The organism is Enterobacter sp. 50793107, assembly GCF_001463365.1.
GTDB lineage: Bacteria > Pseudomonadota > Gammaproteobacteria > Enterobacterales > Enterobacteriaceae > Enterobacter > Enterobacter cloacae.
Map to the genome: position 1 here is coordinate 115,344 of NZ_LNII01000158.1, position 57,671 is coordinate 173,014.

Below are 57,671 nucleotides of genomic sequence, written 5' to 3' on the forward strand. Positions count from 1 at the left end.
ATATCAATATGTTTCACGTTGCATTGTAGGCCCGTGCAAGCGTAGCGCCGCCGGGCGAAACTCACAAAAATTACGCGTCTTTCGTCTTCAGCGACGGCAGTTTAGATACCAGACGCAGAGAAACGGTCAGACCTTCCAGCTGGTAGTGCGGACGCAGGAAGAACTTCGCGGCGTAGTAGCCTGGGTTGTCTTCAATCTCCTGCACCTGGACTTCTGCAGCGGCCAGTGGCTTGCGGGACTTGGTCTCCTGAGAGGAGTTGGCCGGGTCACCGTCCACGTAGTTCATGACCCAGTCGTTCAGCCAGCGTTCCATCTCTTCGCGCTCGCGGAAGGAGCCGATTTTGTCACGCACGATGCACTTCAGGTAATGCGCAAAGCGGCAGCAGGCGAACAGGTACGGCAGACGGGAGGCCAGACGCGCGTTGGCGGTGGCATCCGGGTCGTGGTACTCGGCCGGTTTTTGCAGCGACTGCGCGCCAATGAAGGCAGCAAAGTCGGAGTTTTTGCGGTGAACCAGCGGCATAAAGCCATTTTTCGCCAGCTCGGCTTCGCGACGGTCGCTGATGGCGATCTCGGTCGGACATTTCATGTCCACGCCGCCGTCGTCGCTCGGGAAGGTATGGCACGGCAGGTTTTCAACCGCCCCGCCGGACTCCACGCCGCGAATGGAGGTGCACCAGCCGTACTCTTTGAAAGAGCGGTTGATGTTGGCCGCCATCGCGTAAGCAGCATTCGCCCAGGCGTAGCTGTTGTGGTTTGCGCCGTCGGTCTGCTCTTCAAAGTCAAAGCTGTCGACCGGGTTAGTACGAATGCCGTAAGGCAGGCGCGACAGGAAGCGCGGCATCACCAGGCCCAGATAGCGGGCATCTTCCGATTCACGCAGTGAACGCCAGGCGGCGTATTCGGTGTTCTGGAAGATTTTGGTCAGATCGCGTGGGTTAGCCAGCTCCTGCCATGACTCCATCTGCATCACGCCCGGTGCGGTACCGGTGATGAACGGACAGTGAGCCGCAGAGCCGATACGCGCCATTTCACCCAGCAGTTCAACGTCCTGCGGGCTGTGGTCAAAGTAGTAGTCGCCGACGATGCAGCCAAACGGCTCACCACCAAACTGACCGTACTCCTGCTCGTAGATTTTCTTGAAGATCGGGCTCTGATCCCAGCCCACACCCTTATAGCGTTTCAGGGTACGACCCAGCTCCTGCTTGGAGATGCTCATAAAGCGGATCTTCAGCATCTCGTCGGTTTCAGTGTTGTTCACCAGGTAGCTCAGACCGCGCCAGGCGCTCTCCAGCTTCTGAAACTCTTCGTGGTGAATGATCTGATTCACCTGCTGAGAGAGCTGTTCGTCGATACCCGCAATCAGGTTCTGGATGGTGCGATAGGTGTCGTTGGAGAAGGTAACGGTGTTTTCCAGCGCCTGCTGCGCCAGAGTTTTTACCGCGCTCTCGACGGCGGAACGCGCCTGGTCAGTTTTAGGACGGAACTCTTTGTTCAGCAGTGCGCTGAACTCGTCCTGACTGAACGCCTGACCTGCCTGCTGCTCGTGTTGTTGAGTCTGGTTGCTCATCGATTACTCCTCGCTACCTTTCGCACTTTCGTCATTTTTCGGCAACTGGCTCAGGGATTTGAGCAGCGTCGGATCCTGCAGAATTTTGGCGATCAGCTCTTCCGCGCCGTTTTTACCGTCCATGTAGGTCAGCAGATTGGAAAGCTGAGTACGCGCTTCCAGCAGCTTGTTCAGCGGCTCAACCTTGCGTGCCACCGCATCCGGCAGGAAGTCGTCCATGCTGTCGAAGGTCAGGTCGACGTTGAGCTTGCCTTCACCGGTGAGGGTGTTATCCACCTGGAACGCTACGCGTGGCTTAAGCGCCTTCATGCGTTCGTCAAAGTTATCAATGTCGATTTCGAGGAATTTACGCTCATCGACGGCCGGCAGATTTTCCACCGGTTTGCCGACCAGATCGGCCATAACGCCCATCACGAACGGCAGCTGAATTTTACGTTCTGCACCGTAGATCTCTACGTCGTACTCGATCTGCACGCGGGGGGCACGGTTACGTGCGATAAATTTCTGCCCACTGTTACTCATTGCCATGATGTTCTCCATCAAAGATGCGCGGTGAAGGTGAAACGACAAGCTCCGTGCCCGTCGTCATAATGCCTGGACGCGTCATTCGCGGCGTCCAAAGATATTTTCCAGTTGGTTAACGCCATCTGGCGCCAGGTCGCGAATAATGTCCATAAAGTTAAGTTCTGACAGCCGCTGCACCCGTTCAATCATCAGCGGTGCGGGGTGGCTCGGTTCGTACTGCGCAAAATACTGTTTCGCTTTCTCCAGCATCAGCTGGGCGTCGGCGCGACTGGTAACCTGCACGCTGCGCCAGTCGGTGACCTGCTGCACGGGTTGGGTGGCCACCGTCTGCGGCTCAGCGTGGTGTTCCGCCTGTGCATCCCGATTGGGCAGCAGTTTGCTGATGTCGGTCACCTGACAGGCGCTGGCGACCAGGCCCACGGTTTTCAGCAACTGCTCCATTTCCGGTACGCCGCTTTCACCAAGGTAACCGCTAAGCAGATCGCGAATGGCCAGCAGCCTTTCATTAATCAGGATGACGGCCTCTGTACCTGGCTGGTCGCCGCGCGCCAGTTCGTCAATCAGTCTTGGGCGGCCGCCGGGATAATCCGGGCATTCGGTTTTGCTGCCATCCAGCAATGCCTGCGCGTCACGCAGCGAAATTTCATCGCCGTTTGAGCGCAGCAGCGAGGCGTTTCGCAGCGCGACGGTCAGGTCAGATTTATCGCTCAGCGCGGCAAGGGCGTTAATGCGATAGAACGGGTCCGTTTCGCCATACTCCTCCAGCAGTGGATAGAGCGGCTCCCAGTAGCGGGTGATCGCCTCCTGCACCAGCAGCAGACCGTCCGCGTAGCCCGGCAGCCCACGACGTCGGGTCCAGGCATGGGTTAACGCCAGCATGACGCGAAGATCTTTGGTGCGCCCCAGCAGGCTGGTGGCGAGCTTTTCTACCGTATTCCAGTCAGCGGGCTCGGCGGGAATGATCGTGTCGCCGAACTGCTGTTCCGCTTTACCCTGGCTTGCCTGTCCCATAGCCTGAAAATCGGCTTCGTACTCAAGGTTGTCGCCGCAGGGTTTTTCGGGGCTTATCGGCGCGAGAAATTCTTCGATATTCATGTGATCCCTGCTTATTCAAACATAGGCGGATAAAGACCGTGACGGCCTGGTCGGGCGCCGCCAGCCGGATCGAACAGCAGCGTAAAGAGCTGCCCGGTGAAGTTTCCGCTGTGGACGTGGGTGTAGAGCGGGTAGCCGTCGCAGCGGTTGGTCCACCAGTAGCTGGTCTGACGAAGCGGGTCAAAACACTCCGCCGCCTGAGGCCAGCCCAGCGTGCTCTGTCCGTCTTCGTCATAACCAATCACATCAAGGATGTCGGAACGCTTTTGCGGCTCGACGGGCTGCGGCGCCGGAATTGACATCAGCATCTCATCCAGCTGCGAGGCGGAAAAACTGTTGCGCACCGCATGCAGCCCGAGACGGCCAATCTGCTGATACCAGCTTTCAGCCTGGCTGAGCAGGTTGGTCGACCACTCTGACGGGGCGAAGCTCAGTTGAATGCAGATCGGGTACTGTCGGCCCACGCTGTCGCGGCCCGGCAGCAGGCAGCCCATCTGGATCATCTGGCTGCCCAGCATCGGCGGGACAACAAAGTTCCACACCGGCGCCTTGTTAAACTGGCGTTCGCCGCTGCGCTGCTCTTCCTGTTGCCAGGCCAGCAGGCCGACCTGAAACCAGTGTGACCACTGACGCTGTAGGGTGTCAGGAAAGCGACGCTGCAAAAAATCTCCGGCGCTGGGTAATTTGCCATACCAGCTGTAGCGGTTCATCGCAGGGGTATTCGTCATACGGCTGTCCTTGCGGTTATGGGCATGAGAAACGAGGAAGCTGGAACGGATTGCGAATGCTGTTCGGCGCAAACTCCAGCGTGACCTGATGGCCATCGACGTTGAACGTGGCCTGACGGCTCAGACTACCTGCCCCAGGGCTGGTGCGCGCTTTATCGAAGAAGCGGTTCAGCGCCCAGGCGCCGTTGGTTACCAGCGTCGCGGTGCTGCCGTTGGCCAGACCCAGCTGCATACGCACCTGGTTGGTGCCGCCCGGCCCTGGCCAGTTCATGATCTGCACCGCCTGTGGACCGTGGCTGTAACGCAGTAGTTGGCCGTCAACGTCCAGCGTCAGGTTAAGAATGGTGTTATCCATCCGCACGGTACGCACCGTCACCTTGAAAGAGGGGGTCGTCGCACCGTTAGCAAAGAAGGCATCGCGAATGGACTGGGCCTGCTGGAATGGTCGCAGCAGTCCTTCACTTCCCGGCAGCGTTTTCCCGTCGATCCCCGGCATAAAGCGCCAGTTCGCCTGAGTGGTATCCACTTTGTTGGTCAGGTTGTCGCGAAAGAAGGTGTCCATCAGCCCGGTACCCGGCGCAAACATGCGTGCCAGATCGTCCGGCGTCACCTCGGTGCTGGCGCTGCGCACCAGCGGGTAGCGACCGGCAATTGCCTGACGGCAGAAACCACCCACTTCGACGTTAATGCGCTTACGGACGTTTTCCAGATCGCGACGCTGGGTATCACTGCTGGCCCCCACCGCCATGTTGCTGAACATGGTTTGCAGCCCGCCCGGCAGACGCCCGGCGCTGGCCTGCAGACGGCTGATTGCTTCACCACCCGGGGCTGGCATGCCGCTGTTGGCAGCGTCCTGCACCGCGGTCAGGTAACGATACAGCTCATCCACCTGTTTGAGGAAATCATCAAAGACGATGGTCTTGCCGCCCTTCTCCAGCGGCTGAGCCAGCTCGATCATAGGCGCGTAATGGTCGGTCACCAGCTGTTCAGGTGCCTGCGTCACTACTGCCCCCTGCGTCGGGGCATTGTCGTTATTGCTGAACAGCGCTTCGAGGGTACGGGTGGCGCGGTTACTCTGGTCTTGCGCTTTCCCCGCGTCCTCCGGCGCTGGCGCGTTGCGCGACAGCGTCAGCACCTGGCTCAGGTTCTGCACCAGACGGCGCAGCGGCGAGTTTGCGCCGGAGAGCAGGCGCGCCGTGTTGATGCGCTGCGAGAGATCGGCGCTGTTGTTAAGCTGAATGTCGGCGAGGAAACGATCCCAGTTTGCGATAAAGTCGCGCATGTAGAGCTGACGCACGGCGTTATCGATCTGCTGCTTGTCTTCCCCGGAGGTGGTCGCGCCCAGCACCCAGGCATCATCTTCGTGCAGCGCCGTGGTCACGCTGTCAATCTGGCTGTTAAAGCTCTTCCAGTAGCCGTCCGGGGTGTAGAGCCCCGGCACGCCTTCGCTCACCGGTTTGCCGCTTTTGCGGGAGAACACCAGTTCGCTCTGCGGGCCACCCAGGTCGGACAGGGAGACCGGCTTCAGGTTTTCGTCATGCTCCAGCAGACGCTTCAGACGCCCATACACGCGGGTGGAGAGCGGCTGCTGGTTGATGAGCGCCCTCTCGCGAGCCACCAGCGCTTCGTCCTGGGCATACGGCGAAGCCTGAATTTTTGGCTCCAGCAGCTGCGTCAGGTGCCACTCCAGCTGTTGCAGCTGCGCCTGCGTCACGTTCTGCGGCAGATTACGCTGCAAATTGAGCATCACCCAGGAATGCAGGAATTTGCCGTCGTAGTGTTTAGGCTGATACAGCATCTGGTAGGCTTTCAGCGCCTCGTAGCTGTATTCCACGTCGCTGCCGTTGTCGTTACGCAGCCAGGTGGTGATATGCATCGCCACGGCGGGCAGCAGCATCTGATCCAGCGCTTTCTGATACAGCGACTGAGAAGCATCGCTGACGTCATCCCCGCGATAGAGCCCCATACGGCGGGAGACCGGCGGGTCGTTGACATCGAATGCCTCGCTTTTCGGCAGATCGACCAGGCTGTTCAGCAGCGGCAGGAGCGCGAACAGATCGCGCTGAGGCTGATTCTGTAACGCTTTACTCTGCTGCTCCAGCTGCGGGACTTTAGCGTCCACCTCTTCCAGATAGGCCTTATTTTTGGCATAGCTGGTCAGCCACAATCCGCCGAGGATCACCAGCAGCGCCAGCAGCGCCGCGTATCCGGACCAGATCACCGCGCGGTTGCGCAGTTCCCACCAGCGGTTTTCACCGGCAATACCGGCTTCCTGGAAAATGACGTTTTGCAGCAGGTTTTTAATGAAGAAGCTCTGCCCTTTTGCACCGGGGATCGGCGCCTCTTTACTGACCGAATCCCACTTCTCTGCCTCTGCCCCTTCCGGCAGTGACAGGGCGCGGTTCAGTTCACCCATGACGCGGTCGAACGGCATGCCTTCCTGGGTGCCGCTGGCGAAGTATATTCCGCGTGGGGAGAACTCGGTCTCAAAGTTAGAGCGGGCAAAGACCGTGCTCAGGTAGTCTGCCAGCAGCGGGCGCAGCGCCGCGAACTCCTGCGGGAAGAGATACGCTTCGGCACGGGTTTTGGCGTCATGCTCTTTCAGCATGGTCTCCGGCAGCCCGGCGTCCAGACGCTGCTGCAACAGCGAGAACTCCTGGTGGAAGTTCCCCATCAGGTCGAAATCGGCGTGTTTGGTCTGTTCCCACGGCAGCGTGAAGCCCCAAATCTGGTCGCGCTGCGCTTTGTCGTAGTCAGCAAACCAGGCGCGGAAGCCTTTAAGCAGGTCCGCCTTGGTCACCATCACGTAAACCGGGAAGCGGATACCCAGCTGTTCATGCAATTCAGACAGCCGCTGGCGCAGGTTGACCGCCTGCTGGCGCGCGGCTTCCGGGGAGAGCGTCAGCAGATCGGAAATGCTGATGGTGATAATGACGCCGTTAATAGGCTGGCGGCGGCGATACTTACGCAGCAGGCCGATAAATTCCAGCCACTCCCCGGCATCCTGAACCTGCTCGCTCTCCTGAGTGGTGTAGCGCCCCGCGGTGTCCAGCAGGACGGCTTCGTTAGTGAACCACCAGTCGCAGTTGCGGGTGCCGCCAATGCCGCGCAGAGCGGTTTTACCGAAGCGATCCGCCAGCGGGAATTGCAGGCCGGAATTGACCAGCGCCGTGGTTTTACCGGCGCCCGGTGCGCCGATAATGACGTACCACGGCAGCTGGTAGAGATATTGCGTACTGAAGCGCTGCGTCCACTGGGCACCGTGTCCCGCTTTGCTGAAGTGGGCTTTTTTCAGCATTTGCGCCGCTTCATCAAAACGTCCGGCGAGGATCTGCTCCTCGCTGTTCAGCCGCTTCTGGGGATCGGCCGCGTCCGGTTTGGCGGTGTTTTCATTGAGCTTGTCCATCAGCTTGCGGTTCAGCCAGGCGTTGTAGAGCCGCGGCAGAATATGCCCCTGCGCCCAGAGCAGATAAACCACCGCAATACTGATGATGCGGTTTTGTTCAGATTCGAGCGGGCGGGTATCCACGATGGATAACAGCGGACCAATCATCCAGATCACCGCCGACAGCGCGGTAACGCCCAGGAAGCTCCACAGAATGCGATTGGTCAGTATAGAAAGAAGAGTCGTCAGCATCCTTAGTTTCCTTGCGGCAATCCGTTCAGCTCAGCCTGCGTATTTTCAGGCGACACCAGCAGAGTTATTTCCACACGGCGGTTACGGGCGCGGTTTTCAGGCGTATTGTTTGGCGCCACAGGATTGATCTCTCCCCGCCCTTCCGCTTTCACGCGGTCAGGCTGCGAGAGGCTTCCCTGCAACATTTTTTGCACGGACCGGGCGCGATCCAAAGAGAGTTCATAGTTGGAGGCGAAGCGCGCACTGCGAATTGGCACGTTATCGCTGTAGCCCACCACCAGAATTTTGCCGCTGACGTTGTTCATCGCCTGGGCAATCCGGTTGATGACCGGCTCATAGCGGTCACGCACCACGGTAGAAGCAGAAGCAAACAGCCCGTCTCCTTTCAGGATCACCACGCTGCGATCCGCTTCATCCTTCACCGCCACCAGACCGGCGTCGATTTCCGGCTTCAGGAAGCCACGCAGGTTAAGCACCGCAGGCAGTTGACGCGCAGGTTGCTGAATGGTGGTTTCAGGCAGCTGAGACTGGTAAATCTTCGCCAGTACCGGGTTGGTGTTGTCGCCAAGACGCCAGTTGAGAATGATGTAGAACAGGCAGGCGATAAACCCGGCCAGCGCGACACAGGCCCACAGCGGCACCATCGGCCGCCACAGCTTGCGCAGCACGGGACGATCTTCCGGGTGTGGAGAGAGCGGTGCCGGATAGCTGCCGCGCACGCCACGGATCATCTGCCACAGCCGCTGCTTTATAGTTTCCAGCTGGGTGCGGCCATTATCCAGAACCCGATAGCGCCCTTCGAAACCGAGCAGCAGGCAGTAGTTGATCATCTCCAGCAGGAGGATATGTTCACGCGGGTTCTGCGACAGACGCGCCAGCAGCTGGAAGAACTTTTCGCCGCCCCAGGTTTCATTATGAAACGTGACCAGCAGACCATTGCTTGACCAGACACCGCTGCTGCCCCAGGGGGTCAGCGCCGCGGCTTCATCCAGCGCCGTGCAGAGGCAATAGCGCGCCCCGACGATCACCTCATACGCCAGCCCTGCCTGCTGGCAGCGGACTTCAAAACGGCGAATCTCGTCGATCAGACGCTGGCGCAGTGCCACCTGATCGTCATGAGACACCGAATGACGGATTTGCGGAATCGCGTTGAGCAGCGGATTGGCGGCCGCCACCAGCTGATTGTTGCTACTGGCTCCGGTAAACGCGGCATCACTGCCGGTATCCTGTCGTTCCTGCATATTAAGCGCTCGCTTTATTATTCAGTCGGGCTACGGATGGCCCAAAACTCCATATCAAGACCCGGGAACTCCCCTGCGAGATGCAGGGCGAATGCACCGGACTTATCCATCTCGTGCCACAGCTCGCTGCCCTTCTCCAGCTCAAAGTAGCTGTAGCCCGCATGCCATGGGATTTGCGGCGGCGCAACCGGCATGGCGCGCAGCATGATGCCCGGCAGCTGTAACTGAACCAGATCGCGGATTTTCGACACCGGCGCGACTTTCATCTGGGCAGGGAAATGGGTTTGCAGGTGTTCGCCCGGCACGTTGGCTTTGACCGCCAGGACGAAGCCGAACTCGCGCACCATGCTGGTCTCCGGCACCGTGGCGATGTTCAGGCCATGGGAGCGCTCGTTCAGCGGCAGCTGAATGGCCTGATCTTCCATCACCAGCGACAGCCCCTGACGCAGCATCAGCATCAGCTTGCTGAAGCATCCCGCAAGGTCGTCGTGATCGTAAATCGGCAGCACGCTTTCGGCGGTGCGTTGCGAGGTCCAGGTGGCAAGCTCCGTGGCAAACGGCAGCCAGCTGCGCCAGAGCGTTTCCGGGTGCAGTAGCGGGAGCGTTTTTAAATGGGAGACTTCGCCCAGGTGACGGTTAACCAGCGACAGCAGCGTAAATTCGATCAGCTCTGAGGTGTTAAAGCGGCCAGGCTGGCGCAAACGCCCCCCAATCTGCTGGCTGCGCTGCACCAGCAAGCCGTGGAGATCGTTGACCATGCTGTAAAGTTGCGGGCTGTTGCAGGCGTTCAGCATCGGCGGAATGTAGCTGCTATCCAGACGCACATGGTTGTCGTTGCGCTTTTCCGCGACAAACGCTATGCCAATCGCCGTCCATTCGGCCGTCAGATCTTTTTCCAGCATCAGGGTCAGACGTAAACGGCCAAACTGCACCGTGGCATCCCCCACCGACATGGCGTTATCGTCTTCCACCTCCTGTTCGAAGGCGATAAAACGCGCCAGTGACGCGGGCTCTTCGCTGAAAATAACCTCTTCACGCTCTCCCCTACGTACCGGCAGCGCGAGCACCACCTTTTCGTTGGTGAGATTGTCAGGAATTTTCAGCGGGGCTGGGCCATTGCGCCCATTGCGAACCTGGAAAAACGTACCGTCGGGTAGCACACCGCTGGCATAGCTCAGGGCAATGCAGCCCTGGCGAAGCATCGCTTCGTCCAGTTCAACATCGAGGAAGCCCCAAAGATACGATCGCTGCAGCGCACCCCATTCCCGAACGTGGTTGAGCAGATAACTTTCTGTCCGTTGAAAATGGTGTGGACGCAGGAACATGCCTTCGGTCCAGACGACCTTCTCTGCTTTGGTCATGATAGGTTTCCTGTTTTTAAGCGCGTTACTGGCTGATGACCCGGATGCCATTTATGTCGAGAAAGACATTGGCCTGGAGTTCATCGGATGACCATTTCCAGAACTGGTAGAGATGGTTTTCGCCCGGAACAGGCAGTGGGAGTGAGACACGCCATTTCTTTCCATCCAGCATCTGATATTCGGCCATAACACCGATATAGCGCGCCTCGGGTGAGCTTTGTCCGCTAAGGGTTTTCGAAAGCTGGCCCGGCATCAGGAAGAAAACATCGCTGTTCAGCAGATTCGCGCCAAGCGTGGCTGACGCGTTGTTCTGCAGGGAATAGAAGTCACTGGACATGAAATCCGCATCGGACTTCAACAGCAGCACTCTGACTTTAAGCGGCGCAGAATCATTGATTTGTGGATGAGCCTGAAACTGCAGATTGTAGCGGGAGGGGTCGCTGTGTGAAGACGACGAACAACCACTGACCAGGGCGAATATCACCGCGTAAAAGACGAACCACAGCTTATGAAAATTTTTATTATTCATAAAAATACGCTCAGAAAAGCCGTTTAGTTCAGGATCCAGGTACCGTTAGCGCTGTCTTTGCAGGCTTTGCTGTTACCATCGACATCGACACAGGTCGCTTTTTTACGCGCCTTAGGACGAATAGCCTGTTTACGCACGGTGGCTTCGTACTGATCGGCTTTGATTACCGCACGCATTGGAACGTAACCAATCAGCTGGTCTTGTCCTTCATCGGCAAGCGCCATCCAGTAGTGTTCAACCTGCCCCAGCACCACGTAGGTTTTACCGGTGACAAGCGTACTGACCACTTTCCCACCGAAATCAGGGCGGCTCATCAGGGAGGCCGGATACATGGCACGGTATGGCTCGTTAACCTGAGTGAACTCAGCAGGAGGCGTGATGGCATGACGGTGGGTTAAGGTGACGCCGTTGACCTGGCTGGTCACGATCGTATCGTCGGTGATCACAGGTTTCTGCGGCGCTTTACAGCCCGCCACCGCCATTACAAACAGAAGTGAAAACAATACGCGCATTTTCATATGCTTTTCCGTAGCGATATTTCGATGATGAGATAAAGGGGATGAAGTTTGACTTAAGTGCTATCGTTAAAATAGCCAGGATATTTTCGGGGCGTTACTATTATTCGGGCATAGCTACCGCACGAGCCCTTCAGAATAAGGCCCAGCGTCTTCCTGACATATTTTGACAAACGGTAAACAAGTTTACATGAGCTTGTCACCAATTCAATATTTCCTTCCTCACAACTGCTGCTTAATGAAGCACCCGACTCATTATAGGATTAATCTGAGAAAAAAAGCTTACTTTGCTGAATTTGTCTTATTATTACGCGTTCCTCTAACACAAACCATTGATTGAGAAACAAAAAAATCAAAAGAGAACCATTGTCATTAACGCAATACTGCTATTATCGCCACTACCATAATTAGTAGAATGGGGATTTTTTCAGGGGGAGTATGAATATATCTTCCATGAATTATTTGTTGCATTGATAGCGTATCTTTAATAGCGATGACTTTTCCGCCCTGAATTAAGACAATTCATAGACGATGAAAAAAATTAATTTTACGGCGCAAAATAACCTGGTGCCTTTAATCCCTTAGAGGCACGATTTACACCACCCGCAGTGAATTAACAGTTAAGCAGGACTACATCTTTATTCCCCGGCGCATTGTTCACTTTATCGCCTTCAGCATCGTCGGGTAAATATATTGCAGGTTCCCCTGCCCGCCTTTCATTTGAAAATTTTACTGTCACTAACATTGTCGCTTTCACGCCACCCTGGTCAGGACACATTATCGACATGATAAAAATTTGTTATGATTTCTTTAATTTTTCTCAGCCGCATCATGCACGACCGGCGGTTTAACAGGGTAATCTGGAATGAATAACAAACGACGTGCCGTTCCCGGCATCAGACCTTACGACGGCCCTGCAGGCGGCTGGGGAGCATTAAAAGCGACGGCAATTGCCGTGCGAACACAGATGGATGCCCTGGATGCTCCCGCCACGCTGTTGCGCACCAACCAGCCTGACGGCTTCGACTGCCCGGGCTGCGCGTGGCCAGACAAAGAGCATAAATCCACATTTCAGTTCTGCGAGAACGGGGCAAAAGCGGTCACCTGGGAAGCCACCAGCAAACGGGTGACCCCTGAGTTCCTCGCTCATAACACCGTTACGTCGTTACTGGCAAAATCTGACTTTGAGCTGGAAGGATACGGGCGCCTGACCCATCCCCTGCGCTATGACCAGGCAAGTGATACCTTCCGCCCCGTTGAGTGGGAGGATGCCTTCGAACGCATCGGCGAGGTTCTGCGTGGGCTTGAACCAGACCAGGTTGAGTTTTATACCTCCGGTCGCGCCTCCAACGAAGCGGCCTGGCTGTTCCAGCTTTTTGCCCGTGAGTACGGAACCAATAATTTTCCCGACTGCTCCAACATGTGTCACGAAGCCACCAGCGTCGGTTTACCGCGCTCTATTGGTATCGGAAAAGGCACCGTCTCGCTGGACGATTTTGACAAGACGGAGCTGGTGATCTCCATCGGGCATAATCCCGGCACCAACCATCCGCGTATGATGGGCACTCTGCATGAACTGGCCCGCCGCGGCGTGCCGATCATCGTCCTGAACCCGCTGCGCGAGCGCGCGCTGGAACGGTTTGCCGCCCCCCAGAGCGTGATTGAGATGGCGACCTACAGCTCTACCGACATCGCCTCTACCTACTTTCAGGTTAAAGCCGGGGGCGATGCCGCCGCGCTAAAAGGCATCGCCAAACACCTGCTGCAAATGGAAGCCGGGCGCGGCAACGTGCTCGACCACGCGTTTATCGCTGAACACACACAGGGCTTTGAAGACTTTGCGGCAGACATTGCGCAAACGAGCTGGGACGCCATTGAGCGCGAGTCCGGGCTGAGCCAGGCGGCGCTGAAACAGGTTGCCGATGCCTACGCGAAATCGAATGCCACCATCATTACCTACGGCATGGGCATTACGCAGCATAATAAAGGGACTTCCAACGTCCGCCTGATCGCCGATGTGCTGCTGCTGCGCGGCAATATAGGAAAGCCCGGTGCGGGGATCTGTCCGCTGCGCGGCCACTCTAACGTTCAGGGAAACCGTACCGTCGGGATAAGCGAGAAACCAACTCCGGCATTTCTGAACCGTCTTAAGGAGGTGTTTGGCTTTGAGCCGCCCTCTCACCATGGCCATGACGCAGTACAGGCAACCCAGGCCATGATTGACGGTCGTGCCAGAGCGCTTATCTGCCTCGGCGGCAACTTCGCGGTGGCGATGCCCGATCACGAAAACGGCTTCCCGGCGATGAGTAAGCTGGATCTGAGCGTGCACGTTGGCACCAAGCTGAACCGTACGCACCTGCTGGTGGGTAAAGAGACCTTCATTCTCCCCTGCCTTGGTCGCACGGAACTGGATATGCAGGCCAGCGGACGTCAGTCCATTACCGTTGAAGATTCCATGTCGATGGTTCATGCCTCCTCAGGCAAGCTGAAACCCGCCTCTCCTCTGCTTCGCGCCGAACCGGCTATTGTGGCCGGCATGGCGAAAGCAACCCTGAAGACAACCCGCGTGGACTGGATGCACCTGGTTGCGGATTACGATCGCATTCGCGATCTGATTGAGCAGACCATTCCGGGCTTTGAGGACTATAACGCGCGGATCCGGGTACCCGGTGGATTCCGTATGCCGCTGCCGCCCACGAAACGTATCTGGCCGACGGCGACGGGCAAAGCGATGTTCTCGGTATTTGAAGGGGTCAATGAAGATGCCAGCGGTGAAGGCGATAACGTCCTGCGTCTGATCACGCTGCGCAGTCACGACCAGTACAACACCACGATTTACGCTCTCGACGACCGCTACCGGGGCGTCTTTGGCCGTCGCGACGTGCTGTTTATGAATGAAGCGGATATGGCGCAGTCAGGACTGGAGCACGGCGACCGGGTGGATATCGAAACCGCCCTGCCAGGCAGCGCTCAGCGTCTGGAGGATATCACTGTGGTGGCGTATGCCATCGCCCCGGGCTCGGTCGGGGCCTACTATCCTGAGGCTAACGTGCTGGTTCCGCTCGACTATCTGGATAAAGAGAGCGGCACGCCGTCGTATAAATCGGTGCCCGTCCGCCTCACCCTGCGCTCGAAAGAGATCCGTTCGCTGTAATCCCGGTTAACACAGACCAGGCCTCACGCGCCACGACGCTAAACCCGCCGATAAACAGCGCATCACACACGCCCCGGTATTCCGGGGCGCTCACCAGCGTGGTTAGCGCATCACGGATGGCATGAAGCGTTTCGGGGGTGGTGCCGGACGCAGTGATCAGCGGCAGTCCTGGCGTGAGGGGCGTCTGGTCAATCACAGTTAGCCCCGCCAGCAGGGTCGGTTCATGCCGCTGCAACAGCGCATACGTCACGCAGTCGATCGCTGCGATATCCCCTCCCCCACGTTTTACTTCGATCAGCGACTGGCGATGGCTGCCGCTAAAGCTAACCTCTGAGAACCAGGCGTTTAACGCACGTGACGGCACGCGGTTGCGCAGCGCATTGTAGCCAGACTGGGAATCGGGCGCGTTACATACCACCCGCCGTCCGCGAAAATCAGCCAGCGTGCGGTGTTTATCCTCATCACGTACCACCAGAAAACTGCAGTAATTTATCCCTTCGCAGCCCGGTACCCGGTAGTGAAAACAGCCGACGACCTGTACCTCCGGCAGTTGTGTCATCAGCGGGTAGCCGCAGGTCTGGCTCAGGATAAGATTAGGCTGCTGCCAGTGTGCCAACAGGTCAGGCTCAGGCCTGCCGGGAATAAGCTCCTCCACCGGGAGACCACGCGCCACCAGCAGACGCTGGACGGCCCGCCACAGGGCAAGAGTATCTGTACTATCCACCGCATACATCGGAAACGCCAGCCGGTTACTCATCTCCTTCCTCCTGTTGACGCCAGGGATGTACGGTGACGTCCACCGACGTTTTCCAGAACCGTCGCATCCATTCGCCATACCCTCTGACCAGAAACCCGTGGTTACGCTCCCGGTACGCCTGCTGGTTTTGCAGATAGATCGTCTTCAGCCCGTACCAGGGCACGCCGGGTAAATCGTGATGTACTGAATGGTAGTTAAGATTTAAAAACAGCACGCGCCAGAACAAGCCTGCTTCGTTAATCACCGAACGCGCCAGCGGGTCGTCCGCCGCGCGATGTTCCAGAAAAGAGCGTACTTTTGTCAGCGCCAGCGCCGGGTAGCTTACCGCCAGTACAAACCAGAGCGGAGAGAAACCGTTGTGCATCATCCAGGTAAAAAGCAGCGCCAATAACGCTATATGCACAAGCCACATCACCATCGCCCGCAGTTGAAGATGGCGAAACGCCGCCACCGCGCTGCCCAGCGTCTGGAGAATATCCAGCAGCGGCGCCAGCAACAGTCGCCCGATAAAGGTGTTTCGGGCGTGGATCACCCGCTTCTGCCAGGACGACAATCGCGCCCAGCTCGCCTGCGTAAAGTAGTATGACTCCGGGTCATCCACCGGAATGGTGAGATGGTCGTGACGATGGTGGGCCAGATGAGAATCCCTGTACAGGCCATACGGATACCAGACCGCCAGCGGCAGCGTGCCAAAGAGCTGGTTCAGCCACACGAAACGCGTGGGATGGCCGTGGATCAATTCATGCTGAAGAGACATATACCAGGCGGTAAACCCAATCAGCAACATCGTGGCAGGCAGCAGACCGAGGATGTGCCAGAATGCCAGCGTCGAGAACCAGCCGCCATAAATGGTGGCGATCAACAGCCACGTGGGCAGTTCGGTTCGCCAGAGAAACCCCGAGGCGAGATGGTGAATTTGGTCGCGTTGCTGCGGATGTAAATAGAGGGAGCTTCGTTTACCCATTCCTTCAGAGCCGTTTCGCCAGAGATAATATGCTGACGATCCGGGATAACGCCTGAAATAACAAAGAACTTAAATCACTTTGCTTTACCAGAAAGGCGCGTAGCGCCCGTTAACCCCCTTGCCCTCCGCTTGACTTATTTTGCAATAAAGGTACTTTTCAGGACATGAAGAAGATCCTGATTATTGTTCCTGACGGCGGCATGTTGTTTGAAGCCGCCGGCATCGCCGACATTCTGATGCAAGCCAACCGCCTGCACCCGGGAGGCCTTGCGCAGCCCTGCTATCGCATCATCATCGCCACGACCCAGCCGCACCAGGTGATCCACGGCCAGTCTGGTCTCAATCTGCTGGCAGATTATCGCCTGCCGGAGCTGGATCCCCGTGAGCCGCTTGATACCATCATCATTACCGGGCGCGGCATGAACGAGCAGGAGAGCACCGCCGTGGTGGACTGGCTGCATCTTGCAGCCCCCCATGCGCGGCGGATCGCCTCCATTTGCGGTGGCGCAATGCTGCTGGCCCAGACCGGTTTGCTTGACGGCCGTCGGGCAACCACCCACTGGCGGCTGCTGGAAACCATGCAAGCGCAGTACCCCACCATCCGTGTTGAGGGAGGACCGCTCTATATTCAGGATGGCCCTGTCTGGACCTCCGGTGGCGTGAGCTCCGGCTTTGATCTGACCCTGGCGCTGGTGGAAGACGATTATGGCTTCAGCCTCGCGCGCGACGTGGCGCAGGATATGGTGATGTATCTGCGCCGCCCGGGAGGACAGCTACAGTTCAGCCGCTATAACCTGTCGCAGTCCGGCTCCTCCGGCCCCATCAGCGAGCTGCAAACCTGGATCCTGCAAAACCTGACGGCCGATCTGTGCGTCGAAAAGCTGGCGGAAAAAGTAGCCATGAGCCCGCGCAACTTCACCCGGGTATTCACCCGCGACACGGGGGCGTCTCCGGCACGCTATGTGACCGAAGCGCGCCTTGCCGCAGCCCGACAGTTGCTTGAACAGACCGACGATCCGCTGTCCGTTATCGCCGAGAAAAGCGGATTTGGCACCAGCATCAACCTGCGTCGCGTATTTGAAAAACAGCTCCACCTCACACCCGGTGAATACCGTCAGCGTTTTCACTGCCGCAAAATGGCGTAATGTGATCCTTTTTTGTCGTTTACGCCATCCGGCCTGAAGCCTACAGTGACTCCAGACAACAGAGATAAGGAGTGCATTATGGTTAAGGTCGGCATTAACGGTTTCGGCCGTATCGGACGTAATTTCCTGCGCGCGGCACTGGGCAATCCGGACCTGCAGATTGTGGCGATTAACGATCTGACGGACAGCAAAACCCTCGCCCATTTGCTTAAGCATGATTCCCTGCTCGGCACGCTACCGGCACCCGTTGAAGCGGCGGACGGCGCGCTGCAGGTTGACGGCCAGCGCATTACCGTCTTTAGCGAACGCGATCCAGCGAATATTCCCTGGCGGGATGCGGGCGTTGACGTGGTGATTGAAGCGACCGGTTTCTTCACCGAGCGCGAAAAAGCGCTGGTGCATATCACCCACGGTGGGGCGAAGCGCGTCATCATCTCCGCGCCGGGTAAAAATGACGATCTGACGGTGGTGATGGGCGTTAATCACGAGCAGTACGATCCGGCTAAGCACGTGGTAATAAGCAACGGGAGTTGCACCACGAACGGCCTGGCCCCGGCTGCTCAGGTCCTGCATCAGCAGTTTGGTATTGAGCATGGCCTGATGAACACTACGCACGCTTATACCAACAGCCAGGCGCTGCACGACCAGCCGGAAAAAGATCTGCGCGGCGCACGTGCAGCAGCCCTGTCGATTGTGCCGTACTCCAGCGGTGCCGCGAAGGCACTGGGGAAAGTCATCCCGTCTCTGGACGGCAAGCTGACCGGCTATTCCCTGCGCGTACCGGTTCCTGTGGTCTCGATTGTGGACTTAACGGTGACGCTGAGCCGTGACGTTACGGCCGAAGAGGTGAACGATGCGTTCCGCAAAGCCGCGGCCAGCGGGCCACTGAAAGGCATTCTGGGATACAGCGATGAACCGCTGGTCTCCAGCGATTATCAGGGCGACCCGCTCTCTTCGATTATTGACGGTCTCTCCACGCTGGTGATTGGTGGTCGGATGGTGAAAATTCTGGCGTGGTATGACAACGAGTGGGGCTTCTCTAACCGCCTGGTGGCTCTGGCGGTGCTGATAGATAAGAAAGGGTTGTAAGGTTTAAGCCGGGTGGCGCTTGCGCTTACCCGGCCTACGGATTATGTCACCATCCTCGCAGAATAAATAATACTTGATAAGATTAATTATATTCATCGTTTCCAAATTCATCACATCAATTATATATAACCACCAATTTATTTAGAAAATAAATTGGTGGTTATTCTTGCTTTCACTTTTTATAAATGCGAGTGTGATCACTGTCCCCAGTCGACAACGTAGCCCATGATAAACTCTGTACACAACAGGGACAGGCTATGTATTACAGTAAATCGATTATCGAAAAAATTGGGTCCGATAAAGAACTTGCATTAAGGCTTGATCGTGCCGTAGCTGGGGTGAAAGATGGAGCCCTAGAATATCTACATAATCTTGGCGATGCGACAACGCGTTTACTCTATTATACGTCTTGCTTCACTGAAAATTATTTTGATGTATGCAAAAATTTGGCTTCCGAAGATAAAAGGTTCATGCTTGGCATTGCAGAGCTAGTTAAACACAGGGATTTAATATTTCGCATGGTTAAGTTATACATTGAAACAATACTTAAAAACAGAAGCGAAAATGAAAAGAAGACCATACTCGAAAAAGTCATACCCTTCACAACACACTATTCAGTTAAACAAGCATCCAAATTGAGTTTAATTTATGCTGTCGCAAAATATATATGCTATAGCAATCAAATGAATGCTGCAATACAGAGCGCATTGATGAAAAAAGTTGCTGGAAGAACGGGAGGTGCATTTTTAGTGCTTAACGCTTACGCATTGGTCCAACGAGCGGCAGACAGCGCCAATAATCTCAAAAAATTCTTTCCATTATTTTATCATGCATTATATATGGAGAAACTTGAAATGATGTACTTCCTCATCGAACCAGTAATAATGAAAGCTGGTTACCTGAATATTTACACAGCATCAGATCATGATATTACCAATGCTTTTATAAAAATGGCTCAATAATGAGGAGGGCCATAAAGACGATTTTTAAACTTCTTCTGGAAGACTTGAAGAATGATTTAAAAGCATATACCGCGATTTTTGTTGTTGTGATTCTATCAATGATACCAGCAACCTTAATTGAAGACGATCAAACAGCAATGCTTATTGTTGGGGCTATAGTAGTAATCGTTTTTTATATAGCCTATTTCTACGAACCTAAAGGATGAATAAATGTCTACACCAGCATATATATGGTTTACAGATGAGAATAAAGCCCCTGTTACAGGTGAATGTTTAATGCCCACAAGGTTGGGCTCTATCGAACTAAAATCATTTAACCACTCGGTCTGGATACCGACCTGTTCCAACACGGGTAAATTAACAGGAACACGACTTCATGTCCCCATCACCTTTGAAAAAGAAATCGATCGCATCACACCCTATCTCTTTCGTGCCGTCTGTACAGGTAAAACCTTCAAAACGGCACTAATCAAAATGTATAAAATTAATGACGCCGGTATCGAGCGTGAATACTTCAACATCATTCTGGAAAACGTCAAGGTAACAAGGATATCGCCAGTCTTGCATCCGCTAGGGATTGCAAGTGCCCACCTTGAAGAAGTTGAAATACGTTATGAATCAATTGAATGGAAATATTGTGACGGGAACATCATGTTCAAAGACACCTGGAATGAGAGAGCGACTGCGTAGAATAATGGACATCTATAAATTCCCTCTCCCACAGGAGAGGGAAAACAATCACTCCGCCTTAACCTTCACGCCCATCAACACAATCACCATCGCCGTTACCAGCAGGAAACCGCTTCCGGCAAAGACGCCGCTGGCGCCGTTGAGGTCAAATACCGCCCCGCCCACGGCCGCACCGGCGCTGATTGCCAGCTGGATAGAGGCCACCAGCAAACCACCTGCGCTTTCGGCTTCATCTGGCACCGTCGTGGCAAGCCAGGTTGACCAGCCCACCGGAACCAGACCAAACGCAAAGCCCCACATCGCCACCAGTAATCCATCCAGTATCGCCAGATGACCAAACGCCACCATGGTGAGTGCCAGCACGCCCATGGCGAACGGTACCAGCGCCAGCGTCAGGCGCAGATTACGCGCCAGCAGATGTCCGGCTACGGAGGTACCGATAAAGTTGGCTATCCCAAAGCCCAGCAGGATCAGCGAGATGCTCTCCACGCTTGCCTGCCCCACCGTTTCAAGGAACGGACGCAGATAGGTAAAGAAGGCAAAATGGCCGCTGAAGATCAGAATGGTCGCCAGCATTCCACCGATCATTCCCGGACGACGCAGCACGCGGAACAGTGTGCCCAGGCTGCCGCTGCTCTCCGGCTTCATTGACGGCAGTACCCAGAGCTGCCACAGCAACGCCAGCATGCTCGGCAGAATGCAGAGGATAAAGACGTTACGCCAGCCAATCAGGCTGCCAAGATAGCTGCCCAGCGGGGCCGCGACCACCGTGGCGATCGACACGCTGGAGAAGATCACCGCCAGCGCTTTCGGCACTTTATCGGCGGGCACCAGACGCATCGCCGTGGCGGTCGACATCGCCCAGAATCCCCCGATGGCAATCCCTAACAGCAGGCGTCCCATCAGCAGTACGTGCAGCGTGGGTGCAAAAGCCACCAGCAGGCTGGAGACGATTTGCAGCACCGAGAAAAACATCAGTACCCAGCGACGGTCGATACTTTTGGTCGCCGGGGTGATCAGCAATCCGGTGACCAGCGCGACCAGCGCGGTGGCGGTCACCGCCTGCCCAGCCATCCCCTCCGTTACGCCCAGGCTTGCGGCCATGGGCGTTAACAAACTGGCGGGCAGGAACTCCGCCGTGATCAAACCAAACACCCCCAGCCCCAGTGAATAGACGGCCCGCCAGGCGGGTTTTGCAGGCACAACAGCCTCTCTCGCCGCGACACATGAACTCATCTGTTGATCTCCCGTTATGAAAATGTGACAACTGTCGCAAAAGGATAGAGTGTTCACCCTGGACGATCTATGACATATAATCTCCACTTATTGATTATTCGTCCGGAGTTTTGCCATGACCGCTCAGTCCCCCGATCTGATCAGCGAGCTGTTGCGCGGAATGCGCCTGTCGGGCGTGAAATACCGCCGCATTGAAGCCAGCGCGCCTTTCGGCGTGGCGTTCCACCAGGCACCGGGCAAAGCACAGTTTCATTTTGTCAGCCTCGGCAGCGCCCTGCTGCGTATGGAGAGTGGCGCAACGTTCACCTTAAGCGGCGGCGATGCCCTTTTTATTCCGAACGGTAATGCGCACGCCCTGCTGTCTGACGAGAAGGCAACCATCACGCCGGTTAGCGCGTTTCCCAGCGAGCCTATCTGCGGCTCGGTCTGCGCCATCACCTGCGAACCCTGCCCGGACAGCGAGAACACCGTGATTTTCAGCGGATGCATGGACTTTGAACTGGGCGGAATGCAGCCGCTAATTAAAGCGATGCCGGAGGTGATGATGGTGAGCCGGTTGATGTCCACCTGGCCGGAGATCCACCCGCTGCTGGCGGCGATGGAACGCGAATCCATGACGCGTCAGGCCGGATTCGCGGGGATCCTCGCGCGGCTGGCGGACGTGGTGGCGGCGCTAATCGTGCGGGGCTGGGTTGAAGGAGGCTGCGGAAAAGCCACCGGCTGGGTGCAGGTACTGCGTGACCCGCGTCTGAGCCGGGCCATTTACGCCATGCACCAGCAGCCAGGTCTGAACTGGAGCGTGGCGGATCTGGCAAAAGAGGCTGGCACCTCCCGCTCGGTGTTTGCGGAACGTTTTCTCGCCGCGACGGGCACCACCCCGGCGAAATACCTCAGCGAATTGAGGATGCGCCTGGCCATTCAGTACATTCGCCATGAAAATCAGCCTATTGAAACGGTCGCGCTGCGACTGGGGTACGGATCCCTTGCGGCGTTTAGCCGGGCGTTCAAGCGAATTATCGGCCATGCGCCGGGCACGCTGCGGGAGACCAGCCAGACCCCGGAAGAGGCCTGACTGGCGCAGGACATCAGAAGTAGTATTTGAAGCGCACGCGCCCGCCATAGCGATCGTCGTTACGGTCATCGCCGTCATTCGGATGTGCTTCAACCCACGAAGCATACGCGCCAAGATAGATATTGAAATTCTTCATCTTCATGACGTTCGGGATCAGGTACGACGCATGAATGGTGTGAATATCATAATCACCGGGATCGGTCACCCAGCAGTCGCCATCACAGTCCGCATTAAAGTTGGCGGTGTTGAAATTATCGATCTGGTTATGCGCGTAGATATAGCCCAGCTCAACATTGCGCCATAAGGCATTCACGCCCGCGGTGAAATCCGTCTCGTCGGTAGCATCCATGTAGGCGGTATTCAGGTTCGCCACGATACCGTTATCCGGATCGGTTTTTTGCCCGTTCCAGGTCATGGTAAAGCCATAGCCGGTGCGGTCAGACTGGTCGACCCATCTTCCGGACGCATCGTGGTAGCCGTAGGCATTGTTGACGAGGTTGCTCTCCATCGCGATGGCGGTCGAGAAGTTTCCTTCCTGCCAGGCAATCACCGGACGGACGTAGGCGACGTTTTTATCGTTATCCAGGTCCATGCCATGATACTGCTGGTCAACAAACAGCGAGCTGCCGTCTTCCAGCAGCGTGTTAACCTCGAGATACCAGTTGCCCAGGGTTTTACTCAGCAGGAAGTTACCGCCGCTGTCGCTACGCCCCCGCCCCTCTTTCATCATATAGATATAGCCGTAACCATCGCCGTAGAGATCGTTAGCGGTGTTGCCGGAATATTCAACGAAGGTATCCTGGTTTAGCGGGAACATGTCATAGGCTTCAAAGCGGCCAACTTTTACCTTCCAGTCGTTTTCCGTGCCAAAGAAGAAGACCGCGTCATCCAGGTTCATTTTGCCCGTTAAGTCCGCCAGCGGCTGTACGGAGAAACCGGCAAAATTGCCATTTTCCATTCGCTTATAGCCGTCAAACCCCAGCAGCAAACGCCCGTTAATATCCCAGCGTTCATGGTTACCGGGTGCCCAGTCTTTATTGGCTGTCGTTTTCATGGACGTTAAACTGCCGGTCTTGCTGGCCGCATCCATATTAAATTCAACGTCACCATAAAATTTAATATCACCGTAGCCGGATAACGTAAGCTTAGGTGCCGTTTGCACTGTCGCAGGCTCTGTGGATTCAACCACCACAGGATTTGCAGCTACCACGGGATGCTGCTGTTGCTCAAGAACCTGAATTTGTGCTTCTGCCTTTGCTGCCCTTGTTTCGGCCTTTTCGAGGCGCGCCTCCAGTTGCGCCAGTTTATCTTCCAGACGTTGGGTATCATTTGCTGCCATTGCTGCGGTAGAACAAAACGCACTGACGAGCAGTGCAAGGTATTTCACTTTCATCGACTCCATCCTCGTGAGTTAATCATTATTTCCTGACGGACACAGAGAACCTCACCGATAATTCAAATGAATTATCGGCTTACTGCTTCAACTATTAAGAGTTAGCGAATTCGCCTTTGTTTAAATCACTCACCACGCCATTCATGACCTTTTCAGTTAATTTATAAAATTTGATCGAGAATGCGGTGAGTAAATAAAAGAGTGATGGGATTAACGTGAACAATAAAATAACACCCTGAATGGCGGATTCTGACTGTACTGGACTGTTCGACTGGTAATTAAACCAGGCCAGCACCCAACCCAGAATGGCACCACCGACGGCGACACCCAACTTAATCACGAAAATATTGGCCGCAACATTCATACCTGTAATACGACGTTGGGTTTTCCATTCACCGTAATTATTTGCATCAGTGATCATTGACCACTGCAACGCGCCGTTACCGCCCTGGACAATCTGAATGAACACATGGGCAATCAGTGGAATGACCCAGAACTCCAGCGGCAGCCAGAAGCAGGCCACACCTAACGCAGCGTTGAGAATATTGATCCAGAACGAGAGTTTAACCTTGCAAAAACGGGTCCCGAACGGCTGCGCCAGAACCGAACCAAACATCGAGGCCAGCATCCCGCCCAGCATAAAGAACGAGATGACGTCAGCCCCCTTGTTGAGAACAGTGTTCACGTAATAGACCACTGCACCACCGCGGATCACCACCGCCACCAGCATCATAAAGTTGTAGATCGAGAGAATGCGCCACTGATCGTTACGAAAGAGGATTTTAACGTCCCGGGCGATGTTCAGATTCTCCTCTTTGATCGGCTGGACACGCTCTTTGGTGGTAACAAAACAAATGATAAACATCACGCAGCCGATTGCGCCAAAAAGCGCCATCGCCACCTGAATGCCGGTCGCCCTGTCGCCGGGGTAGAGATAGTCCGCCAGGGGCAGAATCAGCGCGGTGCCGAGCGCCCCGCCAATTGGCGTAATGGCAAAGCGCCAGGACTGCAACGAGAGGTTTTCACGCGGATCGGACGTCAGCGCCGCTCCCAGAGAACAATACGGGATATTTATGGCGGTATACATCAGGGTCATAAATATATACGCGCCAACGGCATAATAAATTTTCCCGGTTTCAGTAAAATCAGGTATGGAATATACCAGCACGCAACTCACCGCAAAAGGAACGCATATCGCCAGCAGCCAGGGCCGAAAACGTCCCCAGCGAGTGGATGTTGCATCGGCAATCGCTCCCATAACGGGGTCGGTAATGGCATCTAATAAGCGGACCAAAAGAAACATGGTTCCCATTACGGCCGGGGGTAAGCCATAAATATCCGTGTAGTAATACGCCAGAATGGCGACCGAGGAGTCAAAAACAATATGACTCGCGGCATCTCCAAGGCTGTAGCCTATTTTTTCCCGGACCGGAATTTTTTCACTCACTGACATCACGTTACTCCTTATTGATGAAACCGGTTTCTGCTTTGGCAATAATTTCGCCTGAGCGCAACGAGGCGATCCATTATGTTTTTTCACCATGAAGTTATGTTTTTTGCTTTATGTGATCGGGATAATTAAAAGAAAGCCTTTATCCGGAAAATTATGCGTAACGGATCGCAATTTATTTTCTCGCCTACAGCCATTCACAATATCAATATTTCAGCCGCGCCACCGGGGCATTAAACGCAACGGTAAATTGTCTGGATTTGTGCAAAGTGCGATGTTCGACACGCGAAGCGCGGAATATTCGACTAAGGTTTTCTGGTGAATGATTACAGCGTGACCGCTGCTCAGCGAAATAAGGAGAAGCACCGATGATAACACCTCAAAAGCTGCGCCCTCGCCTCTTACCTCTGGTTCTGGGCAGTGCGCTGCTCGCGGTTGCCGCGACAGGCAACGCGGAAGAGATGAACTCTGGCCAGACAAATTCACCGGATATCTTGCTCGGCCCTCTTTTCAACGATGTCCAGAGCGCCAAACTCTTCCCCGATCAAAAAACCTTTGCCGATGCCGTACCAAAAAGCGATCCCCTGACGATCCTGGCCGACTACCGCATGCAGCGTCGTCAGTCCGGGTTTGATTTACGCCATTTTGTTGATATGAACTTCACGCTTCCCGCGGAAGGGGAAAAATATGTTCCTCCTGCGGGGCAGAGCCTGCGTGAGCATATTGACGGGCTGTGGCCTGTGCTAACGCGTACCACTGATAAAGCCAGTAACAAATGGGATTCACTCCTGCCCTTACCGAAATCCTACGTCGTGCCGGGCGGGCGTTTCCGCGAGGTCTACTACTGGGACAGCTATTTCACCATGTTAGGGCTGGCGGAAAGCGGCCACTGGGACAAAATCAGCGATATGGTGGACAACTTTGCCTACGAGCTGGATACATGGGGGCACATTCCGAACGGCAACCGCAGTTACTATCTGAGCCGCTCCCAGCCGCCATTTTTCTCGCTGATGGTGGAACTGCTGGCCACGCACGACAGCGAGGCGCTGAAGAAATACCGTCCGCAGATGGAAAAGGAGTACGCCTACTGGATGGAGGGCGCAGATGCGCTGCAGGCCGGAGAGGCCAACAAACGCGTGGTGAAGCTGGAGGATGGCTCGCTGCTTAACCGCTACTGGGATGACCGCGACACGCCGCGTCCGGAGTCGTGGCTTGACGATATCACCACCGCCAAAAGCAACCCTAACCGCCCGGCAACCGAAATCTACCGCGATTTGCGCTCTGCGGCGGCCTCAGGCTGGGACTTCAGCTCCCGCTGGATGGACGATCCGCAAAAGCTGGGCACCATCCGCACCACCAGTATTGTGCCGGTGGATCTGAACGCCCTGATGTTCAAGATGGAAAAACTGCTCGCCCGGGCAAGCCAGGAGAGCGGCGATGCCGCCAGCGCGAGCAAATATGAAGCCCTGGCCACGGCGCGCCAGAAGGCGATGGAGAAGTATCTGTGGAACGATAAAGAGGGATGGTATGCGGATTACGACCTGAAGAGTAAGAAGGTGCGTAATCAGCTCACGGCTGCAGCGCTCTTCCCGCTGTATGTGAAGGCCGCGGCACAGGATCGCGCGGATAAAGTGGCTGCAGCGACGTCCTCACGTCTGCTGAAACCGGGCGGCATCACCACCACCACCGTGAACAGCGGCCAGCAGTGGGATGCCCCCAATGGCTGGGCGCCACTGCAGTGGGTAGCCACGGAAGGGTTGCAGAATTATGGACAGGACAAGGTCGCGATGGATGTCACCTGGCGCTTCCTGAAAAATGTTCAGCATACCTACGATCGCGAGCAGAAACTGGTGGAGAAATATGATGTCTCCTCCACCGGTACGGGCGGTGGCGGCGGTGAGTATCCGCTACAGGATGGATTCGGCTGGAGCAACGGCGTGACGCTGAAGATGCTGGATCTGGTCTGTCCGAAAGAGAAACCATGTGACAGCGTGCCGCAGAATCAGCCTGTGGCGAATGATGAGGCTGCGCCGGTGAAAAGTACGGCGCAGTAAGTGAACAATGCCGGGGGGCGCTAACGCCTACCCGGCCTGCATTCCCTTCGGGAGAGGGAAACGATAATCAGAAGCTGTAGCTCGCCCCCAACTGATACGTCCGGTCACGCCCAATCCAGCAGTTTGTCGCGTCGTAGCAGGTCAGCGTCTCTTTGTTGGTGATGTTTTGCGCGCTGGCTTTCAGCGTTAATCCCTCCAGCGACGGCAGGATTTCCCCCATACGATAGGAGGCCGCCAGATCGTACTGCATGGTGCCGCCCAGTTTGCCCGCATCGTTGTTCGGTGAAATTTCCATGGGTCCGGTGTAGCGCGCCCCTGCCCCCAGCATCAGCCCTCTCAGCGGCGTGTTGTCAAAGGTGTAATCCCCCCACAGGTTGAACGCGTTCTCCGGCACCTGCGTTGGCCGTTTGCCCTGGTATTTGTCATCTTCGGTATTGATCAGATGGGTGTAGGCATAGTTGGCAATCAGGGTCACGTTATCCGCTGGGCGGCTGACGATTGAGAGCTCAGCCCCTTTAGATTCCACTTCTCCGGTCTGGCTGTAATTCAGGAAACCCGGATCGGAGGTGACGACATTTTTCTGACGGATATTAAATACCGAGGCGGTAAAGGTTGTGGCGTAATCCGCCAGCAGGTATTTGACCCCGCCTTCCACCTGCTTGCTGGTGGTTGGCTTCACATCTTTAGCCGTGAGCGTACCCTGCGGCGACACCGGGGCAAACCCTTCGGAGTAGCTGATGAACGGTGAAAGCCCATTCTCAAACGCGTAAAGCGCGCCCAGGCGTTTGGTCACGCGGTCCTGAGAGACCCACGCCTTGTCGCCATTCTGCATATAGTTGGTGGTTACCGAGCGGTAATCGTCATAACGCAGGCTGGCCAGCAGATTTAAACCGCCAAACTCCACCTGATCCTGCAGGTAATAGCCGTTTTGCTGATAGCTCAGACGATTTTTCTGCCCCGTATACAACCCGAGATCGCGTTCATTGATCTGCGAATAGTCAGGATTTCGCATATCGATGCCAGGCGTTGTTGAGGCATAACGGTAGTAGAAGTGAGAGTCCATCTTTTGATAGTCAAACCCGGCCAACAGGTGGTGTTTCCACTCTCCCAGCGCCACGGTTTTGGTTACCTGGTTATCGATGTTGAAGCTCTTCAGATCTTCATCCGTGGTGTAAGCAAACCGGTTAAGCTGGTATACCGCGCTCCCCGTCCCCGTGGCATAAACGCTGCGCTGGTGGGTGTCGACATCAAAGTACCGTGCTTTCTGGTTAAAGCCCCAGCCACTGTCAAACTCATGTTCAAAGCTGTAGCCCAGCATCCACTGACGCTGTTTGAAACCGCTCCACTCATCCCCGGCATAATCCCGGCGGTCGGCATATTTCGAGCGCAGATAAGCAAGCGGCAACGGGTTGGATGGAGACAGGCTCGGGGAGTTTTGCGCCAGTGCATCAACCGTAAGACGCGTTTTGCTGTCCGGCTCCCAGGTCACGGACGGGGCAACCAGATAATTTTCATAGCGCGTGGTATGGGGCTGATCGTCATTTTCCGTGGCTTTGCCCAGCAGTCGGTAGTTCCAGTCGCTGTCGGCAATTTGTCCGGTCGAGTCGAGATAACCCTCCTTCAGATTGCGATTGCCGGTGTTGAAACCCAACTCGGTATGGGCGGTTTTTTGTGGCTTTTTACCCTGAATATTTACCAGCCCCCCCGGGGAGCCACCGCCGTAGAGCACAGAAGATGGCCCTTTGAGGATATCAACGCTTTCAATCAGCAGTGGATCGATGCGCGCTTTGGTATTTCCGGTGACGTTATACGGCAGTTGCAGTCCGTTGTAGAACTCCTGGTCAACGGAAAAACCACGGATTTTATATTCGCTCATGTAGGTGGTATTGCCACGCAGCTCTGTCGAAACGCCCGGAACATAGCGCAGGATTTCGTTCACGGAGTTGGCATGGCGTTGCGCGATCTGCTGCGCAGAGACGGTATCGATCACCTGCGGCGTTTTACTTTCGGCAACGGCCGATTTGGTTGCGCTGTTTGTCCATGCAGGGAGAACGCTGCCCTGCTCAGAGCCGGTGACAAGAATGGTGGATTCTTCAGCAAATGCCTGTGCCTGTAATGCCAGCGTCACGGCTCCTGCCAACGCGCATACTGCAAAACGTGAGGTGTTCATAATGTCGTCTTGTGTTTATATGTAACTAGGAACGACAATTATTATCATTTCGATTAGCAAATCAATATCACGGCAAAAAAAACGGCCCTGTCGCGAGAGCCGTTTTGTGTCATCTATGCCCGTCGGAGCAACCTGAATATGCCCAGGACAACAATGGCGCCCACCACAGCCACAAGGAAACTGTGCAGGTCGAATCCACTGATGTCGCCCCCAAAGCCAAACATGGTCGCCAGCCAGCCGCCGACAACCGCACCAATAACCCCAAGAACACAGGTCAATATAAAGCCGCCGCCATCATTTCCCGGCATGATGAGTTTAGCGATAGCCCCGGCAATAAGACCAAAGATGATCCACGCGATAATACCCATAGCGATGCCCTCTTGCAGGTTTAACGCATGCGCAGAAAACCCTCCGCGCAGGTAACGTAAGTATAGGTCATCACGGTAAAACCGATTTCATCTCACCGACTTAACTTCTCTGTACTGCGAAAAAAACTCACCGGTTTGTATTAAGTTTCGTTTCACGCTGCCGATAACGCAGAGACAGTCTGTCATTTATCAAGGAGCCATCCGGCGTGAGTAATTACAGTGAGCAGTTCCTGAAGCAAAATCCGCTGGCTGTATTAGGGGTATTGCGCGACCTGCAAAAAGGCGAGGTGCCGCTGCGCATCAGCTGGTCAAACAATCAGTTCATCAGCAAGATCCTGGATGCTTCTGCAGAGAGGCTGGTCATTGACCTGGGCAGCCAGGAGCATGAAAACCGCGCCGCGCTGCGGGCGGAGAAAATCTCGGTGATGGCAGAAACGCACGGCGCAAAAGTGGAATTTGTCCTGCCGCGCCTGGAGCTGAGCGAATACGGTGGTCTTCCGGCGTTTGTCACCCCGCTGCCGGCCAACCTCTGGTTTGTTCAGCGCCGTGAATATTTTCGTATCAGTGCCCCGCTTCACCCTGCCTATTTTGGTAAGGCCAAAATGCCGGACAAAAAAGAGATCCGCTTTCGCCTTTTTGACCTCTCCCTGGGCGGCATGGGTGCGCTGATGGATACGCCAAAGCCTGACGGACTGGTAGAAGGCATGCGATTTACCCAAATCGAACTGGATATGGGAGGCTGGGGGCGTTTTTACTTTGATGCGCAGCTGATTGCCATCAGCGAGCGTAAGGTGGTCGACAGCAAAAATGAAACGATCGTCACGCCGCGTCTGAGCTTCCGCTTCCTGAACGTCGGGCCGGGCGCAGAGCGTGAACTGCAGCGGATTATCTATTCTCTGGAGCGAGAGGCGCGGGAGCGGGCGAATAAAGTGTTGTGACAGGAGCCGGGCAGCACACAGGCCGCCCGACAACGGCATTACATGGCATCCATTGCTTTCTGAACTTTCCAGATATAACGCGGAGCCTGTGGTGCCGGATGATTTTTCACCACGTGTTCAAAGAACTCGTCTTTGTCCATGTCGTTGATCTCTTCTATCGCCTCTTTACGGTCCGATGAGAACGTCCTGAGCAGCGCACCCGCGCCGTTCACGTAAGAGACCACCAGCGCATACTGCATCACTTCAGGATCCTCGATTCCCTTCAGCACGCCGTGTTCCAGAATGCTCAAATAGGCCGTGCCCATGGAGATGTTGCGTTCCGGGTTTTTCAGCTCGCTGGTTGACGGCTGACCACGCCAGCCCATATAGCGGTAGACCTCTCTCCCTGCGGTTGAGGCCTTAAGCTGCATCAGCCCCACGGCGTTAGATTTGCTGACAAGCGTTGGGTTACCGCCGGATTCCACGGCAATGATCGCCGTGATCAGTCGCGGGCTGACGCCCCAGGCCTTGCCTGCCTGTTCACTGATCGGCATCCACTGCATGGCCCGTTTTACAGGCACTTCCGGGTTCCATGCCGGGTTTTGATAGTCATGTTTTGAACTACAGCCAGCCAGCAACACAATCAAAAAAGCAAACCATCTCAATTTCACGTCATCTATCCTTATAGCCGGTCATCGCCCTTGAAGCAGGCAACGTATAAGCGGCATGATATAGACAATTAGATTCTCATTCAGCAAGGAATTGCCATGTCTCAGTTTCATCTTATCGCGCCGTCCGGGTACTGCATCAACCAGGAGGCGGCACAGCGGGGCGTTGAGCGCTTACTGGAACTCGGTTACCCGGTAGAAAATCAGACAATTATCCCCCGCCGCCAGCAGCGTTTTGCCGGTACGGAAGCGCAAAGGCTGAATGATATCAACAGCCTGGTGAACCTACAGGGTGAGAACAATATCGTGCTGGCGGTGCGCGGCGGCTATGGTGCGAGCCGGTTGCTGGAGAGTATTGACTGGCAAGGGCTGGCAAAGCGTCAGCAGCAGGATCCGCTGCTTATCTGCGGCCACAGCGACTTTACCGTAATCCAGCTCGGGCTGCTCGCGCTGCATAACGTGGTGACCTTCAGCGGCCCGATGCTGGCCGGTAATTTCGGGGCACCCGAGCTTGACCCATTTACGGTGGAACACTTCTGGCGCGCCCTGAAAAACCCGACCTACAGCGTTGAGTGGCAGGGCAACGGGCCGCACTGGTCGTGTGAAGGACAACTCTGGGGCGGAAATCTGGCAATGCTGGTGTCGCTCATTGGAACGCCATGGCTGCCGCAAATTGACGGCGGCATTCTGGTGCTGGAAGATATCAATGAACATCCGTTCCGCGTCGAGCGCATGTTATTGCAGCTGTATTACGCCGGTATTCTGGAACGTCAATCCGCGGTTATTCTTGGCAGTTTTACCGGTGCCGCACCGAATGACTATGACGCAGGATACTCGCTGGAAACAATGGTCGATTTCATCCGCTCACGCCTTGATATTCCTGTTATTACCGGGCTGGACTTCGGCCACGAGCAGCAAACCGTCACCCTGGCGTTAGGCGCGCAGGCCACCCTGAAGCATGATGAAACGGGCAGTCGGTTAACGATTGGGGGTCATCCGGTCTTAAAGGCATAAAAAAGCCGTTAATCCCCCTCAATAAACCGCTGTTTCCGTCGTTAATATGTTAGGGTTTTAGTAACAGCATTAACATTGAGGTGGGAGTAAGACAACATTGGATGCCACAGCGATAATCAGTCTTTTCATTCTGGGTTCTGTGCTCGTAACCTGTAGTATTTTATTAAGTTCATTTTCATCGCGTCTCGGCATACCTATTCTTGTTATTTTCCTTGCCATCGGCATGCTGGCGGGTGTCGATGGTATCGGCGGTATTCCTTTCGATAACTACCCTTTCGCTTACATGATCAGTAACCTTGCGCTGGCGGTGATCCTGCTCGACGGCGGGATGCGCACCCAGGCGAGCTCATTTCGCGTGGCGCTGGGGCCTGCCCTGTCGCTGGCGACGGTCGGGGTGTTAATTACCTCCGGTCTGACCGGCATGATGGCGGCGTGGCTGTTCCATCTCGATCTGATGGAAGGTTTACTGATTGGCGCGATTGTCGGCTCAACCGACGCGGCGGCGGTGTTTTCCCTGCTGGGGGGCAAAGGGTTGAACGAACGCGTCGGCTCCACGCTTGAGATTGAATCCGGCAGTAACGATCCGATGGCGGTATTTCTCACCATCACGCTGATAGAGATGATCCAGCAGCATGAAACAGGCTTAAGCTGGATGTTTGTCCTGCATATCCTGCAGCAGTTCGGCCTGGGGATTGCGCTCGGCCTGGCCGGGGGTTACCTGCTTCAGCAGACGATCAACCGGATATCGCTGCCTTCGGGGCTCTACCCGCTGCTTGCCCTGAGCGGCGGCATTCTGATTTTTGCCGTCACCACTGCGCTGAACGGCAGCGGGATCCTCGCGGTTTATCTTTGCGGCTTCCTGCTGGGCAATCGCCCTATTCGCAACCGTCACGCCATTTTGCAGAACTTCGACGGGCTGGCCTGGCTGGCGCAAATCGGGATGTTCCTCGTGCTGGGCCTGCTGGTGACGCCGTCAGACCTGCTGCCGATTGCCGTTCCGGCGCTGATTTTATCGGCGTGGATGATCTTCTTCGCCCGTCCCCTGTCGGTGTTTGCCGGTCTGCTGCCGTTTCGCGGCTTCAACCTGCGCGAACGCGTCTTTATCAGCTGGGTGGGGCTGCGCGGCGCGGTACCCATTATCCTGGCTGTCTTCCCGATGATGGCCGGACTGGATAACGCGCGGCTGTTCTTTAACGTCGCCTTCTTCGTGGTGCTGATCTCGCTGCTGTTCCAGGGAACCTCGCTCGGGTGGGCGGCGAAAAAAGCCAAAGTGGTGGTTCCTCCCGTGGGCTGGCCGGTTTCCCGCGTGGGGCTGGATATTCACCCGGAAAACCCGTGGGAACAGTTTGTTTACCAGCTCAGCGCCGATAAATGGTGCGTGGGGGCATCGCTGCGCGATTTGCACATGCCTGCGGAAACGCGAATTGCCGCTCTGTTCCGCGATAATGTCCTGCTGCACCCTACCGGCAGCACCCGGCTACGCGAAGGCGATATACTGTGTGTGATTGGCCGCGAGCGGGACCTGCCCGCCCTGGGTAAACTGTTCAGCCAGTCGCCTCCGGTGGCGCTGGATCAGCGTTTCTTCGGCGATTTTATTCTGGAAGCCAGCGCCAGGTTTGCGGACGTGGCCCTGATTTATGGGCTGGATGAAGGTGCTGAAGGCGACGATAATCAGCAAACGCTGGGCGAAATCATCCAGCAGCGCCTTGGTGCGGCCCCGGTTGTGGGTGACCAGGTGGAGTTTGCCGGGATGATCTGGACCGTAGCAGAGAAAGAAGATAACGCAGTGCGGAAAGTCGGTTTGCGGCCGATGGAAGAGGACGTGGAGTAGTGGTTTTTTGCCGGGTGGCGCTGACGCTTACCCGGCACACAGACACGTTACACCGTCACAACCGGCACTCTTGGGGCTAGCGCGCACATCAGTTCATACCCTACCGTCCCCGCCGCGGCAGCCACGTCATCAATTTTGACTTCGTTACCCCACAGCTCGACCGGGGAACCAATGCCCGCCTGCGGACATGGCGTGAGATCAACGGCCAGCATATCCATGGAGACGGTGCCCACCGTTCCCGTACGCACCCCGTCTACCCAGACTGGCGTGCCGCTCGGCGCGATACGCGGGTAGCCGTCAGCATAACCGCCCGCCACAATACCAATCCGTTGCTCGCCTGTCGCCCGGTAACGGCTGCCATAGCCCACCGTGTCGCCGGCCTTCAGCGTCTGCACACCGATGATTTCGCTGCGCAGGGTCATCACCGGCTTAAGGCCACTGTTGGCGATATCCTGCCACTGGCCTGAGGGAGAGGCGCCATAAAGGACAATGCCAGGACGCACCCAGTTATAATGCGCCTCAGGATGCCACAGCGTGGCCGCTGAGTTGGAGAGCGAACGTGGGCAATCCAGCCCTTCTGCCGCCTGCTCAATGCGCACCATCGCATCGGCAATACCGTCCGGTTTTTCCGCATCGGCAAAATGCGCCATCAGCGTCATTTCGCCCACGTTCTTCAGGGCGCGCAGCTGTTGCCATACCGTATGGACCCGCTCAGGCTGGAAGCCCAGGCGGTTCATACCGCTATTCACCTTGAGATAAATATCCAGCGGTGCATGCAGTTTTGCATCCTGAATCGCTTTAATTTGCCAGTTGCTGTGAACGCTGGTGGTCAGCCGGTACTTATCCAGCAGCGGCAGATCGTCGGCGTGGAAGAACCCCTCAAGCAACAGAATGGGCCCTTTCCAGCCGCGCTCGCGCAGCAGAATGGCCTCTTCCAGATTCAGTAACGCAAAACCGTCGGTGGCGCTGAGCGCACTCCAGATACGATCGATACCGTGGCCGTAGGCATTGGCTTTCACCACCGACCAGACGCGTGAACCTGGCGCCGCCCGGCGAACAATTTGCAGGTTATCCTTCAGGGCCTGCAAATCGAGCTGAGCCAGAACAGGACGGGACATGACAACTCCTTAGTTATGCGCGCCGTGCAGGTGCTGTGGACGCGAAGGGGTAAACCCCGATTGATAGCGTGCGGCACTTAAATCGTCAAACGGAATTGCCGGCGTGCGCCCGGATATCAAATCGCTAAGCAGCTGGCCAGAGCCGCAGGCCATTGTCCAGCCAAGCGTACCGTGACCGGTATTGGTCCACAGGTTTTTGAACGGCGTACGGCCAACAATTGGCGTGCCGTCTGGCGTCATTGGACGCAGCCCGGTCCAGAAGGTTGCCTGCTCGACAAAACCGCCACGCGGGAACAGGTCGCCCACCACCATCTCCAGCGTTTCACGGCGCGGCTTCAGCAGCTCGGTGTTAAAGCCGACAATCTCCGCCATCCCGCCAACGCGGATGCGGTTATCAAAGCGGGTAATGGCGATTTTGTAGGTTTCATCCAGAATGGTGGAAACTGGCGCCCCGCTGTCCTCTTTTACCGGAATGGTCAGGGAGTAGCCCTTCAGCGGGTAAACCGGAATGTCGAGAATGCCCTTCAGCATCGCGGTGGAATAGGAGCCAAACGCCATGACGTAGGCATCCGCTTTAATGACTTCATCGCCACACTTCACGCCGTAGATACTGCCGCCTTCTGACAGCAGTTTGTCGACCGCGGTATTAAAGCGGAATTTCACCCCCGCCTGCTCGCACATCTGCGCGAGACGCTGCGTAAAAAGCTGGCAGTCGCCGGTTTCATCATTCGGCAAACGCAGGCCGCCCGTCAGCTTGTGCGACACTTCTGCCAGCGCCGGTTCAACCTGCCCAAGCTGGCTGGCTTCGAGCAGTTGATACGGTACGCCCGCATCTTCCAGCACGGCAATATCACGGGTGGCGTTTTCATACTGTTGCGCGGTGCGGAACAGCTGCAGCGTGCCGCCCTGACGACCTTCGTACTCAATACCGGTGGAGGCGCGCAGTGCTTTCAGGCAGTCACGGCTGTATTCCGCCAGACGCACCATCCGACCTTTGTTTTCCATGTAGTGCCGGGTGTCGCAGTTGCGCAGCATCTGCCACATCCACTTCAGCTGGAACTGGGTGCCGTCGAGGCTGATGGCCAGCGGCGCATGGCGCTGGAACATCCACTTAATTGCCTTCAGCGGAACGCCGGGTGCCGCCCACGGCGCGGCATAGCCCGGAGAGATCTGTCCGGCGTTCGCCGCACTGGTTTCCAGCGCAGGCCCTGACTCACGATCGATAACGGTCACGTCATGTCCCGCCTGACTTAAATACCAGGCGCTGGTTACGCCAACGACACCACTTCCCAGTATGACAACACGCATAGCCACTCCATATGTGCAAAAGAACAATCTTCTAATTACAGATTGATAACCTAGTTGAAAATATTATTCAACATACGACTTTTTTATGGTGACTTACCTCACACATCCCCCAGCATCAGGGGATGAGGCGAATTTGGGATCTCCTGCTGCGCGTTATTTTTAACCAGTATAAAATTCTGTGAAGACCGCTTTTATTGCCGCATCAAAAACGGGAAATCGCAAAGAAAAAATTTCTGCTCCAGCACGCTTTTTAACACGGTGATCTATGCTTATCAGGAGGCTCTCCAGACAGAGAGAGCTCCCACAACGAGGGCGCGCTAATGGCTACTATTGATTCCCTGAATAAGGACAGCACACGTCTGAGCGATGGACCCGACTGGACCTTCGAGTTACTGGATGTCTATCTCGCCGAAATCGACCGGGTGGCAAAACTGTATCGTCTGGATACTTATCCCCATCAGATTGAAGTCATTACGTCCGAGCAGATGATGGACGCCTACTCCAGCGTCGGGATGCCGATCAATTATCCGCACTGGTCGTTTGGTAAAAAATTCATTGAAACGGAGCGCTTATATAAGCACGGCCAGCAGGGGCTGGCGTATGAGATCGTGATCAACTCCAATCCGTGTATTGCCTACCTGATGGAAGAGAACACCATTACCATGCAGGCGCTGGTGATGGCGCATGCCTGCTACGGGCATAACTCGTTCTTCAAGAATAACTACCTGTTCCGCAGCTGGACGGATGCCAGCTCGATTGTCGATTACCTGATCTTCGCGCGTAAGTACATTACCGACTGCGAAGAGCGCTACGGCGTGGACGAAGTGGAGAAACTGCTCGACTCCTGTCACGCGCTGATGAACTACGGCGTTGATCGTTACAAACGTCCACAGAAAATCTCCCTTCAGGAGGAGAAAGCGCGGCAGAAAAGCCGCGAAGAGTATCTGCAAAGCCAGGTGAATATGCTGTGGCGCACCCTGCCGAAACGTGAAGAAGAGAAAGCGGTTGCCGAAGCGCGTCGCTACCCGTCTGAGCCGCAGGAAAACCTGCTCTATTTTATGGAGAAAAACGCGCCGCTGCTGGAGCCGTGGCAGCGTGAGATCCTGCGCATCGTGCGTAAGGTCAGCCAGTATTTCTATCCGCAGAAACAGACCCAGGTGATGAACGAAGGCTGGGCCACCTTCTGGCATTACACCATCCTTAACCATCTGTACGATGAAGGGAAAGTCACCGAGCGGTTCATGATGGAGTTCCTGCACAGCCATACAAACGTGGTGTTCCAGCCGCCTTACAACAGCCCGTGGTATAGCGGCATTAACCCGTACGCGCTCGGCTTTGCGATGTTCCAGGACATTAAACGCATCTGCCAGTCGCCAACGGAAGAAGATAAATACTGGTTCCCGGATATCGCCGGCTCTGACTGGCTGGAAACGCTGCATTTCGCGATGCGTGACTTTAAGGATGAGAGCTTCATCAGCCAGTTTATGTCGCCGAAGATTATGCGTGATTTCCGCTTCTTCACCGTGCTGGATGACGACCGCAATAACTACCTGGAGATTTCGGCGATCCATAACGAGGAAGGCTACCGTGAGATCCGCTCTCGCCTCTCCTCCCAGTACAACCTGAGCAACCTTGAACCCAACATTCAGGTATGGAACGTGGATTTACGCGGCGATCGCTCCCTGACGCTGCGCTATATTCCGCACAACCGGGCGCCGCTGGATAAAGGACGCAAAGAGGTGCTGAAGCATGTGCATCGCCTGTGGGGCTTTGATGTGCTGCTGGAGCAGCAGAATGAAGATGGCAGCGTGGAGCTGCTGGAACGTTGCCCGGCGCGGTTGAATACGCTCTAATGCGGGCCTTTTTGCGCCCGGTGGCGCTTCGCTTACCGGGCCTACATGCACCGTAGGTCGGGTAAGGCGTAGCCGCCACCCGACGAAAAAAACCTCTCACTTGAGAGGTTTTTTATTTCAGCGGCCCTGAATGGCTAAATCACCCGGCAGTGTTTTCTGCATCCGGTGCCAGATTTCACCGGAATCGTGGCCGTAACGGCGCACCGTTTCATATACCTGATCGTGCAGGCCTTCAGTACAGAGCTTGCTGAGTTTATGGTAGAAGCCCAGCGCCAGGCTGCGCGCCTCGGGGTTGGCAAAGTAGTGGCGACCGATACGGGTATACAGCCCTTTCATGCCGTTCAGGATCAGACCGTACACCGGGTTACCGGAGGCAAACGCCAGTCCGCGGAAAACGTTGTAATCGAGCGTGGCAAAGGCATCCGCGTGATCTTCCACTTCGTTCGCGCTGGCAAGCACCTGCAGCGCGTCTTCCGGATGCTGACGAAAAGCGGTACGAATAAAGATTGTCGCAATGTTGGTACGCACCGAGAGCAGATTGTCGATCAGCTGTGGCACGCTTTCGTGATCGAGGCGCGCCAGCGTTTCAAGAATGTTCAGCCCGGAAGTTTCCCAGAAGTTGTTTACTTTCGTTGGCTTACCGTGCTGGATCGTCAACCAGCCATCGCGCGCCAGTCGCTGGAGCACTTCACGCAGCGTGGTGCGAGTGACGCCAATCAGTTCAGAGAGTTCGCGTTCAGCCGGAAGAATGGATCCCGCAGGGAAGCGATTATTCCAGATGCTTTCAATGATGTACTCTTCCGCGAAACCCGCCGGGCTCTGCGCCTTAATGACCATAGTGAGATTTCCATTACACAGCTTTTGCAAATTGCACTCATCATACCAGAGGCATGCAGTGGCAGGTAGCGCGTGAAAGAGAGAAAAGAGGGATCGCTGTTTTATTTTCGTGAAATTTACAATACACGCTTATCCGCCTCTGCCCCGCGTTTTTTGCGTATACTGATGTTTTGTTTTACCTGACGGGGAAGGACGTCTGTTGTGGAAATTTCTTTTGGGCGCGCGCTGTGGCGCAATTTTTTAGGCCAGTCTCCTGACTGGTACAAACTGATACTTCTGGTTTTCCTGGTTGTTAATCCCATTATTTTTAGTATCACTCCGTTCGTCGCCGGGTGGCTGCTGGTGGCGGAGTTTATCTTCACCCTGGCCATGGCGCTGAAATGTTATCCCCTGCTGCCGGGTGGTTTGCTGGCTTTTGAAGCCGTGGTTATCGGTATGACGAGCGCAGAGCATGTCAAAGCCGAGCTGGCATCCAACCTTGAAGTGCTTCTGCTGCTGATCTTCATGGTGGCCGGTATCTACTTTATGAAACAGCTGCTGCTGTTTATCTTCACCCGCCTGTTGCTCAGCATTCCGTCTAAAACGATGCTGTCGCTGGCGTTCTGCCTTGCTGCCGCATTCCTTTCGGCCTTCCTGGATGCGCTAACCGTCGTGGCGGTGGTCATCAGCGTTGCCGTCGGGTTTTACGGCATTTATCACCGCGTGGCGTCGTCCCGTCCGGGCGAGGATTTGCAGGACGACAGCCACGTCGAGGCGCATAACCGTGAGGTGCTGGAACAGTTCCGCGCGTTTCTGCGCAGCCTGATGATGCACGCAGGCGTCGGTACCGCATTAGGTGGCGTGATGACCATGGTAGGTGAGCCGCAAAACCTGATCATCGCCAAAGCGGCTGAGTGGCATTTTGGCGAGTTTTTCCTGCGCATGGCACCGGTCAGCCTGCCCGTGTTCGTCTGCGGGTTAGCGACCTGTATCCTGGTCGAGAAATTCAACGTTTTCGGCTACGGTGCGCAGTTGCCTGAGCCAGTTCGCAAAGAGCTGCATAAATTTGACGAGCAGAACCGTACGCAGCGCACGCGCCAGGAGACGCTGCGTCTGATTGCGCAGGGGATCATCGGTATCTGGCTTATCGTCGCGCTGGCTTTCCATCTTGCCGAAGTCGGGCTGATTGGTCTTTCGGTTATTATTCTTGCGACGACCTTTAGCGGGGTAACGGATGAACATGCTATCGGTAAAGCCTTTACCGAAGCCCTGCCGTTTACCGCGCTGCTGGCGGTCTTCTTTGCGGTGGTGGCGGTGATTATCGACCAACACCTGTTCGCCCCGATTATTACTTTTGTACTGCAGGCGGCGCCCGACGCGCAGCTGTCGCTCTTCTATCTATTCAATGGCCTGCTGTCGTCCATCTCCGATAACGTTTTTGTCGGCACGGTCTACATCAATGAAGCCAAAGCGGCGATGGAAGAAGGCATTATCAACGCCGGGCAGTTCGAGCTGCTGGCGGTTGCCATTAATACCGGCACCAACCTGCCGTCGGTGGCGACGCCAAACGGACAGGCCGCTTTCCTGTTCCTGCTGACCTCAGCCCTCGCGCCACTCATACGTCTTTCTTATGGAAAGATGGTCTGGATGGCGCTGCCCTATACGCTGGTGCTCACCATTGTGGGATTGCTTTGCGTCAAAATTACCCTCATTCCCTGTACGCAATGGCTGATGCAAGCGGGTATACTTGCGGCGCATTAAAATTCGTTTACACTGCGCTTTCTAAGCATGTTCCAGGGAAATGATTATGTTGAGATTTTTAAACCAGTGCTCCCGCGGTCGCGGAGCATGGTTGTTAATGGCCCTGACCGCCTTTGTGCTGGAAATGGTCGCGCTGTGGTTCCAGCATGTGATGGGACTCAAACCCTGCGTGCTCTGTATCTACGAGCGCTGCGCGCTGTTTGGCGTCATGGGCGCGGGTCTGTTGGGTGCAATTGCACCAAAAACACCGCTCCGTTACGTCGCTATCGCGGTCTGGCTGTACAGCGTCTGGAAAGGGATTGAGCTTTCCTGGCAGCACACCATGATGCAGTTGCACCCGTCGCCGTTTATGACCTGTGATTTCGCTGCCCGCTTCCCGAGCTGGTTGCCGCTGGATAAATGGCTGCCGCAGGTGTTTGTCGCGTCCGGTGACTGCTCAGTACGTCAGTGGGAATTCCTGTCGCTGGAGATGCCGCAGTGGCTGGTGGGCATTTTTGTGGCCTACTTCGTCGTGGCGCTGCTGGTGCTGATTGCTCAGCCGTTTAAGCCGAAGAAGCGCGATCTGTTCGGAAGGTAAAAGCAAAACGGCAACGATAGTTGCCGTTTTTAGTTTTTGCGCCCTCTCCCGTGGGAGAGGGTTGGGGTGAGGGCATCAGGCCGCACCCCAATAAAAACCCGCCTCGGCGGGTTTTTATTTATCACCGGGTCGGGTGATTCATAATGTGGTCTTCCCAGTCCCGCACCTCGGACTCTTTCACCGCGATGTGACGCACAGAGATACGCTCGCCGTGCATGGCCGCTTTAGAGCCGGTCAGCAAGGGGTGCCATGTCGGCAGATCCTTCCCTTCCGCCAGCAGGCGATACGCGCAGGTATGCGGCAGCCATTCAAACGTCGGCAGGTTCTCACGGGTGAGCTTAATGCAGTCCGGCTCGAACTCGAAGCGGCGCTCGTAGTTGCGGCACTGGCAGGTTTTGATGTTTAACTGCTTACAGGCAACGTTGGTGAAATAGATTTCATCAGTGTCTTCATCCATGAGCTTATGCAGGCAGCACTGCCCGCAGCCGTCACATAACGACTCCCACTCCACGTCTGTCATTTCGTCGAGAGTTTTGCGTTGCCAGAAAGGGATGTCGTTCATCAGAATGTCCACACGTCAAAAGAAAGCGCACCTTATAACGAGTCTGGCACGTTGATGCAAGTTTTGCCGCCCTGAGGGGCGGCAAAATGCGTTTACAGCACGCGGGTTTTCAGTGACAGGCCGTTAAAGCTCACGTCCAGTTCGTCTCCACCGTTAAGAGGGCCGACACCTTCTGGCGTACCGGTCAGGATCACATCCCCCGGCTTAAGGGTAAAGAAGCGGCTCATATAGGCAATCAGCGGCACGATCTTATGGATCATATCTGCCGTGGTGCCCTGCTGGCGGATCTCACCGTTCACTTTCAGGCTGAGGGACGTGTTCTGTGGATCGCCGGTAAATTCGCCGACCGGAACAAAACCCGAGATCGGGCAGGCGTTATCAAAGCCTTTGGCTTTTTCCCACGGCTGCCCTGCTTTCTTCAGCTTGCCCTGTACCTCACGCAGCGTCAGATCCAGCGCCACGCCGTAACCGGCGATAGCTTTTTGCACATGCTCTTCGGAGGCCTGGCGTAGCGTCGCGCCAATCAGCACCGCCAGCTCCACTTCATGATGCACTGAACCCAATCCCTGCGGCAGTGCCAGCGGCTGGCGGATATCGCAAAGCGCGGTTTCCGGCTTAATGAACAGCACCGGCTCTTCTGGCGTCGCGCTGCCCATCTCCTGAATGTGTTTGGCATAATTGCTGCCCACGCAAACCACTTTGCTGACGGGATAATCCAGTAATGCACCTTGCCAGTTATGATGTTGATACATGGTCGACCCCTAAACGGTTGATGTGTTATGCCCGAAAACAGGTGAGGCTATTTTTTACCGGTCGCCTCAAGATGCTGTTTTAATAAATTCTCGGGAGGTGGCGGAAGCTGTAAATAATAGCCTTGCTCCGTTAAGGCCGTTTTAACTTTTTCCAGATCGGCGTTAACCAGTTTCTTACGACCGTCGAGCGGCAGCAGCATCGCCAGCTGAGGTCGGCCAAAGCTCTTCATTAATTCTTCTGGCACGCGGGAAAAATCGTCTTTCTTTTCGACATAAAGATAGGTCTGGTCGCGGCTTGTACTTCTGTAGATCACACAAAACATGTTTTTACTCTGAATTCATAGGTGGTTGCTTGCCTCAATATACTCCTGACTATAACATGCCTGATACTCTTCGGAATATCGCAGCGAGTGGTTGCGGTTAATAGCAAATTGAGTAAGGCCAGGATGTCAAACACGCCCATCGAGCTTAAAGGCAGTAGCTTCACCTTATCAGTGGTACATTTGCATGATGCAAAACCCGAGGTTATTCGTCAGGCGTTAGAAGACAAAATCGCTCAGGCTCCCGCCTTTCTGAAACACGCCCCTGTTGTTATCAATGTCAGTGGTCTGGAATCCCCGGTTAACTGGAAACAACTCCAGCAGGCCGTCTCCTCTACCGGTCTGCGCATTGTGGGTATCAGTGGCTGTAAAGATACTGAGCTGAAAGCGGAAATCGACCGTGCGGGACTGCCTCTTCTGAACGAAGGCAAAGAAAAAGCCCCACGTGCGGCCCCCGTTGCCGTTGAAACGCCCCCACCTGCGGTACAAAACGTTACCGCCCTCACAAAAACGCGAATGATTGATGTGCCGGTTCGTTCCGGACAGCGCATTTATGCACCAAACTGTGATCTAATTGTTACAAGCCACGTCAGCGCTGGCGCTGAGCTGATTGCAGATGGCAATATTCACGTTTACGGTATGATGCGTGGGCGTGCACTCGCCGGGGCGAGTGGCGATCGGGACGCACAAATATTTTGTACTCACCTGACTGCGGAACTGGTGTCCATCGCAGGTGAATATTGGCTGAGCGACAAGATCCCAGCCGAATTTTATGGCAAAGCGGCTCGTCTGCGACTGGCAGACGACGCGTTGACCGTTCAACCGTTGAATTGATCCCTTTTTAACAAGGAATTTCTATGGCACGCATTATTGTTGTTACTTCGGGTAAAGGAGGCGTTGGCAAGACCACCTCCAGCGCGGCCATCGCTACTGGTTTGGCCCAGAAGGGAAAGAAAACCGTCGTTATCGATTTCGATATCGGTCTGCGTAACCTCGACCTGATTATGGGTTGTGAACGTCGCGTCGTGTATGACTTCGTAAACGTGATTCAGGGCGATGCCACCCTTAACCAGGCGCTGATTAAAGACAAGCGCACCGAGAACCTTTATATCCTCCCGGCCTCTCAGACGCGTGACAAAGACGCCCTGACCCGCGAAGGGGTTGAAAAGGTGCTCGATGAGCTGAAAAAAATGGAGTTCGACTTCATTGTCTGTGACTCCCCTGCCGGTATCGAAACCGGTGCCCTGATGGCGCTCTATTTCGCTGATGAAGCGATCATCACCACGAACCCTGAAGTGTCATCCGTCCGTGACTCTGACCGCATTCTCGGGATCCTCGCATCCAAATCCCGCCGTGCGGAAAATGGCGAAGACCCGATTAAAGAGCACCTGCTGCTGACCCGCTATAACCCGGGCCGCGTAAACAAAGGTGACATGCTGAGCATGGAAGACGTGCTGGAGATCCTGCGCATTAAACTGGTGGGCGTCATCCCGGAAGACCAGTCCGTGCTGCGCGCCTCTAACCAGGGCGAGCCAGTGATCCTTGATACAACAGCAGATGCCGGTAAAGCGTATGAGGATACGGTTGACCGTCTGCTGGGAGAAGAACGTCCTTTCCGCTTCATTGAAGAAGAGAAGAAAGGTTTCCTCAAACGCCTGTTCGGAGGATAAGTTATGGCATTACTGGACTTTTTTCTCTCGCGGAAAAAGAACACCGCCAACATCGCAAAAGAACGACTGCAAATCATCGTTGCGGAGCGTCGTCGTAGCGACGCCGAGCCTCACTACCTGCCGCAGCTGCGCAAGGACATCCTGGAAGTGATCTGCAAATATGTGCAGATTGACCCGGAGATGGTCACCGTGCAGCTGGAGCAAAAAGACGGGGATATTTCGATTCTGGAGCTGAACGTCACGCTCCCGGAAGCGGAAGAGTCGCGTCAGTAGTTTTTGATTTCGTAGCCCCGGTAAGCGCAGCGCCACCGGGGGAATATGCCGGGTATATCGCCCGGCATATTGATTATCGTGGATACCCTTCCAGCAACGTATTCAGGCGATCGGCCATCAATTCCCCGCGCCAGCCCGCCATCATTTCCGGTAAGCCATTCTGCGGTTTCAGCTTCCAGTGCCAGTTCAAAAGCTGGTTTATCTGACGACGTGATGCCAGCAACTCCGCACTCAATTTGCTTTCTGCCGCCACAGCCTGCACCAGCGCTTTAATATCTTTAAATGCTTTACGATAGCCCGGCATATCCATCAGATTCAGCAGCGGCTCTGGCAGTGCGTCATCCGGTATCTGCTGCGCTTTGGCCACCAGCGCGAGCAGCGTTTTTCCGTGAAAGCGGATTTCGCTGCCTGAAAGCCCAATGCTGTCCAGCTCACCCATGCTGCCTGGCATATAGCGTGCGACCGCCCACAGGTGCTCTTCGCGTACCACAAAGTTAACGACCAAATCGCGTTCGCGCGCTTTACGCAGTCGCCAGTCGGCTAACAATTGCAGACAGGCCAGCTGACGCGTACGCAGCTGCCACGCGTTGCTGATATCGCGCCAGGCCTCTTTCGGGTCAGCGATTTCCTGGCGACGCTGCTGCGTCATGCGGCACTCATCCAGTGCAGCAGGCAGCCAGCCGGAGGCTTCTGCCTCTTTCATCAGTTGTCCGGCAATCGGCAGCAGGTAAAACACATCTGCCGCAGCGTAGTCCAGCTGACGCTCTGTGAGCGGGCGCGCCAGCCAGTCGGTACGGGATTCACTTTTATCCAGGGTCAGGCCGGTGTACTCCTCAACCATGGCGGCAAAGCCCCATGAAAGCGGACGATTGCTGAACGCGGCGAGGATCTGCGTGTCAATCAGCGGCTGCGGCATGATGCCAAACGTATTCAGAAAGACTTCCAGATCTTCACTGCCTGCGTGCAGGTATTTGGTGACCGCAGTATCAAGCAGCAGGTCACGCATCGGCGTCCAGTCGGTAATGCCGAGCGGGTCAATCAGCGACACGTGTTTGCCGTCGTACATCTGAATCAAACCCAACTGCGGATAATACGTCCGGGTACGGACAAACTCGGTATCCAGGGCGATGGCAGGAAAGTCGCGCGTCACTTCGCACAGCGAAGCCAGCTCGTCGTTGGTCGTGATCATCTGGTAATTCAAAACGGTTTCTCTTTTGTTTGCGCCCATAAAAAACGCCGGCTAAACCGGCGTCTGGGCGATTAGCGTGAAGCTCAGGCCTTATTGTCCACTTTGGCACGGGCTTCGTCACGTAATTCTCGTCGTAATATCTTCCCGACGTTCGATTTCGGCAGCTCATCGCGGAACTCCACCAGCTTCGGCACTTTATAGCCGGTGAGCTGACGGCGGCAGAACGTGATGAGCTCCTCTTCGGTAAGAGAGGCGTTTTTCTTCACCACAAAAATCTTCACTGCCTCGCCGCTGCTGCCGGAAGGTACGCCAACAGCGGCAACTTCAAGCACGCCGCTATGCTGCATCACCACATCTTCGATCTCATTCGGATAGACGTTAAATCCGGAGACGAGGATCATGTCTTTCTTACGATCGACAATGCGCAGGAAGCCCTCTTCGTCCATCACCGCGATATCACCGGTGTGCAGCCAGCCGTCTTTGATGATTTCGTCGGTGGCATCAGGACGCTGCCAGTAGCCCAGCATCACCTGTGGCCCTTTAACGCACAGTTCACCCGGCTCGCCCGGTGCAACTTCGTTGTCGTCATCATCCACCAGTTTGGCTTCCGTCGACGGTACGGGCAGGCCGATACTGCCGCTGTGATAGTCGATATCATGCGGATTGACGCTGACCAGCGGGGCGCATTCGGTCAGGCCATAGCCTTCGAGTAAATACTGGCCGGTGAGTTTCACCCAGCGCTCGGCCACCGCCTGCTGAACCGGCATTCCACCGCCCGCAGAGAGGTGCAGCGTGGAGAAATCAAGCTGCTGGAACTCTTTGTTATTAAGCAGCGCGTTAAACAGGGTATTGACCCCGGTCATGGCGGTGAACGGGTACTTCGCCAGCTCTTTAACCAGCCCCGGAATGTCGCGTGGGTTGGTGATCAGCACGTTCTGACCGCCCAGCTCAATGAACAGCAGGCAGTTCATGGTCAGCGCAAAAATGTGATAAAGCGGAAGCGCGGTGATGACCACCTCTTTGCCCGGATGCAGCAGCGGCCCGTAGGTCGCATTCACCTGCTCAAGGTTCGCCAGCATATTGCGGTGAGTCAGCATGGCGCCTTTGGCCACGCCGGTAGTGCCACCGGTGTACTGCAGGAACGCAAGATCCTCTGACACCACTTCTGGTTTGACGTATTGCATACGATAACCGGCATGCAACGCGCGGCGGAAGGAGATGGCATCCGGCAGATGGTATTTCGGTACCAGACGTTTGATGTATTTGACGACAAAGTTAACCAGTGTGCCCTTGGCGGTGGAGAGCTGATCCCCCATGCGCGTCAGGATGACGTGTTTCACCTGGGTTCTGTCGACCACTTTCTCCAGCGTGTGGGCAAAGTTTGAGACGATCACAATTGCGGTCGCGCCACTGTCGTTCAGCTGATGCTCCAGCTCACGTGGGGTGTAGAGCGGGTTGACGTTGACGACAATCATCCCGGCCCGCAGGATACCAAATAACGCGACCGGGTATTGCAGCAGGTTCGGCATCATCAGCGCGACGCGATCCCCTTTTTGCAGCCCCAGCCCTTCCTGCAAATAGGCCGCGAACGCCCGACTCCGCTCCTCAAGCTTACGGAACGTCATCACCTCACCCATATTGATAAACGCGGGCTGATCGGCGTAACGCCTTACCGAGTGTTCAAATAATTCAACCAGGGATTGATAACGGTCAGGATTGATCTCCGCAGGCACATCTGCGGGATAACGGTTAAGCCAAACCTTGTTCAATGCATCACCTCTGAATTGAGTGTTCGTCGTCATCACAACCCCGATAATAAACAGTTTGTTAACATTATATTAACTCAGCGTACCAGTTTATTAATTGCCCAGATTTAAGGTTGCGAAGCGCGTCACTCTTTTTTTTCGTTTTAGCCGTAAAAAAACAGAGACAGCGGCTGAGCCGCTGTCTCTTTTCTAACAATAACAGTAAGTTACTCAGTAACGATCGTCTGTACCTGCGCCGGACCCGGGTTATACCAGCCCCAGCCGGGGTAGCCGTAACGATACGGGTGGGGGCCCCACATCCACGGATCAACAGGCTGAGGCGGCATGATCACCTGCTGTGTCAGCCGCCAGCGTTTGTAGCCGTTAACCTGCATGGTCATAAATTTGTAAGGCGTTGTGCCGATTTTGCCCTGTGTCGTGCCGGTAATCGGCCCGACGACGGTCACCAGCTGTCCACGGAAATCAACCGGGTCGAGGAAGCCGCTGACATCGGCAAAAATGCGCCCGCGCGAGGTTTCGCCGAGGATCGGCCGCGCGCCGCTATCCAGTGGCACGGTGGCGATCTCCAGCCGGGTTTTCCCCTGCTGGTTTTGCACCTCAATCACCTTCCCGCCGAAGCGCGCTTCCTGACCGACGTAAAGCTCAGGGGCATTCATCACGCGAACCAGATCCTGCTGTGGCGTAGGGCTACTGCCCTTAATCGCATCAGGAACGGAAACGCATCCGCTCAGTGCTATGGCCACAGCGCCTGCCATAATTAGGCGTACTACTTTAGTCTGAACCGCCATGATGCGACTCCTTTTTCTCAGTTCCTGTTACTGAGATTCACTCGCGGCCTGGAAGTTTCTTCCACGCGACGGTGTTTCGCAAATAAACCGGCTCGGCATGTTCAACGGCCACGGTTTTTCCTGCTGCGAGCAGCTGGCAGGCCAGAGGAAGCATATCCTCTGCGGCAGGCAGAAGCATGTTGCCGTCCACCAGCGTTACGCCGGTACCGTTTGCCATGTCAGGCCATGCCGCCCAACCGGTCCCTACCGTCGCCCACTCACCGGAGAGGTTTTGCAACCGTTCGGTTACCGCTTCCGGCTTGAGCACCGCTTCCGTCTCTTCGCCGTGCCACACGCCCTGCTCGTCGCGGGTGTATTCAGCCCAGTAGACTTCGCCCATGCGGGCATCAATCGCTGCCAGCACACGGGTAGCACCGGTCATACGCCACGCGCCCTGCGCCATCGTCGCCAGGGTGGAAACACCGATCATCGGAAGGTCAGCGCCCAGCGCCAGCCCCTGCGCAATACCGATCCCAATGCGTACACCCGTAAAGCTGCCGGGGCCACGGCCAAAGGCCAGCGCATCGAGGTCGGTTAAGGTGGTGTTGCCCTGGGTCAAAATCGCTTTCACCAGGGGCAGAATACGTTGGGTGTGTTCTCGTGGGCACTCTTCGAAATGAGCAGAAATAGCACCGTCGTTCCACAGAGCAACGGAACACGCCTCTGTAGCGGTATCAATAGCCAGAATTCGCATCAGTCGTCGCGCTCTCGCAATGGTCAGTCACAAAATGGCGCGCATCTTAGCACACTCCCGGGCAAATTACTCCGCCGTTGGGTTGGCCAGGAAGCGAACCGCGCGTTTAATGTCCCGCGTACGCGGCGCGGGCGGCAGGCTGGCGAGGAAGGTCGCACCGTAGGGGCGCATCACCAGCCGGTTATCACAGATAACGAGCACGCCGCGGTCGTCCACGTCGCGGATCAGGCGTCCTACCCCCTGTTTGAGGGTGATCACCGCGTCCGGCAGCTGTACCTCGTCGAAAGGATCGCCTCCGCGCAGACGGCAGTCTTCCATTCGCGCTTTGAGCAGCGGATCGTCCGGCGAGGTAAAAGGCAGTTTATCGATAATCACCAGCGACAGGGTATCGCCCCGCACGTCTACGCCTTCCCAGAAACTGCTGGTTGCCACCAGAAGCGCATTTCCGGCACTGACAAACTGCTGTAACAGTTGCCCTTTGCTGGTTTCCCCCTGCAGCAGGACAGGCAAGGTCATGGTGGCGCGGAACTGTTCTGCCAGGTCGCGCATCATGGCGTGAGAGGTGCAGAGCATAAAGCAGCGGCCATTGTTGGCCTCAATCATCGGCTTCAGCATGGCTGCCAACAGGCGTGCGGCGCCGGGCTGGTTGGGTAACGGCAGATTACGCGGCACGCAGAGCAGCGCCTGTTTTTCATAATCAAACGGGCTCGGCAGCAGCAGTGACTCCGCCTGTTCAATCCCGAGACGCTCGGTGAAGTGGTGCAGATCGTCATTCACCGACAGGGTCGCGGAGGTAAATATCCAGCTCCCCGGTTTTTGCGCCATCACCTCTTTGAATTTGTCTGCCACCGTCAGCGGCGTAAGCGCCAGGGTGAAATGACGCGAGGTGCATTCATACCAGTAGCTGTACCCCGGCTGGTTGATCTCCTTCAGCCGTTTCAGCCGCCCGCGATAGAGCGTGGCACGCTCGAAGGCAGCGTCCAGCAGCGCAGAACGGCCAAGCGACAGTTTCGCCACGTCGTAACAGAGTTCCAGCGCGTCATCCAGCAGCAGTAGCGCACGCTGGATATTATTGTCCGCCAGCAGCTCGCGCAGATTGCCGCGGTAGCCCGGCTCGCCAAGCTGCAGGCGAAAATCCTGCGCGCTTTGCGCGAGGCGATCGGCACATTTTTGCAGCTGCTGGGTATCTTTTAATTCAGTGCGATAAGCAATGGTGAAATCTTTCGCCAGATCCAGCAGCTGGCGGCTGGAGAGCGACTGGCCGAAATACTGGCTGGCGATATCCGGAAGCTGATGGGCTTCGTCGAAGATCATCACTTCCGCTTCAGGAATAAGTTCGCCAAAACCGCTGTCTTTCACCACCATATCCGCGAGAAACAGATGGTGGTTGACCACCACCACATCTGCATCCATCGCCGTTTTACGCGCTTTGACCACAAAACAGTCTTTATACAGCGGGCAGTCGCTGCCCAGACAGTTGTCATTGGTGCTGGTCACCAGCGGCCAGGCGGGAGAGTCTTCCGCCACGCTCGCGCAGGTGCTGATATCCCCCTCTTCCGTCTGGTTAGCCCAGGCGCGAAGGATGATCACATCACTCAGGGTCTGCACCGGCAGGTCGCCGCCCGCCAGCGCCTGCTGTTCAAGACGCTCCAGGCAGAGATAGTTGGAGCGCCCTTTCAGCAACGCCAGCCGCCCTTTGTATTTCAGCGCTTTTGCCACCGTCGGCAAATCACGGCTGTAGAGCTGATCCTGCAACGCCTTCGAGCCGGTAGAGATGATCACCTTCTTTTTCGCGCGCAGCGCCGGTGCAAGGTAAGCGTAGGTTTTTCCCGTGCCGGTTCCGGCCTCGACCACCAGCGGCTGTGCCTTATCGATGGCGCGAGCGACGGCATGCGCCATCTGACGCTGCGGTTCACGCGGTTTAAAACCGGGAATAGCCTGTGCTAACTGCCCTTCAGGGGAAAAATCGTCTGCCACGGTGTTCTCTCACTGTATTTTTGCACAGGGATTATGTCAGCCCATCCTCTCCTGTGCCACCCCAAATAGTGACGACGACGAAACAATATGGCAGTCTTGCCGCCTGATGACGAAAGTAACGAGGAAACGTTTATGACAATTGTGCGCATTGATGCCGAAGCCCGCTGGTCTGATGTAGTCATTCATAACCAGACGCTCTATTACACTGGTGTGCCGTCCAATCTGGATGCGGGTGCCTTTGAACAAACGGCTGACACCCTGGCGCAGATCGATGCGGTGCTGGAAAAGCAAGGCAGCGACAAATCGCGTATTCTGGACGCCACCATTTTCCTGGCGAATAAAGACGATTTTGCGGCCATGAACAAAGCCTGGGATGCGTGGGTGGTGGCGGGTCACGCGCCTGTACGTTGTACCGTACAGGCCACGCTGATGAAGCCGGAATACAAGGTAGAGATTAAGATTATCGCGGCGGTGTAAGCCGGTTACTCTTCATCTTCATCCTCGAAACGCGCCACGATCCGCTCGCCGGTATGGGTGGCGCGAAGTTCTTCCGCCACCTGAGAAATGGCCTGCCCGCTGCTCATCCCCTGGGACATCAGCTCCTGGATCCGCTCAACCGCTTTCTGCTGTTGCTCGTGGCTCAGAGAAGGTAAACCTGCAAACATCGTCAACTCCTGCTAAATTATTCGCGCTAATTATTTCACGCTGCCCGGTAGTATGCCACACATGAACATGCGCTTCCCCACTGTTATTACCCTGCCGTGGCGTACTGACGCCGCTGAATTCTGGTTTGCTCGTCTGAGCCATCTTCCCTGGGCGATGCTGCTGCATTCCGGCCATGCGGACCATCCTTACAGCCGCTTCGACATTGTGGTTGCTGACCCGGTGCGCACGGTGACATCCGAAAACCAGCCCTCCACGCACGATCCGCTGATCAAGCTTCAGGAGGCTATCGACGAGCTGGGTTTGTCTGCCACGCCTAACCCGGATCTTCCCTTCCAGGGCGGTGCGCTGGGCGTGTTTGGCTATGACCTTGGTCGCCGCTTTGAAACGCTGCCTTCCGTTGCAAAGGCGGATATTCCGCTGCCGGATATGGCGGTGGGACTTTACGACTGGGCGCTGATTGTCGATCACCATAAAGAGGTGGTCTCCCTGCTCAGCCATTCGGATGTGGAGGCACGCCTGGCGTGGCTAAACGCGCAGCAGCCCGCAGCCGCGCCAGATTTCCGTCTGACCTCTGCGTGGCGTTCAAACATGACCCCGCAGACCTATGCGGAAAAATTCGCACGCGTGCAGGCATATCTGCAAAGCGGCGATTGTTATCAGGTTAACCTTGCCCAGCGCTTCCAGGCAACGTATCAGGGCGATGAATGGCAGGCCTTTACCCGCCTCAATGCCAGCAACCGGGCACCGTTCAGTGCGTTTATACGTCTCGATCAGGGCGCGATCCTGAGTCTTTCGCCTGAGCGGTTTATTCATCTGGCGGAAGGCAAGATCCAGACACGCCCGATTAAAGGGACCTTGCCGCGCCTGAGCGATCCGGCTGCCGACCGCCAGCAGGCGGAAAAGCTCGCCGCGTCACCGAAGGACCGCGCCGAAAATTTAATGATTGTCGACCTGATGCGCAACGACATTGGCCGGGTGGCGGTACCGGGCAGCGTTCGCGTGCCGGAGCTGTTCGTCGTCGAGCCTTTCCCGGCGGTGCACCATCTGGTCAGCACCATTACCGCACAGCTGCCGGCTTCGCGTACCCCCTGCGATCTTCTGCGCGCCGCGTTCCCGGGTGGCTCCATCACCGGCGCGCCAAAAGTGCGGGCGATGGAGATTATCGATGAGCTGGAACCGCACCGTCGCAACGCCTGGTGCGGCAGCATTGGCTACGTTAGCGTCTGCGGCACGCTGGATACCAGCATCACTATTCGCACCCTGACGGCCTGCGACGGCCAGCTTTACTGTTCCGCAGGCGGCGGGATTGTTGCTGACAGCCAGGTCGAGGCGGAATATCAGGAAACCTTTGATAAAGTTAACCGTATCCTGCAACAACTGGAGAACTGACGGGTGGAGAGAGAGAACCTGACGCTGGATGATTTTCTGTCGCGCTTTCAGCTTTTGCGGCCACAGGTGAGCCGCGAAGCGCTTAATCAACGTCAGGCGGCGGTGCTGATCCCCGTGGTGCGCCGTGAGCAGCCCGGTTTGCTGTTGACCCAGCGCTCCCCTCATTTACGCAAACATGCCGGTCAGGTCGCTTTCCCCGGCGGCGCGGTAGACAGCAGCGATGCCTCGCTGATTGCCGCGGCGCTGCGTGAAGCGCAGGAAGAGGTGGCTATCCCACCGGAAGCCGTCGAGATTGTCGGCGTCCTCCCGCCGGTGGACAGCGTGACCGGTTTCCAGGTGACGCCGGTGGTGGGCATTATCCCGCCCGGCCTGCAGTATCACGCCAGTGTTGATGAGGTGTCTGCGGTGTTTGAAATGCCACTGGAAGAAGCCCTTCGCCTCAGTCGCTATCACCCGCTGGATATTCAGCGCCGTGGGCACGATCATCGGGTCTGGTTGTCCTGGTATCAGCATTATTTTGTCTGGGGCATGACGGCGGGCATCATTCGTGAACTGGCTCTGCAAATCGGCCTGAAGCCTTGACTATACTTTACATTCCACCCTCTTTTGTCAGGTTTGCGATCGGCGTCGCGCTATTAGCAAAACCATCGTTAACCATTAGTTTAATTCATGTGAATAGTTAAGCCGAGGTCGATGTTCCCTCTTACACTATGCGCAGTTATAACATCGTTACTGGAACCCCGGTAACCCTGTCAGGAGTGTGAAAGTGATTAGTATATTCGACATGTTCAAAGTGGGAATTGGCCCTTCGTCTTCCCATACTGTTGGGCCGATGAAGGCCGGTAAACAGTTCGTCGATGATCTGGTCGAAAAAGGATTACTGGAAAGCGTTACCCGTGTCGCCGTGGATGTCTACGGCTCACTGTCATTAACGGGTAAAGGCCACCACACCGATATCGCCATTATTATGGGTCTGGCAGGCAATATGCCGGACACTGTAGATATTGATGCCATCCCGGCATTCATCCGTGACGTGGAAGCGCGCGGTCGCCTGCTGCTGGCTAACGGCAAGCACGAAGTGGATTTCCCGCAGGATGACGGGATGCGTTTTCGTAGCGACAACCTGCCACTGCATGAAAACGGCATGACCATCCATGCCTGGAACGGCGAGAAAGAGATTTACAGCAAAACGTACTACTCCATCGGCGGTGGATTCATCGTGGATGAAGAGCATTTCGGTAAAGAGAGCACAGGCGACGTCAACGTGCCGTATCCGTTCAAATCGGCCACCGAGATGTTGGGTTATTGCAAAGAGACCGGCCTGTCGCTGTCCGGCATGGTGATGCAGAACGAACTGGCACTGCACAGCAAAAAAGAGATCGAAGACTATTTTGCAAACGTATGGCAGACCATGCGCGCCTGTATCGATCGCGGGATGAACACCGAAGGCGTGCTGCCGGGTCCGCTGCGCGTACCGCGTCGTGCCTCTGCCCTGCGTCGCATGTTGGTGACCACCGATAAATTCTCCAACGACCCGATGAACGTGGTCGACTGGGTGAATATGTTCGCTCTGGCGGTTAACGAAGAAAACGCTGCCGGTGGCCGCGTAGTGACGGCGCCCACCAACGGTGCGTGCGGTATTGTTCCGGCGGTGCTGGCTTATTACGATCACTTTATTGAACCTGTTACGCCAGATATCTACATCCGTTACTTCCTGGCGGCAGGTGCCATCGGTGCGCTGTACAAAATGAACGCTTCTATCTCTGGCGCTGAAGTAGGATGCCAGGGTGAAGTGGGTGTGGCCTGTTCCATGGCGGCCGCTGGTCTGGCTGAACTGCTGGGCGCAAGCCCTGAGCAAGTTTGCGTGGCGGCGGAAATCGGTATGGAACATAACCTGGGCCTGACCTGTGACCCGGTTGCCGGGCAGGTGCAGGTACCGTGCATTGAGCGTAACGCCATTGCGTCGGTGAAAGCGATTAACGCCTCCCGTATGGCAATGCGCCGTACCAGCGAGCCTCGCGTGTCGCTGGATAAAGTTATTGAGACCATGTACGAAACCGGTAAAGACATGAACGCGAAGTACCGTGAGACTTCCCGTGGTGGTCTGGCCATTAAGGTACAGTGCGACTAATACCTCCCCTCGCCCATCTGCAACGGATGGGCGAAATTTCCTTCTGATTCTCGTCGCCTTTCACTTTCCCCACTACACTTTCACTGTTGCGTCTGGCTTTTGGGGCTGGAGGTGTATCAGGCGACCGTTCATGCAAACCGCACAAACGATCATTAAAAACTATCGCCGAAAACGCGTTATCGTCTGCGTGACGGTTGCGCTCCTTACGCTCATCCTGACGTTGGGCATTCGATTTATTTCACAGCGCAATGTTAATCAACAACGCATTGTCGATTTCGCCAGCCATACCGTTCGCTCACTTGAAAACGTCCTGCTTTCTCTGGATAACCGCCGACCGGAGTTGTTGGGTCTTGTCGGCCAGCCGTGCCCGCAGGCGCATCTGACTCTGCGTAAGCAGGCCGCCATTTTACAGACCGTCCGCTCGATTACCCTGATTAAAGAGGGGATCCTCTACTGCTCCAGTATTTTTGGCAGTCGCGCCGTCCCGGTTCATGAATTATTTCCCGAACTGCCGTCAGGTCTGCCAAAACTGATTTTATCGACCGATAAGTGGCTGCTTAAAGGCAGCCCTATTCTTATCCAGTGGCACCCGACGTCACAACGCGGTGAAGAGGGGGTGATGGAGGTGATCAATATCGATCTCATCACCAGAATGATCCTTGAGCCGCCCCGCCCGCTTATCACTGACGTGGCGTTAACCGTGGGAGATCGCTCTTTACGCTACGGTCAAGGTATTACCGACGCGCTGAAGTTTAATGAGCCTGACTCGCGAATAGAAGAAGTCTCTACACGCTTTCCATTTACCATCACGGTCAGTGGGCCGGGTCCTGGCGCGCTGGCACTTAAAAGCCTGCCGGCACAGCTGCCGCTGGGGTTAATGCTGAGCCTGGTTCTGGGGTATCTGGCCTGGCTGGCCACTGCGAACCGGATGAGCTTCACGTGGGAGATCGATATGGGGATTGCGGCGCGGGAATTTGAGCTGTTCTGTCAGCCGCTGGTGAATGCCCGTACGCAGGAGTGTATCGGCGTGGAAATTCTTCTGCGCTGGAACAACCCGCGTCAGGGTTGGATCTCCCCGGAAGTGTTCATCCCCCTGGCAGAAGAACATAACCTGATTGTTCCCCTGACGCGCTACGTGATTGCCGAGACGGTACGCCAGATAGGCTACTTCCCCTCCCACCCGGGCTTTCACATCGGTATTAACGTGGCGGCCAGCCACTTCCGTCACGCCGTGCTACTTCAGGATTTGAACCGTTACTGGTTCAGTGCAAACCCGAGCCAGCGGCTGGTTATCGAACTTACCGAGCGTGACGCGCTGGTCGATGCAGATTATCGCATCGTGCGCGAGCTGCATCGCAAAGGGGTCAAACTGGCTATCGACGATTTTGGTACCGGGAACAGTTCGCTCTCCTGGCTTGAAAAGCTTCATCCTGACGTACTGAAAATCGACCAGTCCTTTACCACCGCCATTGGAACCGATGCCGTGAACTCAACGGTGACAGATATCATTATTGCGCTGGGTCAGCGGCTGAATATTGAGCTGGTTGCGGAAGGGGTCGAAACGGAGGAGCAGGCGCGCTACTTACGCCGACACGGTGTTCATACTCTGCAGGGGTATTTCTATGCGCGGCCGATGCCGCTGCGGGATTTTCCACAATGGCTGGCGGAGAGTTCACCTCCGCCAGCGCATCATAACGGGCACATCGTGCCCTTAATGCCGTTGCGTTAAGAAGCGTTACTCATCTTCGTCGTGCACGGATTGCTCTTTAACAATACGCACCATATCAACGCGATAGTCGTTGGCTTCAACAATGGTAATGCTCAACGGGGGCAGTTCGATCACATCCCCCACGCGCGGGATCTGCCCGTTCACGGCGATGACCAGAC

General features: G+C 55.8%; 51 protein-coding genes (1 of these 51 only partly in view). 21 read left to right on the forward strand and 30 right to left on the reverse strand.

Translation table 11 applies throughout. The features are described from left to right. Positions 1 to 70: 70 nt before the first annotated feature. The 9 genes from tssC to APU11_RS20535 form a co-directional block, all read right to left on the reverse strand. The gene (gene tssC, locus APU11_RS20495; RefSeq protein WP_013096181.1) at positions 71 to 1,570 is read right to left on the reverse strand and encodes a type VI secretion system contractile sheath large subunit; all 1,500 of its coding nucleotides are present in this window, start codon (positions 1,568 to 1,570) and stop codon (positions 71 to 73) included. Positions 1,571 to 1,573: 3 nt separating this feature from the next. Then, positions 1,574 to 2,098, reverse strand: a complete 525-nt coding sequence (tssB, locus tag APU11_RS20500) for a type VI secretion system contractile sheath small subunit (protein WP_008502644.1) — start codon at positions 2,096 to 2,098, stop codon at positions 1,574 to 1,576. Positions 2,099 to 2,173: 75 nt separating this feature from the next. Further along, complete coding sequence (gene tssA, locus APU11_RS20505) at positions 2,174 to 3,190, reverse strand: type VI secretion system protein TssA (RefSeq protein ID WP_058650781.1); 1,017 nt, start codon at positions 3,188 to 3,190, stop codon at positions 2,174 to 2,176. An 11-nt stretch (positions 3,191 to 3,201) separates the two neighbouring features. Then, positions 3,202 to 3,918: a type VI secretion system-associated protein TagF gene (gene tagF, locus APU11_RS20510; protein ID WP_013096179.1), complete on the reverse strand. Its 717-nt coding sequence runs from the start codon at positions 3,916 to 3,918 to the stop codon at positions 3,202 to 3,204. A 16-nt stretch (positions 3,919 to 3,934) separates the two neighbouring features. Continuing rightward, positions 3,935 to 7,555: a type VI secretion system membrane subunit TssM gene (gene tssM, locus APU11_RS20515; RefSeq protein WP_058650782.1), complete on the reverse strand. Its 3,621-nt coding sequence runs from the start codon at positions 7,553 to 7,555 to the stop codon at positions 3,935 to 3,937. Positions 7,556 to 7,557: 2 nt separating this feature from the next. After that, positions 7,558 to 8,796 (reverse strand): DotU family type VI secretion system protein, encoded by a 1,239-nt coding sequence (locus APU11_RS20520; protein WP_013096177.1) that lies wholly within the window; start codon positions 8,794 to 8,796, stop codon positions 7,558 to 7,560. A gap of 17 nt (positions 8,797 to 8,813) precedes the next feature. Next, a complete protein-coding gene (tssK, locus tag APU11_RS20525) occupies positions 8,814 to 10,157 on the reverse strand; it encodes a type VI secretion system baseplate subunit TssK (protein WP_013096176.1) in 1,344 nt (447 codons plus the stop codon). A gap of 25 nt (positions 10,158 to 10,182) precedes the next feature. Then, positions 10,183 to 10,686, reverse strand: coding sequence for a type VI secretion system lipoprotein TssJ (gene tssJ / locus APU11_RS20530; protein ID WP_013096175.1), 504 nt, complete (start codon positions 10,684 to 10,686; stop codon positions 10,183 to 10,185). 23 nt (positions 10,687 to 10,709) lie between these two features. Continuing rightward, positions 10,710 to 11,204, reverse strand: coding sequence for a hypothetical protein (locus tag APU11_RS20535; RefSeq protein WP_013096174.1), 495 nt, complete (start codon positions 11,202 to 11,204; stop codon positions 10,710 to 10,712). Positions 11,205 to 12,066: 862 nt separating this feature from the next. Here APU11_RS20535 and APU11_RS20540 point away from each other — a divergent pair. Next, positions 12,067 to 14,355: an FdhF/YdeP family oxidoreductase gene (locus APU11_RS20540; RefSeq protein ID WP_058650783.1), complete on the forward strand. Its 2,289-nt coding sequence runs from the start codon at positions 12,067 to 12,069 to the stop codon at positions 14,353 to 14,355. Here the strand turns inward: APU11_RS20540 and APU11_RS20545 are convergent. After that, positions 14,321 to 15,112, reverse strand: coding sequence for a PhnD/SsuA/transferrin family substrate-binding protein (locus APU11_RS20545; RefSeq protein ID WP_058650784.1), 792 nt, complete (start codon positions 15,110 to 15,112; stop codon positions 14,321 to 14,323). The genes APU11_RS20540 and APU11_RS20545 overlap by 35 nt on opposite strands. Next, entirely contained in the window at positions 15,105 to 16,076 is a 972-nt protein-coding gene (locus APU11_RS20550) for a fatty acid desaturase (protein ID WP_058650785.1), read from the reverse strand. Before APU11_RS20550 ends, APU11_RS20545 begins: the two co-directional genes overlap by 8 nt. Positions 16,077 to 16,240: 164 nt before the next feature. On the opposite strand from APU11_RS20550, the gene APU11_RS20555 reads away from it, so the two are divergent. From APU11_RS20555 to tssD, 4 genes are all read left to right on the forward strand, one after another. Continuing rightward, entirely contained in the window at positions 16,241 to 17,221 is a 981-nt protein-coding gene (locus APU11_RS20555) for a helix-turn-helix domain-containing protein (RefSeq protein WP_020690861.1), read from the forward strand. Positions 17,222 to 17,299: 78 nt separating this feature from the next. Next, positions 17,300 to 18,310 (forward strand): type I glyceraldehyde-3-phosphate dehydrogenase, encoded by a 1,011-nt coding sequence (gene gap / locus APU11_RS20560; RefSeq protein ID WP_058650786.1) that lies wholly within the window; start codon positions 17,300 to 17,302, stop codon positions 18,308 to 18,310. A gap of 257 nt (positions 18,311 to 18,567) precedes the next feature. Beyond that, entirely contained in the window at positions 18,568 to 19,272 is a 705-nt protein-coding gene (locus tag APU11_RS20565) for a hypothetical protein (protein ID WP_058650787.1), read from the forward strand. Positions 19,273 to 19,482: 210 nt separating this feature from the next. After that, a complete protein-coding gene (gene tssD, locus APU11_RS20575; protein ID WP_058650788.1) occupies positions 19,483 to 19,962 on the forward strand; it encodes a type VI secretion system tube protein TssD in 480 nt (159 codons plus the stop codon). 48 nt (positions 19,963 to 20,010) lie between these two features. On the opposite strand, the gene APU11_RS20580 is transcribed toward tssD, so the two are convergent. Then, positions 20,011 to 21,198, reverse strand: coding sequence for an MFS transporter (locus tag APU11_RS20580; RefSeq protein WP_013096167.1), 1,188 nt, complete (start codon positions 21,196 to 21,198; stop codon positions 20,011 to 20,013). Positions 21,199 to 21,313: 115 nt separating this feature from the next. Here APU11_RS20580 and APU11_RS20585 point away from each other — a divergent pair, with 115 nt between their 5' ends. Continuing rightward, a complete protein-coding gene (locus tag APU11_RS20585) occupies positions 21,314 to 22,270 on the forward strand; it encodes an AraC family transcriptional regulator (protein WP_058650789.1) in 957 nt (318 codons plus the stop codon). 13 nt (positions 22,271 to 22,283) lie between these two features. Here APU11_RS20585 and APU11_RS20590 read toward each other — a convergent pair whose 3' ends face one another. Together APU11_RS20590 and APU11_RS20595 are read right to left on the reverse strand one after the other, a co-directional pair. Beyond that, positions 22,284 to 23,663, reverse strand: coding sequence for a carbohydrate porin (locus tag APU11_RS20590; protein WP_058650790.1), 1,380 nt, complete (start codon positions 23,661 to 23,663; stop codon positions 22,284 to 22,286). A 94-nt stretch (positions 23,664 to 23,757) separates the two neighbouring features. Beyond that, the gene (locus tag APU11_RS20595) at positions 23,758 to 25,116 is read right to left on the reverse strand and encodes a glycoside-pentoside-hexuronide (GPH):cation symporter (RefSeq protein ID WP_058650791.1); all 1,359 of its coding nucleotides are present in this window, start codon (positions 25,114 to 25,116) and stop codon (positions 23,758 to 23,760) included. A 365-nt stretch (positions 25,117 to 25,481) separates the two neighbouring features. On the opposite strand from APU11_RS20595, the gene APU11_RS20600 reads away from it, so the two are divergent. Next, complete coding sequence (locus APU11_RS20600; protein ID WP_058650792.1) at positions 25,482 to 27,167, forward strand: alpha,alpha-trehalase; 1,686 nt, start codon at positions 25,482 to 25,484, stop codon at positions 27,165 to 27,167. Between the two features lie 67 nt (positions 27,168 to 27,234). Here APU11_RS20600 and APU11_RS20605 read toward each other — a convergent pair whose 3' ends face one another. Further along, positions 27,235 to 29,337, reverse strand: a complete 2,103-nt coding sequence (locus tag APU11_RS20605; RefSeq protein ID WP_029882291.1) for a TonB-dependent siderophore receptor — start codon at positions 29,335 to 29,337, stop codon at positions 27,235 to 27,237. A gap of 113 nt (positions 29,338 to 29,450) precedes the next feature. Then, positions 29,451 to 29,705: a GlsB/YeaQ/YmgE family stress response membrane protein gene (locus APU11_RS20610; protein ID WP_020690853.1), complete on the reverse strand. Its 255-nt coding sequence runs from the start codon at positions 29,703 to 29,705 to the stop codon at positions 29,451 to 29,453. A 206-nt stretch (positions 29,706 to 29,911) separates the two neighbouring features. Between APU11_RS20610 and APU11_RS20615 the strand changes: the two genes are divergently transcribed. Next, positions 29,912 to 30,643 carry a flagellar brake protein gene (locus APU11_RS20615; protein WP_023621730.1) on the forward strand — a complete coding sequence of 244 codons (732 nt, stop codon included), beginning with the start codon at positions 29,912 to 29,914 and terminating at the stop codon, positions 30,641 to 30,643. A gap of 38 nt (positions 30,644 to 30,681) precedes the next feature. Here the strand turns inward: APU11_RS20615 and emtA are convergent, their stop codons facing one another. Continuing rightward, the gene (emtA, locus tag APU11_RS20620; RefSeq protein ID WP_023621731.1) at positions 30,682 to 31,293 is read right to left on the reverse strand and encodes a membrane-bound lytic murein transglycosylase EmtA; all 612 of its coding nucleotides are present in this window, start codon (positions 31,291 to 31,293) and stop codon (positions 30,682 to 30,684) included. Positions 31,294 to 31,389: 96 nt separating this feature from the next. On the opposite strand from emtA, the gene ldcA reads away from it, so the two are divergent. Together ldcA and APU11_RS20630 are read left to right on the forward strand one after the other, a co-directional pair. Further along, positions 31,390 to 32,304, forward strand: coding sequence for a muramoyltetrapeptide carboxypeptidase (gene ldcA, locus APU11_RS20625; protein WP_020690850.1), 915 nt, complete (start codon positions 31,390 to 31,392; stop codon positions 32,302 to 32,304). A 97-nt stretch (positions 32,305 to 32,401) separates the two neighbouring features. Next, on the forward strand, positions 32,402 to 34,135 hold the full coding sequence (locus APU11_RS20630; RefSeq protein WP_013096157.1) for a potassium/proton antiporter: 1,734 nt from the start codon (positions 32,402 to 32,404) through the stop codon (positions 34,133 to 34,135). Positions 34,136 to 34,182: 47 nt separating this feature from the next. On the opposite strand, the gene dadX is transcribed toward APU11_RS20630, so the two are convergent. Together dadX and APU11_RS20640 are read right to left on the reverse strand one after the other, a co-directional pair. Continuing rightward, the gene (dadX, locus tag APU11_RS20635; RefSeq protein ID WP_013096156.1) at positions 34,183 to 35,253 is read right to left on the reverse strand and encodes a catabolic alanine racemase DadX; all 1,071 of its coding nucleotides are present in this window, start codon (positions 35,251 to 35,253) and stop codon (positions 34,183 to 34,185) included. A 9-nt stretch (positions 35,254 to 35,262) separates the two neighbouring features. Continuing rightward, positions 35,263 to 36,561, reverse strand: a complete 1,299-nt coding sequence (locus APU11_RS20640; protein WP_014832348.1) for a D-amino acid dehydrogenase — start codon at positions 36,559 to 36,561, stop codon at positions 35,263 to 35,265. Positions 36,562 to 36,881: 320 nt separating this feature from the next. Between APU11_RS20640 and APU11_RS20650 the strand changes: the two genes are divergently transcribed. Continuing rightward, a complete protein-coding gene (locus APU11_RS20650) occupies positions 36,882 to 38,414 on the forward strand; it encodes a SpoVR family protein (protein ID WP_013096153.1) in 1,533 nt (510 codons plus the stop codon). Between the two features lie 117 nt (positions 38,415 to 38,531). Here the strand turns inward: APU11_RS20650 and fadR are convergent, their stop codons facing one another. Then, a complete protein-coding gene (gene fadR, locus APU11_RS20655; RefSeq protein WP_013096152.1) occupies positions 38,532 to 39,251 on the reverse strand; it encodes a fatty acid metabolism transcriptional regulator FadR in 720 nt (239 codons plus the stop codon). Positions 39,252 to 39,452: 201 nt separating this feature from the next. Here fadR and nhaB point away from each other — a divergent pair, with 201 nt between their 5' ends. Both nhaB and dsbB read left to right on the forward strand, forming a co-directional pair. Beyond that, entirely contained in the window at positions 39,453 to 40,991 is a 1,539-nt protein-coding gene (nhaB, locus tag APU11_RS20660) for a Na(+)/H(+) antiporter NhaB (RefSeq protein WP_058650793.1), read from the forward strand. 46 nt (positions 40,992 to 41,037) lie between these two features. Continuing rightward, positions 41,038 to 41,568 (forward strand): disulfide bond formation protein DsbB, encoded by a 531-nt coding sequence (gene dsbB / locus APU11_RS20665; RefSeq protein ID WP_058650794.1) that lies wholly within the window; start codon positions 41,038 to 41,040, stop codon positions 41,566 to 41,568. Between the two features lie 121 nt (positions 41,569 to 41,689). Here the strand turns inward: dsbB and APU11_RS20670 are convergent, their stop codons facing one another. From APU11_RS20670 to APU11_RS20680, 3 genes are all read right to left on the reverse strand, one after another. Then, complete coding sequence (locus APU11_RS20670) at positions 41,690 to 42,130, reverse strand: YcgN family cysteine cluster protein (RefSeq protein WP_014832353.1); 441 nt, start codon at positions 42,128 to 42,130, stop codon at positions 41,690 to 41,692. A 92-nt stretch (positions 42,131 to 42,222) separates the two neighbouring features. Then, positions 42,223 to 42,882, reverse strand: coding sequence for a fumarylacetoacetate hydrolase family protein (locus APU11_RS20675; RefSeq protein WP_038984664.1), 660 nt, complete (start codon positions 42,880 to 42,882; stop codon positions 42,223 to 42,225). 47 nt (positions 42,883 to 42,929) lie between these two features. Beyond that, the gene (locus APU11_RS20680; RefSeq protein ID WP_013096146.1) at positions 42,930 to 43,205 is read right to left on the reverse strand and encodes a YcgL domain-containing protein; all 276 of its coding nucleotides are present in this window, start codon (positions 43,203 to 43,205) and stop codon (positions 42,930 to 42,932) included. Positions 43,206 to 43,328: 123 nt separating this feature from the next. Between APU11_RS20680 and minC the strand changes: the two genes are divergently transcribed. The 3 genes from minC to minE are packed head-to-tail and all read left to right on the forward strand — an operon-like array spanning position 43,329 to position 45,145. Continuing rightward, on the forward strand, positions 43,329 to 44,036 hold the full coding sequence (gene minC / locus APU11_RS20685; RefSeq protein WP_020690845.1) for a septum site-determining protein MinC: 708 nt from the start codon (positions 43,329 to 43,331) through the stop codon (positions 44,034 to 44,036). A 23-nt stretch (positions 44,037 to 44,059) separates the two neighbouring features. Beyond that, a complete protein-coding gene (gene minD / locus APU11_RS20690) occupies positions 44,060 to 44,872 on the forward strand; it encodes a septum site-determining protein MinD (RefSeq protein WP_058650795.1) in 813 nt (270 codons plus the stop codon). Between the two features lie 3 nt (positions 44,873 to 44,875). Next, on the forward strand, positions 44,876 to 45,145 hold the full coding sequence (gene minE / locus APU11_RS20695; RefSeq protein ID WP_058650796.1) for a cell division topological specificity factor MinE: 270 nt from the start codon (positions 44,876 to 44,878) through the stop codon (positions 45,143 to 45,145). 73 nt (positions 45,146 to 45,218) lie between these two features. Here minE and rnd read toward each other — a convergent pair whose 3' ends face one another. The 5 genes from rnd to APU11_RS20720 all read right to left on the reverse strand — a co-directional run bounded on the left by rnd (position 45,219) and on the right by APU11_RS20720 (position 51,598). Next, positions 45,219 to 46,346 carry a ribonuclease D gene (rnd, locus tag APU11_RS20700; RefSeq protein WP_096896965.1) on the reverse strand — a complete coding sequence of 376 codons (1,128 nt, stop codon included), beginning with the start codon at positions 46,344 to 46,346 and terminating at the stop codon, positions 45,219 to 45,221. Between the two features lie 71 nt (positions 46,347 to 46,417). Then, positions 46,418 to 48,103, reverse strand: a complete 1,686-nt coding sequence (gene fadD / locus APU11_RS20705) for a long-chain-fatty-acid--CoA ligase FadD (protein WP_072193822.1) — start codon at positions 48,101 to 48,103, stop codon at positions 46,418 to 46,420. 203 nt (positions 48,104 to 48,306) lie between these two features. Then, a complete protein-coding gene (locus APU11_RS20710) occupies positions 48,307 to 48,888 on the reverse strand; it encodes a Slp family lipoprotein (protein ID WP_013096141.1) in 582 nt (193 codons plus the stop codon). A gap of 37 nt (positions 48,889 to 48,925) precedes the next feature. Continuing rightward, positions 48,926 to 49,621 (reverse strand): tRNA (adenosine(37)-N6)-threonylcarbamoyltransferase complex dimerization subunit type 1 TsaB, encoded by a 696-nt coding sequence (gene tsaB / locus APU11_RS20715; RefSeq protein WP_013096140.1) that lies wholly within the window; start codon positions 49,619 to 49,621, stop codon positions 48,926 to 48,928. A gap of 66 nt (positions 49,622 to 49,687) precedes the next feature. Next, the gene (locus APU11_RS20720) at positions 49,688 to 51,598 is read right to left on the reverse strand and encodes an ATP-dependent DNA helicase (RefSeq protein WP_013096139.1); all 1,911 of its coding nucleotides are present in this window, start codon (positions 51,596 to 51,598) and stop codon (positions 49,688 to 49,690) included. A 132-nt stretch (positions 51,599 to 51,730) separates the two neighbouring features. On the opposite strand from APU11_RS20720, the gene APU11_RS20725 reads away from it, so the two are divergent. Beyond that, positions 51,731 to 52,075, forward strand: a complete 345-nt coding sequence (locus APU11_RS20725; RefSeq protein WP_045294454.1) for a RidA family protein — start codon at positions 51,731 to 51,733, stop codon at positions 52,073 to 52,075. A gap of 5 nt (positions 52,076 to 52,080) precedes the next feature. Here APU11_RS20725 and APU11_RS20730 read toward each other — a convergent pair whose 3' ends face one another. Next, positions 52,081 to 52,263, reverse strand: coding sequence for a YoaH family protein (locus APU11_RS20730; RefSeq protein ID WP_008500497.1), 183 nt, complete (start codon positions 52,261 to 52,263; stop codon positions 52,081 to 52,083). A gap of 61 nt (positions 52,264 to 52,324) precedes the next feature. On the opposite strand from APU11_RS20730, the gene pabB reads away from it, so the two are divergent. The 4 genes from pabB to APU11_RS20750 all read left to right on the forward strand — a co-directional run bounded on the left by pabB (position 52,325) and on the right by APU11_RS20750 (position 57,513). Next, positions 52,325 to 53,653, forward strand: coding sequence for an aminodeoxychorismate synthase component 1 (gene pabB / locus APU11_RS20735; protein ID WP_048972798.1), 1,329 nt, complete (start codon positions 52,325 to 52,327; stop codon positions 53,651 to 53,653). Positions 53,654 to 53,656: 3 nt separating this feature from the next. Next, positions 53,657 to 54,235 (forward strand): CoA pyrophosphatase, encoded by a 579-nt coding sequence (locus APU11_RS20740; RefSeq protein WP_013096136.1) that lies wholly within the window; start codon positions 53,657 to 53,659, stop codon positions 54,233 to 54,235. Positions 54,236 to 54,419: 184 nt separating this feature from the next. Continuing rightward, complete coding sequence (gene sdaA / locus APU11_RS20745; RefSeq protein WP_028027867.1) at positions 54,420 to 55,784, forward strand: L-serine ammonia-lyase; 1,365 nt, start codon at positions 54,420 to 54,422, stop codon at positions 55,782 to 55,784. 130 nt (positions 55,785 to 55,914) lie between these two features. Then, the gene (locus tag APU11_RS20750) at positions 55,915 to 57,513 is read left to right on the forward strand and encodes a cyclic diguanylate phosphodiesterase (protein ID WP_058650798.1); all 1,599 of its coding nucleotides are present in this window, start codon (positions 55,915 to 55,917) and stop codon (positions 57,511 to 57,513) included. A 6-nt stretch (positions 57,514 to 57,519) separates the two neighbouring features. On the opposite strand, the gene yoaE is transcribed toward APU11_RS20750, so the two are convergent. Further along, a protein-coding gene (yoaE, locus tag APU11_RS20755; RefSeq protein ID WP_013096133.1) for a CNNM family cation transport protein YoaE crosses the window boundary here: on the reverse strand, positions 57,520 to 57,671 show its end. It continues 1,408 nt past the right edge of the window; only the last 152 of its 1,560 coding nucleotides appear in the window; the start codon falls outside the window, past its right edge; it ends in the stop codon at positions 57,520 to 57,522.

What these genes read in the sequence shown, in the direction of transcription:
- gap (WP_058650786.1), top strand. Translation starts at nt 17,300, where the DNA reads ATGGTTAAGGTCGGCATTAACGGTTTCGGCCGTATCGGACGTAATTTC.
- tssC (WP_013096181.1), bottom strand. Translation starts at nt 1,570, where the DNA reads ATGAGCAACCAGACTCAACAACACGAGCAGCAGGCAGGTCAGGCGTTC.
- APU11_RS20545 (WP_058650784.1), bottom strand. Translation starts at nt 15,112, where the DNA reads ATGAGTAACCGGCTGGCGTTTCCGATGTATGCGGTGGATAGTACAGAT.
- fadR (WP_013096152.1), bottom strand. Translation starts at nt 39,251, where the DNA reads ATGGTCATTAAGGCGCAGAGCCCGGCGGGTTTCGCGGAAGAGTACATC.
- tssM (WP_058650782.1), bottom strand. Translation starts at nt 7,555, where the DNA reads ATGCTGACGACTCTTCTTTCTATACTGACCAATCGCATTCTGTGGAGC.
- tsaB (WP_013096140.1), bottom strand. Translation starts at nt 49,621, where the DNA reads ATGCGAATTCTGGCTATTGATACCGCTACAGAGGCGTGTTCCGTTGCT.
- APU11_RS20595 (WP_058650791.1), bottom strand. Translation starts at nt 25,116, where the DNA reads ATGTCAGTGAGTGAAAAAATTCCGGTCCGGGAAAAAATAGGCTACAGC.
- APU11_RS20670 (WP_014832353.1), bottom strand. Translation starts at nt 42,130, where the DNA reads ATGAACGACATCCCTTTCTGGCAACGCAAAACTCTCGACGAAATGACA.
- tssJ (WP_013096175.1), bottom strand. Translation starts at nt 10,686, where the DNA reads ATGAATAATAAAAATTTTCATAAGCTGTGGTTCGTCTTTTACGCGGTG.
- pabB (WP_048972798.1), top strand. Translation starts at nt 52,325, where the DNA reads ATGAACATGCGCTTCCCCACTGTTATTACCCTGCCGTGGCGTACTGAC.
- tssA (WP_058650781.1), bottom strand. Translation starts at nt 3,190, where the DNA reads ATGAATATCGAAGAATTTCTCGCGCCGATAAGCCCCGAAAAACCCTGC.
- APU11_RS20535 (WP_013096174.1), bottom strand. Translation starts at nt 11,204, where the DNA reads ATGAAAATGCGCGTATTGTTTTCACTTCTGTTTGTAATGGCGGTGGCG.
- APU11_RS20640 (WP_014832348.1), bottom strand. Translation starts at nt 36,561, where the DNA reads ATGCGTGTTGTCATACTGGGAAGTGGTGTCGTTGGCGTAACCAGCGCC.
- APU11_RS20550 (WP_058650785.1), bottom strand. Translation starts at nt 16,076, where the DNA reads ATGGGTAAACGAAGCTCCCTCTATTTACATCCGCAGCAACGCGACCAA.
- APU11_RS20675 (WP_038984664.1), bottom strand. Translation starts at nt 42,882, where the DNA reads ATGTATCAACATCATAACTGGCAAGGTGCATTACTGGATTATCCCGTC.
- APU11_RS20565 (WP_058650787.1), top strand. Translation starts at nt 18,568, where the DNA reads ATGTATTACAGTAAATCGATTATCGAAAAAATTGGGTCCGATAAAGAA.
- APU11_RS20540 (WP_058650783.1), top strand. Translation starts at nt 12,067, where the DNA reads ATGAATAACAAACGACGTGCCGTTCCCGGCATCAGACCTTACGACGGC.
- APU11_RS20605 (WP_029882291.1), bottom strand. Translation starts at nt 29,337, where the DNA reads ATGAACACCTCACGTTTTGCAGTATGCGCGTTGGCAGGAGCCGTGACG.
- dsbB (WP_058650794.1), top strand. Translation starts at nt 41,038, where the DNA reads ATGTTGAGATTTTTAAACCAGTGCTCCCGCGGTCGCGGAGCATGGTTG.
- APU11_RS20680 (WP_013096146.1), bottom strand. Translation starts at nt 43,205, where the DNA reads ATGTTTTGTGTGATCTACAGAAGTACAAGCCGCGACCAGACCTATCTT.
- APU11_RS20610 (WP_020690853.1), bottom strand. Translation starts at nt 29,705, where the DNA reads ATGGGTATTATCGCGTGGATCATCTTTGGTCTTATTGCCGGGGCTATC.
- APU11_RS20725 (WP_045294454.1), top strand. Translation starts at nt 51,731, where the DNA reads ATGACAATTGTGCGCATTGATGCCGAAGCCCGCTGGTCTGATGTAGTC.
- APU11_RS20750 (WP_058650798.1), top strand. Translation starts at nt 55,915, where the DNA reads ATGCAAACCGCACAAACGATCATTAAAAACTATCGCCGAAAACGCGTT.
- minC (WP_020690845.1), top strand. Translation starts at nt 43,329, where the DNA reads ATGTCAAACACGCCCATCGAGCTTAAAGGCAGTAGCTTCACCTTATCA.
- APU11_RS20650 (WP_013096153.1), top strand. Translation starts at nt 36,882, where the DNA reads ATGGCTACTATTGATTCCCTGAATAAGGACAGCACACGTCTGAGCGAT.
- APU11_RS20555 (WP_020690861.1), top strand. Translation starts at nt 16,241, where the DNA reads ATGAAGAAGATCCTGATTATTGTTCCTGACGGCGGCATGTTGTTTGAA.
- APU11_RS20590 (WP_058650790.1), bottom strand. Translation starts at nt 23,663, where the DNA reads ATGAAAGTGAAATACCTTGCACTGCTCGTCAGTGCGTTTTGTTCTACC.
- dadX (WP_013096156.1), bottom strand. Translation starts at nt 35,253, where the DNA reads ATGTCCCGTCCTGTTCTGGCTCAGCTCGATTTGCAGGCCCTGAAGGAT.
- APU11_RS20710 (WP_013096141.1), bottom strand. Translation starts at nt 48,888, where the DNA reads ATGGCGGTTCAGACTAAAGTAGTACGCCTAATTATGGCAGGCGCTGTG.
- APU11_RS20580 (WP_013096167.1), bottom strand. Translation starts at nt 21,198, where the DNA reads ATGAGTTCATGTGTCGCGGCGAGAGAGGCTGTTGTGCCTGCAAAACCC.
- minD (WP_058650795.1), top strand. Translation starts at nt 44,060, where the DNA reads ATGGCACGCATTATTGTTGTTACTTCGGGTAAAGGAGGCGTTGGCAAG.
- tssK (WP_013096176.1), bottom strand. Translation starts at nt 10,157, where the DNA reads ATGACCAAAGCAGAGAAGGTCGTCTGGACCGAAGGCATGTTCCTGCGT.
- APU11_RS20600 (WP_058650792.1), top strand. Translation starts at nt 25,482, where the DNA reads ATGATAACACCTCAAAAGCTGCGCCCTCGCCTCTTACCTCTGGTTCTG.
- tssD (WP_058650788.1), top strand. Translation starts at nt 19,483, where the DNA reads ATGTCTACACCAGCATATATATGGTTTACAGATGAGAATAAAGCCCCT.
- minE (WP_058650796.1), top strand. Translation starts at nt 44,876, where the DNA reads ATGGCATTACTGGACTTTTTTCTCTCGCGGAAAAAGAACACCGCCAAC.
- ldcA (WP_020690850.1), top strand. Translation starts at nt 31,390, where the DNA reads ATGTCTCAGTTTCATCTTATCGCGCCGTCCGGGTACTGCATCAACCAG.
- APU11_RS20520 (WP_013096177.1), bottom strand. Translation starts at nt 8,796, where the DNA reads ATGCAGGAACGACAGGATACCGGCAGTGATGCCGCGTTTACCGGAGCC.
- tssB (WP_008502644.1), bottom strand. Translation starts at nt 2,098, where the DNA reads ATGGCAATGAGTAACAGTGGGCAGAAATTTATCGCACGTAACCGTGCC.
- APU11_RS20585 (WP_058650789.1), top strand. Translation starts at nt 21,314, where the DNA reads ATGACCGCTCAGTCCCCCGATCTGATCAGCGAGCTGTTGCGCGGAATG.
- tagF (WP_013096179.1), bottom strand. Translation starts at nt 3,918, where the DNA reads ATGACGAATACCCCTGCGATGAACCGCTACAGCTGGTATGGCAAATTA.
- APU11_RS20730 (WP_008500497.1), bottom strand. Translation starts at nt 52,263, where the DNA reads ATGTTTGCAGGTTTACCTTCTCTGAGCCACGAGCAACAGCAGAAAGCG.